General features: G+C 36.3%; 42 protein-coding genes and 1 other RNA gene (1 of these 43 only partly in view). 26 read left to right on the forward strand and 17 right to left on the reverse strand.

Annotated elements, in window-relative coordinates; translation table 11 throughout:
- Positions 1–2588 carry the 3' portion of an aminomethyl-transferring glycine dehydrogenase gene (gene gcvP, locus F6K15_RS15355; RefSeq protein WP_293062098.1) on the forward strand. The gene continues 325 nt to the left of window position 1, outside the view, so only the last 2588 of its 2913 coding nucleotides appear in the window; the start codon falls outside the window, past its left edge; it ends in the stop codon at positions 2586–2588.
- A gap of 278 nt (positions 2589–2866) precedes the next feature.
- Here the strand turns inward: gcvP and F6K15_RS15360 are convergent, their stop codons facing one another.
- Entirely contained in the window at positions 2867–3007 is a 141-nt protein-coding gene (locus F6K15_RS15360) for a hypothetical protein (protein ID WP_293062100.1), read from the reverse strand.
- A 682-nt stretch (positions 3008–3689) separates the two neighbouring features.
- Here F6K15_RS15360 and F6K15_RS15365 point away from each other — a divergent pair.
- Genes F6K15_RS15365 through F6K15_RS15375 form a run of 3 tightly spaced genes read left to right on the forward strand, consistent with a single transcriptional unit; the run spans position 3690 to position 6846 of the window.
- On the forward strand, positions 3690–4124 hold the full coding sequence (locus F6K15_RS15365; protein WP_293062102.1) for a hypothetical protein: 435 nt from the start codon (positions 3690–3692) through the stop codon (positions 4122–4124).
- Positions 4125–4143: 19 nt separating this feature from the next.
- Complete coding sequence (locus F6K15_RS15370; RefSeq protein ID WP_293062104.1) at positions 4144–4284, forward strand: hypothetical protein; 141 nt, start codon at positions 4144–4146, stop codon at positions 4282–4284.
- 48 nt (positions 4285–4332) lie between these two features.
- The gene (locus tag F6K15_RS15375; RefSeq protein WP_293062106.1) at positions 4333–6846 is read left to right on the forward strand and encodes a P-loop ATPase, Sll1717 family; all 2514 of its coding nucleotides are present in this window, start codon (positions 4333–4335) and stop codon (positions 6844–6846) included.
- 235 nt (positions 6847–7081) lie between these two features.
- On the opposite strand, the gene F6K15_RS15380 is transcribed toward F6K15_RS15375, so the two are convergent.
- A complete protein-coding gene (locus tag F6K15_RS15380; RefSeq protein ID WP_293062108.1) occupies positions 7082–7648 on the reverse strand; it encodes a 2'-5' RNA ligase family protein in 567 nt (188 codons plus the stop codon).
- Positions 7649–7671: 23 nt separating this feature from the next.
- Between F6K15_RS15380 and F6K15_RS15385 the strand changes: the two genes are divergently transcribed.
- From F6K15_RS15385 to F6K15_RS15400, 4 genes are all read left to right on the forward strand, one after another.
- Positions 7672–7938, forward strand: coding sequence for a YciI family protein (locus F6K15_RS15385; RefSeq protein WP_293062109.1), 267 nt, complete (start codon positions 7672–7674; stop codon positions 7936–7938).
- Positions 7939–7961: 23 nt separating this feature from the next.
- Positions 7962–8058, forward strand: an RNA gene (gene ffs, locus F6K15_RS15390) — signal recognition particle sRNA small type.
- 429 nt (positions 8059–8487) lie between these two features.
- Positions 8488–8856, forward strand: a complete 369-nt coding sequence (locus tag F6K15_RS15395) for a phasin family protein (RefSeq protein WP_293062111.1) — start codon at positions 8488–8490, stop codon at positions 8854–8856.
- Between the two features lie 78 nt (positions 8857–8934).
- A complete protein-coding gene (locus tag F6K15_RS15400; protein WP_293062112.1) occupies positions 8935–9360 on the forward strand; it encodes a hypothetical protein in 426 nt (141 codons plus the stop codon).
- 257 nt (positions 9361–9617) lie between these two features.
- Here F6K15_RS15400 and F6K15_RS15405 read toward each other — a convergent pair whose 3' ends face one another.
- Entirely contained in the window at positions 9618–9776 is a 159-nt protein-coding gene (locus F6K15_RS15405; RefSeq protein WP_293062114.1) for a hypothetical protein, read from the reverse strand.
- Positions 9777–9824: 48 nt separating this feature from the next.
- Here F6K15_RS15405 and rsmI point away from each other — a divergent pair, with 48 nt between their 5' ends.
- Positions 9825–10664, forward strand: a complete 840-nt coding sequence (gene rsmI / locus F6K15_RS15410) for a 16S rRNA (cytidine(1402)-2'-O)-methyltransferase (RefSeq protein ID WP_293062116.1) — start codon at positions 9825–9827, stop codon at positions 10662–10664.
- Positions 10665–11173: 509 nt separating this feature from the next.
- Positions 11174–12436 (forward strand): folylpolyglutamate synthase/dihydrofolate synthase family protein, encoded by a 1263-nt coding sequence (locus tag F6K15_RS15415; protein ID WP_293062118.1) that lies wholly within the window; start codon positions 11174–11176, stop codon positions 12434–12436.
- Here F6K15_RS15415 and F6K15_RS15420 read toward each other — a convergent pair.
- Both F6K15_RS15420 and F6K15_RS15425 read right to left on the reverse strand, forming a co-directional pair.
- Positions 12416–13669, reverse strand: a complete 1254-nt coding sequence (locus F6K15_RS15420) for a response regulator (protein WP_293062120.1) — start codon at positions 13667–13669, stop codon at positions 12416–12418. The two genes, F6K15_RS15415 and F6K15_RS15420, sit on opposite strands and share 21 nt — an antisense overlap.
- A gap of 1751 nt (positions 13670–15420) precedes the next feature.
- Positions 15421–16713, reverse strand: a complete 1293-nt coding sequence (locus F6K15_RS15425) for a sugar ABC transporter substrate-binding protein (protein ID WP_293062122.1) — start codon at positions 16711–16713, stop codon at positions 15421–15423.
- Positions 16714–18692: 1979 nt separating this feature from the next.
- On the opposite strand from F6K15_RS15425, the gene pilM reads away from it, so the two are divergent.
- The 7 genes from pilM (at position 18693) to cobD (ending at position 28244) form a co-directional block, all read left to right on the forward strand.
- Positions 18693–19790 (forward strand): type IV pilus assembly protein PilM, encoded by a 1098-nt coding sequence (pilM, locus tag F6K15_RS15430; protein ID WP_293062124.1) that lies wholly within the window; start codon positions 18693–18695, stop codon positions 19788–19790.
- A 7-nt stretch (positions 19791–19797) separates the two neighbouring features.
- Complete coding sequence (locus F6K15_RS15435) at positions 19798–20625, forward strand: PilN domain-containing protein (RefSeq protein WP_293062126.1); 828 nt, start codon at positions 19798–19800, stop codon at positions 20623–20625.
- Positions 20626–20627: 2 nt separating this feature from the next.
- The gene (locus tag F6K15_RS15440; RefSeq protein ID WP_293062128.1) at positions 20628–21413 is read left to right on the forward strand and encodes a pilus assembly protein PilO; all 786 of its coding nucleotides are present in this window, start codon (positions 20628–20630) and stop codon (positions 21411–21413) included.
- A 62-nt stretch (positions 21414–21475) separates the two neighbouring features.
- Positions 21476–21619 carry a hypothetical protein gene (locus tag F6K15_RS15445; protein ID WP_293062130.1) on the forward strand — a complete coding sequence of 48 codons (144 nt, stop codon included), beginning with the start codon at positions 21476–21478 and terminating at the stop codon, positions 21617–21619.
- 685 nt (positions 21620–22304) lie between these two features.
- Positions 22305–24698: a type IV pilus secretin family protein gene (locus tag F6K15_RS15450; RefSeq protein ID WP_293062132.1), complete on the forward strand. Its 2394-nt coding sequence runs from the start codon at positions 22305–22307 to the stop codon at positions 24696–24698.
- Positions 24699–26879: 2181 nt separating this feature from the next.
- Positions 26880–27167 (forward strand): HU family DNA-binding protein, encoded by a 288-nt coding sequence (locus F6K15_RS15455; protein ID WP_094671573.1) that lies wholly within the window; start codon positions 26880–26882, stop codon positions 27165–27167.
- Positions 27168–27179: 12 nt separating this feature from the next.
- Complete coding sequence (cobD, locus tag F6K15_RS15460) at positions 27180–28244, forward strand: threonine-phosphate decarboxylase CobD (protein ID WP_293062139.1); 1065 nt, start codon at positions 27180–27182, stop codon at positions 28242–28244.
- 148 nt (positions 28245–28392) lie between these two features.
- Here the strand turns inward: cobD and F6K15_RS15465 are convergent, their stop codons facing one another.
- Entirely contained in the window at positions 28393–28542 is a 150-nt protein-coding gene (locus F6K15_RS15465; protein WP_293062141.1) for a hypothetical protein, read from the reverse strand.
- Positions 28543–29265: 723 nt separating this feature from the next.
- Between F6K15_RS15465 and F6K15_RS15470 the strand changes: the two genes are divergently transcribed.
- The 3 genes from F6K15_RS15470 (at position 29266) to F6K15_RS15480 (ending at position 33426) form a co-directional block, all read left to right on the forward strand.
- Positions 29266–30708, forward strand: coding sequence for an NAD(P)/FAD-dependent oxidoreductase (locus tag F6K15_RS15470; RefSeq protein ID WP_293062142.1), 1443 nt, complete (start codon positions 29266–29268; stop codon positions 30706–30708).
- A gap of 914 nt (positions 30709–31622) precedes the next feature.
- Entirely contained in the window at positions 31623–32060 is a 438-nt protein-coding gene (locus F6K15_RS15475) for a DoxX family protein (protein WP_293062143.1), read from the forward strand.
- Positions 32061–32595: 535 nt separating this feature from the next.
- Positions 32596–33426, forward strand: a complete 831-nt coding sequence (locus F6K15_RS15480) for a metallophosphoesterase (RefSeq protein ID WP_293062145.1) — start codon at positions 32596–32598, stop codon at positions 33424–33426.
- A 461-nt stretch (positions 33427–33887) separates the two neighbouring features.
- Here the strand turns inward: F6K15_RS15480 and F6K15_RS15485 are convergent, their stop codons facing one another.
- From F6K15_RS15485 to msrP, 3 genes are all read right to left on the reverse strand, one after another.
- Positions 33888–34049 carry a hypothetical protein gene (locus F6K15_RS15485; protein ID WP_293062147.1) on the reverse strand — a complete coding sequence of 54 codons (162 nt, stop codon included), beginning with the start codon at positions 34047–34049 and terminating at the stop codon, positions 33888–33890.
- A 780-nt stretch (positions 34050–34829) separates the two neighbouring features.
- On the reverse strand, positions 34830–35024 hold the full coding sequence (locus F6K15_RS15490; protein WP_293062149.1) for a heavy-metal-associated domain-containing protein: 195 nt from the start codon (positions 35022–35024) through the stop codon (positions 34830–34832).
- Positions 35025–36902: 1878 nt separating this feature from the next.
- Positions 36903–37889: a protein-methionine-sulfoxide reductase catalytic subunit MsrP gene (msrP, locus tag F6K15_RS15495; RefSeq protein ID WP_293062151.1), complete on the reverse strand. Its 987-nt coding sequence runs from the start codon at positions 37887–37889 to the stop codon at positions 36903–36905.
- Positions 37890–39099: 1210 nt separating this feature from the next.
- Between msrP and F6K15_RS15500 the strand changes: the two genes are divergently transcribed.
- From F6K15_RS15500 to F6K15_RS15510, 3 genes are all read left to right on the forward strand, one after another.
- Positions 39100–40014, forward strand: a complete 915-nt coding sequence (locus F6K15_RS15500; RefSeq protein ID WP_293062153.1) for a transposase — start codon at positions 39100–39102, stop codon at positions 40012–40014.
- 248 nt (positions 40015–40262) lie between these two features.
- The gene (locus tag F6K15_RS15505) at positions 40263–40583 is read left to right on the forward strand and encodes a hypothetical protein (protein ID WP_293062155.1); all 321 of its coding nucleotides are present in this window, start codon (positions 40263–40265) and stop codon (positions 40581–40583) included.
- A 63-nt stretch (positions 40584–40646) separates the two neighbouring features.
- A complete protein-coding gene (locus F6K15_RS15510) occupies positions 40647–42725 on the forward strand; it encodes a protein kinase (RefSeq protein ID WP_293062157.1) in 2079 nt (692 codons plus the stop codon).
- A gap of 255 nt (positions 42726–42980) precedes the next feature.
- Here F6K15_RS15510 and F6K15_RS15515 read toward each other — a convergent pair whose 3' ends face one another.
- From F6K15_RS15515 to F6K15_RS15525, 3 genes are all read right to left on the reverse strand, one after another.
- Positions 42981–44354, reverse strand: a complete 1374-nt coding sequence (locus tag F6K15_RS15515) for a hypothetical protein (protein ID WP_293062159.1) — start codon at positions 44352–44354, stop codon at positions 42981–42983.
- A 660-nt stretch (positions 44355–45014) separates the two neighbouring features.
- Complete coding sequence (locus F6K15_RS15520; protein WP_293062160.1) at positions 45015–45194, reverse strand: hypothetical protein; 180 nt, start codon at positions 45192–45194, stop codon at positions 45015–45017.
- A gap of 17 nt (positions 45195–45211) precedes the next feature.
- Positions 45212–45499, reverse strand: a complete 288-nt coding sequence (locus F6K15_RS15525) for a hypothetical protein (RefSeq protein ID WP_293062162.1) — start codon at positions 45497–45499, stop codon at positions 45212–45214.
- Between the two features lie 152 nt (positions 45500–45651).
- Between F6K15_RS15525 and F6K15_RS15530 the strand changes: the two genes are divergently transcribed.
- Positions 45652–46926: a transposase gene (locus tag F6K15_RS15530; RefSeq protein ID WP_293062164.1), complete on the forward strand. Its 1275-nt coding sequence runs from the start codon at positions 45652–45654 to the stop codon at positions 46924–46926.
- Here F6K15_RS15530 and F6K15_RS15535 read toward each other — a convergent pair.
- From F6K15_RS15535 to F6K15_RS15550, 4 genes are all read right to left on the reverse strand, one after another.
- Positions 46900–49185, reverse strand: a complete 2286-nt coding sequence (locus tag F6K15_RS15535; RefSeq protein WP_293062166.1) for a hypothetical protein — start codon at positions 49183–49185, stop codon at positions 46900–46902. The two genes, F6K15_RS15530 and F6K15_RS15535, sit on opposite strands and share 27 nt — an antisense overlap.
- An 838-nt stretch (positions 49186–50023) precedes the next feature.
- The gene (locus F6K15_RS15540) at positions 50024–50230 is read right to left on the reverse strand and encodes a hypothetical protein (protein ID WP_293062168.1); all 207 of its coding nucleotides are present in this window, start codon (positions 50228–50230) and stop codon (positions 50024–50026) included.
- A 285-nt stretch (positions 50231–50515) separates the two neighbouring features.
- Positions 50516–51274 (reverse strand): DUF4336 domain-containing protein, encoded by a 759-nt coding sequence (locus F6K15_RS15545; RefSeq protein WP_293062170.1) that lies wholly within the window; start codon positions 51272–51274, stop codon positions 50516–50518.
- Positions 51275–51854: 580 nt separating this feature from the next.
- Positions 51855–52655 (reverse strand): phycobilisome protein, encoded by an 801-nt coding sequence (locus tag F6K15_RS15550; protein WP_293062172.1) that lies wholly within the window; start codon positions 52653–52655, stop codon positions 51855–51857.
- A 110-nt stretch (positions 52656–52765) separates the two neighbouring features.
- Between F6K15_RS15550 and F6K15_RS15555 the strand changes: the two genes are divergently transcribed.
- Together F6K15_RS15555 and F6K15_RS15560 are read left to right on the forward strand one after the other, a co-directional pair.
- Positions 52766–53425, forward strand: coding sequence for a HEAT repeat domain-containing protein (locus F6K15_RS15555; protein WP_293062174.1), 660 nt, complete (start codon positions 52766–52768; stop codon positions 53423–53425).
- Positions 53426–53698: 273 nt separating this feature from the next.
- Positions 53699–54136, forward strand: a complete 438-nt coding sequence (locus tag F6K15_RS15560) for a hypothetical protein (protein WP_293062175.1) — start codon at positions 53699–53701, stop codon at positions 54134–54136.
- A 95-nt stretch (positions 54137–54231) separates the two neighbouring features.
- Here F6K15_RS15560 and lysS read toward each other — a convergent pair whose 3' ends face one another.
- Positions 54232–55800 (reverse strand): lysine--tRNA ligase, encoded by a 1569-nt coding sequence (gene lysS, locus F6K15_RS15565; RefSeq protein ID WP_293062177.1) that lies wholly within the window; start codon positions 55798–55800, stop codon positions 54232–54234.
- Between the last annotated feature and the right edge of the window lie 509 nt (positions 55801–56309).

A 56309-nucleotide genomic window follows, 5' to 3' on the forward strand; every position in this document is an offset into this window, starting at 1 on the left:
CAGTTATCCTCCGCAATATCCTAGAAAACCCTGGTTGGTACACTGCTTACACTCCCTATCAAGCAGAAATAGCTCAAGGACGAATGGAAGCATTGCTGAATTTTCAAACCATGATTACAGACTTAACAGGTTTAGAAATAGCTAATGCTTCCCTACTCGACGAAGCTACAGCAGCAGCGGAAGCAATGAGCTTGAGTTACGGTCAGTGCAAAACTAAAGCGGAAGCTTTCTTTGTTGACTCTAACTGCCATCCTCAGAATATTGAAGTGGTGAAAACTAGAGCGCAACCATTAGGAATAGAAGTTATCGTTGGCGACTTTCGCACCTTCACCTTTGACAAACCAATATTCGGTGCACTCCTCCAATATCCTGCTACCGACGGAGCAATTTACAACTACCGCGAATTTGTGGAAAGAGTTCACGAAGTGGGAGGTTTAGTTACTGTTGCTGCTGACTTACTCAGTCTGACTTTGTTAACGCCTCCCGGAGAATTTGGTGCTGATATTGCTGTAGGTAATACTCAACGTTTTGGCGTTTCTCTAGGATATGGCGGTCCTCATGCTGCTTATTTTGCCACAAAGGAAGCTTATAAACGACAAACTCCAGGTCGTATTGTCGGAGTTTCTCAAGACGCTAACGGCAACCCTGCGCTCAGGTTGGCATTGCAAACGCGGGAACAACATATTCGCAGGGAAAAAGCAACGAGTAATATTTGTACTGCTCAAGTTTTGCTGGCAGTAATGGCAAGTATGTATGCGGTTTATCATGGTCCGGATGGTTTAAAAGAAATTGCCGAAAATATCCATAATTTGACATCCAAATTGGCAGCAGGTTTAAAACAGCTTGGTTATCAAATTGGTAAGGAACCATTTTTTGATACTATTCGGGTAGAATTAGGTGCTGACTCTCCCCTGAAAAATGCAAAAGAAATTATTGATGCTGCTGAAAATCTAGGTATTAATCTCCGGAGTCTCGACGATCAAACTTTCAGCATTTCCCTAGATGAAACCACTACTGATATAGATGTACAAAATTTGTGGGAAATTTTTGCTGGTGGGGAAAAGTTACCAGACATCGAAAACATCTCCCCTCTTGCTCATAATTCATATTCCCGCACCAGCAGTTATTTAACTCACCCAGTATTTAACCGCTACCACTCAGAAACCGAACTCTTGCGTTACCTCCAACGTTTACAGGCAAAAGACTTATCTCTGACAACATCAATGATACCCTTGGGTTCTTGTACAATGAAACTCAACTCCACAGCAGAGATGATACCTGTAACCTGGCCGGAATTTGCCAAAATTCACCCTTTCGCCCCCACTTCTCAAACCAAAGGTTATCAAATAATGTTTGAACAACTAGAGGAATGGTTAGCAGAAATCACAGGTTTTAGCGCCATCTCCCTACAACCAAATGCAGGTTCCCAGGGAGAATATACGGGTTTATTAGTAATTCGTGAATATCACGCTCACCGAGGAGAAGCACATCGGAATATTTGTCTAATTCCCGAATCTGCTCACGGTACAAACCCTGCTTCAGCAGTGATGAGTGGGTTAAAAGTTGTAGTTGTCAAATGCGATAAACAAGGAAATATAGATATCGCCGATCTAAAGACGAAGACAGAAAAACACAAAGATAACTTAGCCGCCATTATGGTTACTTATCCCTCAACCCACGGTGTATTTGAGGAAGAAATTTCTGAAATATGCGAAATTATCCACAGTAACGGCGGTCAAGTTTATATGGATGGAGCGAATATGAATGCCCAGGTAGGTTTATGTCGCCCCGCAGAAATAGGAGCAGATGTTTGTCATTTGAATTTGCACAAAACTTTTTGTATTCCTCACGGTGGTGGTGGTCCGGGAATGGGTCCCATAGGCGTTCAATCTCATTTAGCACAGTTTTTACCAGGACATTCTGTGATTAGTATTGGTGGAGAAAATTCTAGTGGAGCAGTATCTGCTGCACCTTGGGGTAGCGCAAGTATTCTGCCAATTTCTTGGATGTATATTGCCATGATGGGTGCGGATGGTTTGACTGAAGCAACTAAAGTAGCAATTTTGAATGCTAATTATATTGCTCAACGGTTGGAGAATTATTATCCAGTTTTGTATAAAGGTAAGCATGGGTTTATTGCTCACGAGTGCATTTTAGATTTGCGTCCGTTGAAAAAATTGGCTGGTATTGAAGTGGAAGATATTGCCAAACGTTTGATGGATTATGGTTTTCACGCACCGACAGTTTCTTGGCCTGTAGCGGGAACAATTATGGTAGAGCCAACAGAAAGTGAGTCTAAGGAAGAGTTAGACCGTTTTTGTGAAGCAATGATTTTGATTCGCCAGGAAATAGAAGAAATTGAAACTGGGAAAGCAGATAAACAGGATAATTTGTTGAAAAATGCACCTCACACCGCAGAGAGTTTGATGGTGGATGAGTGGAAGCATAGTTATTCTCGACAACGTGCTGCTTATCCCGCACCGTGGACGCGGGAGCATAAGTTTTGGCCTGCTGTGGGAAGGGTTGATAATGCTTTTGGCGATCGTAATTTTGTGTGTTCCTGTTTGCCAATAGAAGCTTATAGCTAAAAGCGGTCAGCACTCAGCACTCAGCTATCAGCAAAATTTGTAGGCTCAGTTAGACGGCGTAAATTTAGACTCTGAAAGAGATTTAGCAATCAGTCGTAACGCACCGTTCTAAAAGCGGTCAGCACTCAGCACTCAGCTATCAGCAAAATTTGTAGGCTCAGTTAGACGGCTTAAATTTAGACTCTGAAAGAGATTTAGCAATCCGTCGTAACGCACCGTTCTGGCACAATATTTGGTGCGTTACGCTTTGCTTTTCATGTTGCGCAGCAAAACGCACCCTACTGAGCTGAACTGCTGATAACTGATAACTGATAACTGATAACTGATAACTGAAAAGGCGATCGCTCCCATGAATATTTCCCAGAAAAAAATTTGAGAAAAGGATTGACTTTAAATTTATTTGTGCTATTATTACTCATAATGGAAAAGGTGCGCTCATATATAGTCCCATTTCCTTTGGCATAATTACCTCACTTAAACCGCTGTTTTAACGGTTTCATGGTAGGTATCTTTTGCCATTCTTTTGGAAGAAAATAATAATATGGTTGTTGTAAAATTATAAAATTTACTTCTATGAACTTTTTTCTACTGACGGCTGAAACCCTTAAATGTTACAGTCTACAAGTCTCTGCATGAGAGAAGAAAACCAACGATCGCCCCACAATAACACCGGCGAACCCAACGAGGGGAGCTGCCCCGTGTAATGCTTATTGTCAAAAGTTAAGTCATTGTCATTCAACCATTTTTCCCCTTTGCGCCATCCAACTTTATCGCCGATAGTAAGAGCGATAAGAGGATAGAGAGATGTTATAGAATTAAGTAACGGAAACTAAAAGTTGTTTAAGTGCTGTTAGGAAAGGAGTAATTTTTAACGATTGCCTTAGAGCTGATTTATTAACTGAGCTGTTTGCGCAGCATTCCGCAGGAAAACTCTTATGCTATCTAGGTCTCATAAATTTCTACTTTACTGGCCGACAATCGGTAAAACCTTTGTTCTGTAAGAAATTCAGCCTCTTAATATTTACTTGATAAATCAGCTCTTAGAAAAACTAATGTTAAAATCATGATATTTTTCATTATCAAAGCTATATTTTTTTATTTATGGAAGATTACCAAGCAGCTTTTTTAGAACGCTATTCTGATACAGAAATATTAGATAAATCAGGAAGAAAAATTGGAGCTATGCACTTTGGAGGTGTCACTATTGAGTGTTTATTAAAAGCAATGATTTTTGCTACTTTACCAAACAGTGCAACTAGAGAATGGAAAACAGATAACAATAATCCAGGACATACTTTTACTAATCCAGGACATAGCTACACAGAAGCATTAAAACGACACAATAAACTTAAATCTAGAATTGATAAGTTTCCTCAAGTACGAAAGTGGTTGGATGAAATTGAAAACCCAATGGGTCAACATTTTATAGATATACGTTATTTTGCTATTGAAGCTAATAATGTAAATTCTAAAAACTGGTTCAACACATATCAAAAGCTTATAGGATGGCTACAAAAACAAGCTACTACACTTTAATAAATTAAAGGAACTAAAAATGCAAGAAAATTGGCAAGTATTACTAAAGCAAAATATTAAAAACCAATACGTTCAAAACTCTCAAGAATGGGTTGATGTAAATATTTCCACATCAGGTTTGCTCAATTTAACTTTAGTTAGCGATCGCTTTTTTGGTTGATCCATCCCTCATCGGAAAGAACAAATTTCTAACTTATTAAAATCTCAAGTGCCTCATTTATCTCCTGGGTTTCTTTCCTTATATACACCTAAAGAAGCTGAATCATTAAATATTTCACCTCCACAAATTTCTGAGACATTCTCACCCAGTACTTGGCAAGATTTAGCTATTCAAGCGGCAAACCCACAAAATCAACCTCAACTACCTCAGAAAGAACCCAGTATACCCAGAACAGTAACATTTTATTCTTTTAAAGGAGGAGTAGGAAGGACTACTGCATTAACTCATGTAGCCTCAATTTTAGCAATGCGAGGTCGTAAAGTTGTAGCTGTAGATTTAGATTTAGAAGCACCTGGGTTAAGTACGGCATTTAACCTTAAGAAAAACCCAAAATATGGAATAGTTGATTATTTTTACGAACGTTCTTATTTACCAGAAGGAATAGAACCCAGTATTTTAATTACAGACATATTTAGTGAAGTAAGAATACCTAATGCTACAGGGAGATTATTTGTTGTTCCTGCTGGATATCTTAGTCTTGATTATGTGTCTAAAGTTGACGATCTTCATGCCACAACTGTTATAGATGGAGATAAAAATATTTGGTCTATTTTTAAACAAGAAATTCAAGAACAATTAAAACCAGATATTCTCTTAATTGACTCCAGAACTGGGATTAATCAATGGGGTGCTTTATCATTAATTCAAGCTGCTGATGAAGCAATTATTTTTCTTTTCCCTAATGAACAAAATAAACAGGGAATAGAACTACTACTAGAATCTCTTCAAAGTCTGAAAAATCTATCCATTAATTTTGTTTTTTCTCCTGTACCTGATGTGACAAAGAGTGGTTTAGATAAAGTCAAAGAAATTTGGAATTTATTGCTTGAAAGTATAAAAAATAGAACAGATGAAAACTATGATAATGATGAAGAGGATTTAAACACAAATAATGAGCAACCAGAAAATGATGAATTATTAGTAATTCCTTATCTTCAACCAATTGCCTTTGCTGATAGCTATCCCATACTAGAAATGCAAGATTACTATAGTAAAATTGCTAATCTAATTGATGAAAAAAATGATGAAATTCAACGCAGTAGTGTTTTAAATATTGTTGAACAAAGATGGCAAATTATTGAAAGTCTAGAGTTTCCTGAAGTAAATGCGGCCGATCAGAAGCAAGATTTAAGCTTATTGTTTCAGCGCACTACTGATTTTGAAAAATTTTTAGATGATACAACCTGCCTAATTCGAGGAAAAAAAGGAACAGGTAAAACTGCCCTATATTGGTTGTTTTTAAAACATCAAGAACTAGCTCAAAAATTAGCTCACAGACGGTTAGATAATACTGTATTTTTATCAGGACATGGTAGATTTCAGGAAAGTAGACCAACTCGTGATGAATTTCAAATTATTCATCAAAATTTGCAGAAAAAGAATGGAACATGGGAAGCTTTTTGGAGAGCTTATTTACTATTTAGATGTTATCAGGAAGAATTACTGAAATTTCCCAGAGGTAATAAAGGTAAAAGGGGAAAGTTTACCGAGCTGAAAAAAATAATTAATAATTTACCAAAAGATACATGGCAGTCTGAATCAACTAAAGCTTTATTAGAATTATCTACTAACTCTCAACTCATACTTACAGTTAAAGATGCAGTAAATATTATTCTTAATCAAGAGGCAAAAGAAAAGTCTCAAAAATTATGGTTTCTTTACGATGATTTAGATGAAGATTTTTCGGAAGCAGGAGAATTAAGACACAAAGCATTAACAGGATTATTTCAATTAGTTCAATCTTGTGATGCAAGTAGACTAACGGAAATTAGATTTAAAATTTTCTTGAGAGAAGATATTTGGAATCGTTTAAGTTTTGATAATAAAAGTCATTTTACTGGAAGGGATATTATTTTACAGTGGAATCAAATAGACTTTTTACGTTTAGCACTTCGTCAAGCAATACAATCTCAAAATTTCAAGAATTTAGTTGATCGAGTTTATCCTGTTGCTGTTGAAAGTATAGATATAGCGAATGAAGAAGAGCTTGATAAAGCATTAGAATTACTTTGGGGAAGTCGTCGCAGAGGAGGAAATAGAGCGAAAAAAGTATCTCGATGGGTTTATGAACGATTAACAGACTCAAGTGGCACGACTTTTCCTAGGAGTTTAAGTATATTACTTAAAGGAGCAAAAGAACAAGAACTAACTGATCAAGGAAAATCATCAACTAAAATCCGTACAGAACGTTTACTTCAAGGAAAATCTCTAGAATCTGGATTAAGAAAAGCATCAGAAAAGCGATGTGAAGAAATTAAAGAGGAATATCCCTATCTAATTAATTTTTTTGATTCCCTTAAGGGAAAATCAGCTTTTTTAATAAAAGAAGAATTACAAGAAATATGGAATAATTTACCAGATCAAGTTCTAGAAAATTTTGAAGAGTTTGTTTCTTTTTTAGGTGAAATAGGAATTATTGAATTCCGTGAAAAAGAAGGACGCTATAAATTTGTGGATATATATGTTTATGGTTTTGAAATGGATCGTCAAGGTGCAGTATAGAATATTTATATTAGGATGAAAAAATATAGTTGATAACCCAATTAAATAGCCTAATTCTATAGATTCCTCCCATAAGAAGTACAGATATTAATAATTAAATTAAATATTTCCAGTGCGGGCATCTTGCCCGCGTGAGTTTACCTCACCAAGGTGGAATTAACTGTATATCTGCCAAAATTGTGGATTTAATATTCGTGAATTATCTCAATATTATGTATATGCCAAAATTGTGTATTTAGTATTTTTGAAATCCTCTAAAAGGAAACTCATTACAAATATCCCACCGCTTACCATTATGAATTAATAAAGTTAACTGAGAAGCCATAAATTCAAAATGAAGCGATCGCTCTCGAAATTCTAACCAAGCTGCTCGAAAATTCGTTTTAGTTAAGTCTCGAAAAGCTACTGTTACATGAGGAGAAAAAGGGCGAATTTTAGAAGGGGGATGCACAATTCCTAAAGTAGTTTCTGTAAATCCAATTAAATCTTTTTGTATTTTTAATAGTTCTGGAGTTTTGACAACATTAATATAGATAACACGAGGTGGAAAAGCAGAAAACCCAGACAAAGTAATGGGAAAAGCAGAGCATTTTTGGGCACAAGTCTGTAAACACTCCTGCAAAACTGCTAAATTTTCAGTCGGCCATTTAAAAGGAGGCTGTAAAGTAATATGAGGCACCGATCTTAAAGCACGACTACTATTATATTTAGTAGCAAAATATTCCTTAATTTCCGTAACTTGGTTTTGAATATTTTCAGGTGGCACAAGAGCCACAAATAATAAACGTTTTGATTGACCCATAAAATTAAAATTTAAAAAATAAAATGCCTTGGTTTGCCAAAATAGAAAAAGGTATAGTCGAAAAAACCATATTTGACCAGTATGTACCAGCTCATAGAGCTTATGTCCAAGAATTAATTGCTAAAGGACATAAAGCTAAGAGTGGTTACTGGAAAAACCATGAAGGAGGAATGTTACTATTCGAGGCCCAATCTATGGAAGAAGCCCAAAAAATAGTGGCCGAAGACCCTCTCATCAAAAATAATTGTGTCACCTATAAAATTTATCAGTGGTGCATAGTTGCAGAATAAAAAATTGTGTTATAGTAATAAGTGATTCGGACCAGCGCGACTATAACGCCTAAACCTTGTCAGGACCGGAAGGTAGCAGCAACACGGGATGCTTATGGTAGGCGTTGACTCCGGGTCACCCAACTTTGATGTCGGGAAGGGGTCTCCTGTTATACAAATGTTAACGGGAGGAGAATTGCCGACAAACAAATAAACCGCTTAGTGTCCACTTATAGCTTGCATTGTGTGCTTTTTTGTGTTATTGGTGATTAAATTAGGAGTAGCGGTAGTACGCACCTGAAAGAACCATAAAAACAAATAGCGAATATGGGGTTCAATTCAGAAGTTAAGCGTTAACTCGTGAAAAGGTAAAACTCTTGAGGGAACTTTCTGGAGTACAGAACTGTTTAGTACAAGAAGGCGGTGGGTCTTGTCGTCTCTGTCTGCGGAGGGTTAAGTGGTTGCACTCCCTGTGAAACAGAAAGCCCGCGTCCGTGAGGTAGGGAAGCCTACATCATAATCTTTGATTTGATGTAGGAGAACGTCACTTTAAAGGAGCCAGAATATATTATGGATAATTTGGGAGGAATTATTCAAAAGGCAGTTTATCTAGGAGTGGGATTAGCCTCTTATGCAGGAGAGAAAGCTAATCAGAAATTGGCTGAACTAAGAACGGAGACCCAAAAACTGGCAGATGAGATGGTTAAGCGTGGTGAAATGACTACGGAAGAGGGTCGTAAATTTGTCGAGGATATGATGAATAAGGCCATGCAACAGCCACCGGTAGAGGCATCTCCAGACACGAGACCTAGTGAACCACGTCGTATAGAAATTCTTTCTGAGGATGACAGTTCATCAGAGTCAAACCAAGAAGTAGATAAGATGCGCCAAGAAGTGCATAAGCTACAGGATGAATTGCGTCGGCTACAAAAAGATTAAATCTTCGGACAAAAATTAAGCTCTTCTCCAAGAGTTTAGACACCCTAAGTTTAAAGCAAAAAGTTCAAACATATAATAATGGAAGACTGGTCAAAAAACTTGTTTGAAGTAATTGAAACTGCTGCTTTAGAAGTAGAAAATTTCTTCAATGAAATGGCAGAAGAAGTTTCTGAAGTGCTTGATGATTGGGGAAAGTTTTCGGAGGAGATTACCGAAGAAATATGTACTAACTTTATTGTAGAGATAGATGAGTATCTAAATGATTTAATCGACCCTATTATCGAAGTATATCTGGACTTAGATTTTGATGTGGGAGGGGAAGATATAGACTATTTTGTGGATCGTGTAGAGCCAACAGTAGAAAAACATCCAGCTTGTAGGGGATGCAGCAATTATCATGGTCAAGTTTATGGCGGAAATTTATTAGTTTGTGGAATGCACCCTTATGGTGTAGAGGGGGAAAGTTGTCCAGACTGGGAATCAGATAATAGTAGTTTGAACTAAGCAAAAGCTATTTCAGTTATCAGTTATCAGTACCTCTGCAATAAAAAGGCTGAATATAAGGAATATTATCTTTTCCCTTGGTGATAATTTTAGAATCAAAATTTTATGATTAATTTAGTTGTAAATTAGAACTATTATAACTGAAATTATTTTGACCATTAGAGTTAAGCTCTAAGCATTGAAAAAATTAGAAAGACTTGCGTAAGGGATAACTTTTACACTATAAATTTTTGGTGTTGGTGAAAAGAGGTATGATATCATGTCCGGAGCAGAGTGCCATAGAACTCTGTTCCGCGCTCCGCGACCAAAAAACTTTCTCCTTCTACTCCTCTTTCTTCTTCTTTCTTCCCCTCCTGGGAGGGGCTAGGGGTGGGTTGACTCCTGACTCCTGGGTAATTAAGATTAATATCATACACTAATTCACCAACGCCAATTTTTGACTTTTGCCTTGCGCGGAGTGCTATATGAATGAAATAAATTTAGGGACTCTTTACATTGTTGGCACACCAATAGGCAATCTAGAAGATATAACATTTCGAGCAATTAAAACCCTACAAACAGTAGACCTAATAGCAGCAGAAGACACTCGCCACACCAGCAAATTGTTACAACATTTTGATATCCAAACTCCACAATTAAGTTACCATCAACATAACCAACAAAGTCGCATACCTGAATTAATCGAAAAATTATATCAAGGAAAAACAATTGCTCTAGTAACTGATGCTGGAATGCCAGGAATATCTGACCCTGGATATGAAATAGTAAAAGCTTGTGTTGCAGCAAATATTTCCGTAGTACCAATACCAGGAGTTAGTGCAAGTATCACAGCATTAAGTGCTTCTGGACTACCTACTGATAAATTTATATTTATCGGTTTTTTACCAAGCAAAAGTAAACAACGTCAACAAGACTTAGAAATTTTACCCAACTTACAAGAAACCATAATTTTATATGAATCTCCTCATAAACTCAAACAAACCTTGGAAGATTTAGCTAAAGTATTAGGTAAACAGAGAAAAATAGTCTTAGCTAGAGAATTAACAAAACTCTATGAAGAATTTTGGCGTGGTACAGTTGGACAAGCAATTATTTATTATCAAACTGAGCGACCAAGGGGAGAATTTACCCTGATTATTGCAGGAGCAGAACCAGATACGCCAGTAATATCAGAAGATACTATTAAAGTAGAATTACAAAAACTTTTAGAACAAGGAATTTCGCGATCGCAAGCTAGTCGCCAACTGGCGCATCAAACCAACCTATCCCGTCGCCACATTTATCAAATAGCTCTAAAATTATAAGGAAGAAGGAAGAGGGAAGAAGGAAGAAGGAAGAGGGAAGAAAGGTTATATGAAATATAAAAAAGAATGGGGTTGCACATTATGGAATGATACTGCCAAAAATAGGTGTTCGACTTTGACTAAAAAAAACCTAATATTAATCGTTCTAGCAATTATCAAATCCAAAATCTTTTTCATCAAAAATCTCAAATCATTCGTCACTGTGCAACGCCAAAAGAATGCTACGAATAATTTAGTTGGTTCAAAAACTTTAACTAGAAATATCGATTTGACTAAAAACACAGTTTTACTCTAATAAATGATACAGCGCTTCCCGCTGTGTATAGTGTTTATAGCTTACAGCACTTTTGAGGAAGGGTGAGGTACAGTTGTAAGACTATTCTTATACTTCCTGTTCTCTGTTCCCTGTTCCCTGTTCCTTGTTCCCTAGGGCAATAAAACTTTGTACCTCTAAGACTCGAAAACTGCTGTAAAAAAGCAGAAGTCCTGATTAACTAAAAATTAAAATTGTGAACTCAATAGACTCTTTCCTGAAACGCTTTGAACATTTCGGCGTTGAGCTTGGTCTCGAACGCATCTACCAACTTCTAGATAACCTCGGAAACCCCCATCAACAAGTACCTATTATTCATGTCGCCGGGACAAATGGTAAAGGTTCTGTCTGTGCTTACTTATCTTCGATCCTCACAGCAGCAGGATATAAAGTTGGACGTTATACTTCACCTCATCTCGTGGACTGGACAGAACGTATTTGCCTTAACGAACAACAAATTTCTCCTACTAAACTAGAAGAGTTATTAGAAGAAGTAGAAGCAGCTATTAATCCAGAAAAAGCTTCACCTACTCAGTTTGAAGTTATTACTGCAGCAGCTTGGTTATATTTTGCTCAACAAGAAGTAGATGTAGCAGTTATAGAAGTAGGGTTGGGAGGAAGACTAGATGCCACAAATGTTTGTCAGCAACCAATGGTAACTGTTATTACTTCAATTAGTTGGGAACATTGGCAAAGGTTAGGTCCAACTTTGGCTGATATTGCTGGTGAAAAAGCAGGTATTCTGAAACCAGGATGTCCTGCAATAATTGGGCAACTACCACCAGAAGCAGAAAAAGTGGTACAAAAACGGATTAATGATTTGGGATGTCCCGCAGTTTGGGTAACACCTGCTGAATTATTAGAGGGCAGTAGAGAAAATGATTCTCTGTCAATGGCTAATTATCAAGGTATGGAATATCCACTCCCATTACTTGGAGATGTACAGTTAATCAATTCAGCGATCGCTATTGAGACAATTCATATTCTGGAAAAACAGGGTTGGTATATTTTTCCTACAGCAATTCAAGAAGGAATCGCTAATACTAAATGGCCTGGGCGTTTGCAATGGACAAAATGGCAAGACCGTAAATTATTAATTGATGGTGCTCATAATACTGCTGCTGCCCAAGTATTGGGGAGATATGTCAGGACACTTAATTACCCATCCATCAGTTGGGTTATGGGTATGCTTTCAACTAAGGAACATTCAGAAATTTTTCGCGCTTTGATTAGACCGGGCGATCGCTTGTACCTAGTTCCTGTCCCAGACCATAGTTTTGCTGATACGGGTCAGCTTACTACTATAGCTATGAATATTTGCACAGAATTAGCATTTTGTCAAGCTTACCCCAATTTAACAACTGCCATGGAAGAGGCTATGGCTGAAAGTGAAAATCTGATTGTTTTATGTGGTTCTCTGTATTTATTAGGAAATTTTCTAGCAACTAGCTGGAACTAAAGACCCTACTACTGAAATTTCTGTTTTTGGGTTTGCTAAATACAGGTATTTATGAAAAATTTCCTCAATTTTTTCTGAGCTTACTGGTTTATTCATAAATTCAGAACATCCTACAAACTGAGCACGAACTCGATCAATTATGCTACCTCTGCCAGTGAGAATTACTATAGGAGTATTTTTTAAATGAGGTATTCTACGAAGTTGGCTACAAATTTCATAGCCATTAGCAATAGGCATTTCTATGTCTAAAAATATTAAATCTGGTTGTATTTCTATGAGGGTAGGCACAGCCAATGTAGATTTTTGAATTCCTATAAATTGATAGCCTCTTTTTGTAATAAATTTTCCCATGATTTTATTTATTATGGGGCAATCATCAATACAAACTACTAATTTTTTCTGGCTCTTTATAGGAGTTTCTGGAAATTGTGAATTTTGTGTTTGAATCTCTTTTGTTTGACTTTTTAGTGCATCAATTTTTAATACAGATAATGCAGGTATATCAGGCACATTAGTTAATTGAATTATTTCTTGACTCACATAATTCATAAATATTTTAGTTAGTCTTAATAAATCCTGATTTAAGTAAAAAGCTAAGTCTCGCAGTGTGAGTTTTTTACTAATTAATATCTGCAATTTTTGGTATGTTAAAGCTGATATCTGTTGTTCTAAAAGTTCAGGTTTATTCAATACAAGAGCTAAGTTTGGAGAATAGTTGTGTAAATTTGCCTCGTACCAAGCTTGCCATATTGGCTTAACTTTTTCAAAAGCCTCATAGATACTCAAACGAAAAATTGGTTGTTTCATTTCTGCTTGTAGATGGGAAGTGACAGAAGTAATTTGTAAAGTATCTAAATTATCTTGCTGAATTAAATCAAACAATACTTCGACCAAGGTATTGTTAATTATAGAAATAGCTTGTGAGAGTGATATTTTTTCTTGTTTCAATAAAATATTAACTATGTAATATTGCCAGCTTTCACAAACATCATGGGTGTAGAAACTTAGAGTTTCTAGAGAAATAAAAGGGCAAAATTGAGTGAAATTTCTGCGCCATCTTCGCCAGGAACTACTACCACCAGTAGCCCAAGTTATACAACCTCTATCAAAATATAATTGCCATGTTTGTCCATCGGTATTTTGGAGGTCTACCTTACCACTAAACTGTTGAGGTATTAAACGGATTAAATGTTTAAAAAATCTAGCTGTAGTTGGTTTTGTTGTCGTAATCATTTTTAATACTCCATCAATCAATGCAGTCCTTAATTCTGTATTTTTGATTATTCTCTAAATAAGTTTAGAAAAGTTTTAATATCCGCAATTTCACTTAACTTGATGACAAAGTCTGGGATAAAATCAAATAACTATCAATTTAATTTTACAGATAAATTTTATTATTATCGTCCGTTTTTTTACTGAGAATTTTAACTAATTTACATTTGATTTTGAGGCGATCGCTGATGGAAAAACTGGTAAAGTTCTATGAAATTAGATTTTTAGCAATTAATATAGAACCTATTTGAGAGCTATATAATTTTGCTAGTCAAGTCTTTTCGCACATCAATGAGTGAGGAAAAATCATCTGAAGGAGTGTTGAATTTTTTGTATTATTTCTCGCCACATCTTCCCTCTTCCCTCTTACCGAATAATTAATAATTAAATAATTCGCATCTTAAAGCCGACCCTTTTAAGGGGAAAAAAAAGACAATATTCCTTATATTCAATTCCGTAACGGTTAAAACCCGAGGTAATTATCCATTATCCATTATCCATTATCCATTAATGAACTCCTATCTCCTGTCTCCTGACTCAAGACTAACAAAACACGCATATTTATGAAGATACCAAATGGGTTCTATACAGGTAAGGTTCAGATTTCTTGTTTCCATGATCGTCGCTTTATTTTTAAGTTTAGTTAATTGATTTCATCAACATGAAAAACTTTATAGCAATTCCCATGCTGGTCAGGTACGCGCATTCCTTGGTTTTAGGGAACAAGGAACAGAGAATAGAAGACAAATAGGGGTACCTCACACTTACTGAGAAACGCTATATACATATCAAATAATAGAATTAATATCCCAATTCCGCTAACCGTTTAAAAAAAAATATATATTTGTTACAAAAATAAGCAGTATAGCGTTTCTTAAAAAGGAAAAAACAAATTGTCAGTTTAGAAGTCTGAATAACGAAAAAACAAATATCTAAATAAGGTCTGCTGAAAAAGTCTTTTAGTAGGGGTAGGAGACAGGAGACAGGAGACAGGAGAAATAGGAATTTAGACGAGGTAGAAGTAAGAATAGTCCCTTGATTTTTCTGCCCAACTATGCGCCTAAAATACTAACTTTTTGAGCGTGAAGAGCTGAAAACCAGGTACTTTTTTCGACCTCAAAAAGGATAAATTCTTTATATATCAATGCTTTTATATTTAATCAGCAAGCCCTAAATATATTAAGAGATTGAATTGATCGGGAAATCTAAAAAAGGAAATAGTTCATTAATTGATAATGGATAATGGATAATTGATAATTACCTCTGGTTTTAACCGCTACGGAATTGAATATAAGGAATATTTTCTTTTCTTGGTCGATTGGATATGGTGAGGAAACCTCGCCATCCCACCCTACGGGAAAGCTGCGCTTTTTCCTGACGGAATGCTCCGCAAACATGTCGCGTAGCGTTAACGTGCGTTGTGCGCCAGCAAAACGACGGCTTTTTTTACCCTTAAAAGGGGAGGCTTCAAGGCGCGAATTATTTAATAATTAATTATTAATAATTAATTATTCGGTAAGTGCTCTTTTGCACAACTATAACTTTCTATTTGTCAGCTTAGAAGTCTGAATATTGAGACACTACTCTATCATGCTTATTTCAATCCCTGGACTCCTTCCAACTTTTATCTGAAGTAGATCCATAATCTCTGAATACTTATTTGATCGACACTTTCTTATCAAAAGCCAAGTCTCTACAAAACCTTTTCCCTTTTAACTCCTTCCCGATAAATTATCCCATTCAAACGCCGCATCAGCGATCGCCTTTTCAACAGTTTTCTCTGCCAACATAGCTGCTTGTAAGTTTTGAGAAATAATCTGTTTCAACTCATTCAAATTTTTTACTTGTGGAAGTAAAACTTCTGCTTTAAGCATTTGATTAGCACTAATAATTCGAGCCTTATCTTGAGTAGAAGCATTAGAAGGAAGACTTTGAAAATAATTATTCTCTAAAGTCTGAGTTATAGAAGGTAGAACATTAGTCTCTTGAGTAAAAGCCGTTTGATTTTGATTGTTAGTAATAAACAAAGCAAATTTCAGCGCTCGGTCTGGTAGTTTAGTATTACTAGAAATAGCTAAATTCATTAACATCATACTTTTTTTACCAGTTTCACCTGTAATTTGAGATACAGGTTTTGATACTTGTCCAATCTCTGGTGTATCTTCAGATATTGCCCCAATCACTTCTGAACCAGAAAACAACATAGCTATTTCTCCAGCTTGATATAAATCGATACCAGCTTGAATCCCTTTTGTCAATACCTCCTTTGGTAATAGCCCATCTTGATATAGATCGACCCAATACTTGAATACTGCCTGACCAGTTGGAGTATTAAAAGCAGCCTTTCCATCAACATCTATCAGTGTCACTCCCATCTTGCCAAAAGATTCTAATACCTCTGAAAATTCTTCTGGTAGAAAAGAAATAAAAAATGCGTACTTATCAGTTTTTTCCTTAATCTGTTTAGCCACCTCTGCTAACTCTGAATAATTTTTGGGAGGTTGCTCTAGTCCTGCTTGTTGAAATAGCTGAGAATTATAAATAGTTATATTTGTTGTGGCATACCAAGGGATACCAAAACTTTTACCATTAATTTTACTAGCCTGCCAAAAGTTAGGTAAATATTGATTTTTTACCGAATCTGATAATATAGTATCCAAATTTAACCAAGCATTAGTTTCAGTCAATAAATATCCAAAATTTGAATTAAGATTAACCACATCTGGAAGAGTTTTTGCCAAAATAGCACTCTGAATTTTCTTTTCCATCATTGACCAAGGTATATCAATCCATCGTACAGATAAACCTGGATTATCAGTTTCAAAATCAGTAATCAATTGATTAAAATAATTCGTAAATTGAGGTTGAAGCTGTATCGTCCAAAACTTAATTTCTTGAGTATTTAAGTTAGTAGGAGAGGGAGTAGTGCAACTAATCAAAAATGTTAAGATTAGTCCGAATATAGCAAATAACCTAAACCGTTGCCATTTAACAATGTAAAACATTTGATCAAACATATAAAATTATCTGAAGTCTCCTTATATTATTGAAATTATGATGATTTTTGCACTTTGCATGACAAAGGAAAAATCCAATTATTATATATTTTTGGATGACTATCTTTTTGTCTGTCTCTAAATATTAGGTGTTATCAATATATAGCATTTAAATTTGAAATATAGCGTTTCTCAGTAAGCGTGAAGTACACTCTTGCCTTTACTTCACTATTGCCTTCCGGAGCTGTTGCCTATTGCCTAGAGTTTTGTACCTCACGCTTTTTGGGAATTGCTATATTAGTCAGGAATTAAATATTTTGGAGAACAGTTAATAGCTTAAATTAGCAATAGTAAAAAAATCTAAAATTAGTTTTTAGTAACTAAGTCTAGATTGGTTACTATTTCAAAATTATTATTTTAGATGAAAATCAAGCTGTAAAATAATTATCATTAAAAATCGTGTAACTGTCTATAAAATATAGCCATCTAGATCATATTTGTAAATATATGAGCAAAATTAATTACATAATTTTTGGTCAGACTAAATAGCTGATACAAAATTAATGTGAAGTTGCATAGAATAATATAGCAATCAGGAATAATTTGTAAGAATTTAAGTGTTCCTTAAAAGTACAGAATATAGCAATTATTACATACATCTGATACGTTTTTCTCTGTTGCCTGTTGCCTGTTACCTGTTACCTAAAAGTTTCCAATATCTCACAACTCAAATCATATTGCTAGAAATAATATTTTAATCAGAATCACCTCACATAAAATTGGTATTATACAAATTTTTATTGTCTATCAACAAAGCCATAATTGACTATTCACTATTTAATTATCAGTTCGCTGTTTCCCACTCCAATAGACAATTTTTTCTGCTAATTAAACAGATTTAATATTAATTGTTTAGAGTGGATTAGGATATAGACAATTTTTTCTGCTAATTAAACAGATTTAATATTAATTGTTTAGAGTGGATTAGGATAAAGAGTATCGGGGACTTCTTAGACCGCAGAATTGGGAAATACAGTTTCAATACCGAACCACTTTTACCGATCGCTGATAACTGCTCACCTTTAATTGTAATTTAGTGTTCCCTTGGCCATAATTGAGAGATACTGTTGAAATGCCCAAAAACTTTTACCGATTACTGATAACTGATTCAAAGTATTTTTCAGAAATTAATGCTATTCTTGGAAAATGGAAAAAATGAGCATAACAATAGAAAAAATGAGCATAACAAAAGTTATTAAATACTAAACACTAGCTCTTGGAAAACAAAAAATCATGTAAGCATTTCCTGCGGAATGCTGCGCAAACAGCAGTCAGCTATCAGCTATTTCTACGGAATGCTGCGCAAACAGTTTTATTACCTTTAGTGGACAATTTAAGCTCGTTGTTCTTGTGCTTCAATTCTTTATTTAAAAATGTAGTAGAAGTTAAACAAATACTTGGTTCATTCATTAAAAATCTGAATGCGAGCCCATTCCGCACCGAAGAGCTGACTTCTAATAGCTGAATGCTTACAAAATCATAGTTAAGACTTTTGATACCTAGTATGAGTATTTTAGTAGGGATATAAAAATCAACCAAACTAACTATATCTTAATACTTAATCAACTTAAGTCTAGCAAAGATTATCATCATCAGTTTATATATCATTTTCAACAAATTCGTTGAAGACCCCCACTACTCAGTTATCAGTTCGCTGTTTTCCAATCCAATAGACATTTTTTTTTACTAATTAAACAGATTTGATCTTAATGATTTGGAGTGGATTAGGATAGAGAATATTGAGTAAAAGAGATGACTTATTAGACCGCAGAATTGAGAAATACAGTTTCAATACCAAACCACCTACTGATAACTGTTTAATTCTCTCATTATGCACCTGTTAAATGATTCAAAACCACAAGACTTTCTAGCTCTGTCATGACAAATTTCAAAAAACACATTTGTATTAAATTAAAATCAAGAAAACTATGGTTAATTACTTAAAAAATTTATTTAAAAAAAAGCAACCAGGAATAGGAGTAGAGATAGGTCCAGAAAGAATTAATATTGCTGAAATCCGTAAACAAGGAGATAAATTAAAATTAGTAACCCTTGCCACAGCAGAAGTGCCAGAAGATGTATTTTTAGAAGGTCAAATAGTTGATGCCCCTACAATATCAGAGCTAATAGAATCAATAATAGAAGACAATAATATAAAAACCAGAAGAGTCGCAACAGCAATTCCAGGCAGAGAAGCAGTAACTCGTGTAATTCCTGTACCAGCAGAATTAAACGACCAAGAATTGCAAGATTATATGAATCAAGAAGCAGGTTTATACTTACCATTTCCCAGAGAAGAAGCAGATGTAGACTATCAGAAATTAGGAACAATAATAGACCCAAATGATGATTTAGAAAAAGTACAAGTAGCCTTAGTAGCTACTAGAAAAGAAGTAACAGATAGCTACATAGAAGTATTCACCCAAGCAGGATTAGCAATAGATGTTTTAGAAGTAAGTAACTTTGCCTTAATCCGAACAGTAAAAGATATACTTCAACAGTATGGACCCCAAGAAGCAACAGTAATAGCAGATTTAGAATTTGACAGTACTGAACTTGCTATCGTAGTAGATGGAGTACCTCAATTTAACCGGACAATTCCCATTGGTACTTATCAAATGCAATCTTCCTTAAACGAAGCAATGAATTTACCTCCAACCAGAGATACTAGCGAATTACTGGGAATGACCGTTCCAGTATTAGATACAATGGGAGTCACAGGAAACGAAGCAAACCCCGGAACTAATGCCTTACTAAAAGTATTAGCAGAATTAGGGGATGAACTACGACGCTCAATAGATTTTTATCTCAATCAATTTGAAGATTTGGAGGTGGCACAATTATTATTAACAGGATCTGGTGCAGCAATAGGACAAATAGATGACTTTTTTATGCAACGTTTAAGTTTACCCGCATCTAAAGTCGATCCAATAGAGACTTTAGCCTTAGAAATAGAACAAGAAATTCCACTAGAACAACGCTCCAGTTTAGGAGTGGTATTAGGTTTAGGATTAAGAGAGGTTTAAATTAATTATGTATGGCTTAGATGTAAATTTTCTCAACGATCGCCCAGAATATAAAAAAGATATTCCCAAACCAGCAAGTGGTGGTGGACCATCACTAGAAGACCCCAGACCAATTCTGATTGGGGCAGCAGTAGCAGTGGCGGTTAATGGTCTAGTTGCTGGTGGATGGTTCTATCTCAATCAAGTAAACACCAAATTACAGGCAGACCTAGACAAATTAAATGCCGAATTGAGTAAACTAAACGCCCAAATTAAAGATATAGAAGCAATCAAAGCAAAAACTAAAACATTTAAAGCAGAGGCAAAAGCATTAGCAACAGTTTTTGACCAAATTAAACCATGGTCCGCTTTATTGGGAGAATTTGGCACCCTCATACCTAGTGGGGTCAAAATAGCTAGCATTGAACAAAAAGAACCAAAAATAGTTCCTCCAGCAGCACCCCCACCAAATCAAAAAGATTCAAAGGGGGATAAAAAAGAACAGGCAGCAGCACCCCCAAAACCAACAGCAACTGTATCATTTTCTGGAACAGCAGATTCTTATGGTCAAGTCAATGACTTTTTATTGCTACTGCAAAATTCTCCCTTTTTCCAAGGAGAAAAAACAAAACTAATTAGTGCCACGAAAAAAGCCAATCCAACCAGACTAGAATTACAAAACTCTAGGTCAACTTTAGCTCCAGATATACCAGAATTACCACAAGTAGTTGAGTATAAAATAGAAACAAATCTCAGCCCTTTAGGTGCATCAGAATTATTACCTCAATTAAAAAGTCAAGGAGCAATTGGATTAGTAGATAGAATAGAAATATTAACAGAAAAAGGAGTATTTTAAAAATGGTAGCAGCAAATGAATGGAACCCGGAATTTGAAGAACAAGAAGGAGAAGTAGGGGGTCCGAAAATATTCGGTATATCACTCAAAGACCCCAGATTTCTCGGAGCAGTTATTGGCGTTGTCGGGTTAGGAGCAGCAGGATTTTTAGGATATAATCAGCTCAAACCAGCCATTGAAAAAAGTGCTTTATTAAGAACAGAAATACAGACAGCACAAAACACCATAAAAGAACAGAAAAAACAAATAAAAGAACGACCAAAAGCAGAAGCAGCAATGGTAGAAGCTGAGAAACAAAGAGAAGACGTAACCAGCTTATTTGCCAGTGAAAAAACCATGAAAACTCTGCTGTACGATATGAATAAGCTAATCGATCAAATTAATACAGGTATTAATGATGAAGACCGACAAGCCAAAATGATTAAATTTCAACCAGTAGAGTCAAAAGATGGCAACTATATAGTTAAGGATAATTCATTAGGACCACTGGTAAATGGTAAATTAAAGCGACGAGAATTCAAAGTAGAATATGAAGGAACTTATGCCCAAACAAGAGCCTTTATGATTGCTTTGGAACGAATGCAAACATTACTGGTAGTAAAAAACTTAAAAACTAAACTACAGCAAGGAAATCAAATTATCGAAGTTGAATGGAGACAAAACAGATTTGTACCAGTCAGCCAACCAGAAAGTAGACTCAGGACATCCTTTGATATGCACGCTCTGTTGGCCTTAAGCGAACAAGAATCATTGGCTAAACCAGAACCAGCCAAACCAGAAGAGCAATAAAATAAAAATTCACATAATTTACCAAATATTATGGTATTATATCTTCTTATATTTATGTAAATTTGAAAGCTAGTGCTGAAAAGGGTGGGAAAGTAGAAAAAAGAAAAAAGAAAAAATTAAAAAGCGATAGATCCAACTTTGATGTCGGCAAGGGGTCTCCCGTTATACATAAGTTAACGGGAGGAGAATTGCCGACCAACAAATAAACCGCGTAGCGTCCACTTAGAGCTTGCATTGTGTGCTTTTTTTGTGTTATTTAGTGATTAAATCAGGAGTAGCGGTAGTACGCACCTGAAAAAACCATGAAAACAAATAGCGAGTATGGGTTTCAATTGGCGAAGTTAAGCGTCAACCCGTGAAAAGGTAAAACTCTTAAGGGAACTTTCTGGATTACAGAACTGTTTAGTATAAGAAGGCGGTGGGTCTCCGAGTCTCTGTCTGCCGAGGGTTAAGTGATTACACTCCCTGTGTTTCGCTCCGCGACATGTAACGCGCAGCGTTGCGCCAGCAAAGCAGAAAGCCCGCGTCCGTGAGGTTGGGAAGCCTACATAATAATCTTTGATTTGATGTAGGAGAACGTCACAGCTGTGGATAAAGCTCTATACTCTAGCCAAACACATAAAAAACGACGGGACAGAGTTAGCTAGGCGGATTTATCTCCTGGTTGAAGAACGACTTGCGGGTTTTCACCCGAAGTAAAAATCTACTCTAAAAGTAAGCTCACAGGTAGATTATTGTCTACATCGAGGAGTCTAGAAGTCTGTTAGGCTGGAAGCCAAAGTGGATTTGTCCCTTTTACAGTGTTTTTTTACACAGAATCCAGGGTATTTAAACCCCTGGAGATGTCAAACCAACATTTTCCTAATCATGGCCTAGCGTGGAGTGAGGACAGTGAAACAGCAAATTTCAATTAGTAGTGGACTCTTAAGTGGGGTAGCTGCGGTAATTATCGCCCAGACACCAGCCTTTGCAGTTACACAAATAACCCAAGTTCAGTTAAGTTCCGTAGAAGGGGGCATGAATATTGTCCTAGTGACAAACAATGGCGATCGCCCCGAAGTTTTCTCAGTAAATAGAGAAAACTCTTTCGTTGCAGACATAATCAATGCTCAACTAAGCATACCCGAAGGCAACAAATTTCGGAAAGATAGTCCAGCACCAGGCATAAAATATGTAGAAGTAATGCAGGTAGATGCCAACAGCGTGCGAGTAGTCATCGCAGGTACAAAAAATAGTCCCAGAGGCAGAATTATCCAAGGGGGGGGGCGAGGAATTATTCTGAGTGCTGTTGCCGGTTCAGGAGAAGTAGCTCAAGCATCTGCACCTAAACCTAATAGCTTTCCCCCACCCTCAGAAGCATCTGAACCTGATCCCCCACCTGTACAACCGGAACCTACTGTAGTACCTCCAAGAGAAACCACCAGCTCCCAAGAATCAAAGGTATTATTACCTGATTCTGAACTAACAGGAGATGGTTTCCCCAGCTTACCAGGACAACCATCCCCCAGTGAAGTCCCTCCCTTTCAACCACGAGCAGTAGCACCACCAGTAGGTGACATAGCAGTATCAAATATTAATCCCTCAGTAGAAGTTATAGATTTAGGCACACAAGAAAGAATACCTCGTTTAGTCTTGCGAGATGCTCCCGTCAGAGATGTTTTAGCTTTATTAGCTAGAGCTGCCGGGTTGAATGTAGCCTTCAGTTCAGGTGGGGAAGAAGAAACTGGACCTAGTATCTCTCTGGATATTGAAAATGAGTCCGTTCAAGATGTTTTTAACTATGTTCTGCGTCTCAGTGGTTTACAGGCCAACCGAGTAGGAAATACAGTATTTGTGGGACAAGAGTTACCTACAGAAGCCAGAAATGTTGTAGTCCGTTCTTTCCGCTTAAACCAAGTTACTGCCCAAGCTGCTGCAGGTTTCTTAGTTAGTATGGGAGCTGAAAGTGCTATTGTTACAAGTCAGCCAGTAACCCAGGTCAATACAGTTAATATAGCCGGAACTAATCAGGCAATTACAAATACCGAAACAATTGAAAGAACAGTTGTTCAGCCACTACGCTATGAATCCCAAAATGCTCCTCAACTATTGAAGGGTTTACAAGTAGTAACTGATAGCCGACTTAATAGTATAACTTTAGTAGGGCCACCACAACAAGTAGAGATTGCTGCAGCCCAACTGGTACAGCTAGATTTACGACAAAGGCAAGTAGCTGTAAACGTAAAGGTTATAGATATTAATTTAGCAGCAGATGAAAACTTTAATAGTAGTTTCTCTTTCGGAGTTAACGACAGTTTCTTTATTAACGATAATGGGGCAGCATCTCTGAACTTTGGCAGTCTCCAACCTGCTACTATTACACAACAAAATGCTAGTCCTCTTTCTCGTCCTGTAACTAATAACCCACTTGCTGGAAACGACCCATTCTTTGATAGCCAACGTACATTTGACGTTCCATTTACAGGTATCCCTAACGTTAATCAAGGTAGAGGTACTTTCCTCAGACCAATAGCTCCCACAACAGGCGAACCTACAAGAGTTGGGATTACAGATTATGAACCATCAGAAATAGAAGTTACTGACGATGGAATATTGGAGGTAGAACTAGGAGAGGCAGAATTTGGCTTATTCCCCCAAATTTTGTATCCAAGGCGATTTCTTGGTCAACTCAGGGCTACTGTTGAAAGTGGTAATGCTAAAATTCTCACCGATCCAACTTTAGTGGTTCAGGAAGGAGAAATAGCTAGTGTCAGACTTGTAGAAAATATTGTCAGAAGTATTGACAGTAATTTTACAGATGATGGAGGTACGCAGCGAGAAACTAGAACTGTTCGGTTTGAAGATGTAGGTCTAACCCTAGCTATACAAGTGGAGAGAATAGACGATAATGGCTTTGTGACTGTAACAGTAAATCCAGAAGTGAGTTTTATTACCCAGAGGATACCAACAGATGCTGATAATGAAAATGAATTTGGTACAGAAATTGCCAGACGTCGGGTAGAATCTGGCAGAATTCGCATACGAGATGGACAAACTCTGATTATTTCTGGGATTATTCAAGAGCAAGAAAGAACATTAATAAATAAAGTGCCTATTTTGGGTGATTTACCTATAATTGGTTCCCTCTTCCGCAGTAGTCAAAATGAAAATCAACGAGCAGAGACAATTGTACTACTAACACCTCAAATACTGGATGATGGCGATCGCTCTTCTTGGGGTTATCGATTTAATCCTAGTCCAGATGCTTTGCAAATGATGGAAAGGGGTCAGCCAAGACCACGTTAAGGTTAAGTGTCAGGGATGGTCTATATTGATTGATTTAATTTGAACCATCCCACTTTGGTCGATAAAAAAACTCAAACGTCTTAGTTTTGACTATCTCAGAAAACCAGATTCTACTAATCAACCAATGGAAATTTTTGATTTTATACTTTGCAAAAAGTTTTTCAACCCAGAGCGCTTCAGAGAATAATTGGGAGCAAAGGAGAAAGACTCCAACGTCTTAGTTTTTGTGATGAATCCTAGGAAACCAGACTCCTCTCATCTCAACCAATGGAAATTTTTCATTCTAGGTGAGCAGATAGTCACAGTCAAAAGCCTTTGAACCCAGAGTGCTTTCCAGAATGATTAGGAGCAAAGATGAAAAACTACAACGTTTTAGTTTTAGTAACTACCTCACAAAACCAGACTCCCCTCATTTCATACCAATGGAAATTTTTCATTCTAGGTGAGCAGATAGTCACAGTCAAAAGCCTTTGAACCCAGAGTGCTTCACAGAATAATTGGGAGCAAGAATGGAAAACTACAACGTCTTAGTTTTATTAACTACCTCACAAAATCAGACTCCCCTCATTTCAACCAATGGAAATTTTTCATTCTAGGCGAGCAGATAGTTAAAGACAAAAACCTTGGAACCCAGAGTGCTTCACAGAATAATTGGGAGCAAGAATGGAAAACTACAACGTCTTAGTTTTAGTAACTACCTCACAAAATCAGACTCCCCTCATTTCATACCAATGGAAATTTTTCCTTCTAGGTGAGCAGATAGTTAAAGACAAAAACCTGTGAACCCAGAGAGCTTCACAGAATGATTGGGAGCAAAGATCGAAAACTACAACGTCTTAGTTTTGATCCAGGCTCACAAAATCAGACTCCCCTCATTTCAACCAATGGAAATTTTTCATTCTAGGCGAGCAGATAGTTAAAGACAAAAACCTGTAAACCCAGAGAGCTTCACAGAATGATTGGGAGCAAAGATCGAAAACTACAACGTCTTAGTTTTATTAACTACCTCACAAAATCAGACTCCCCTCATTTCATACCAATGGAAATTTTTCCTTCTAGGTGAGCAGATAGTTAAAGACAAAAACCTGTGAACCCAGAGTGCTTCACAGAATGATTGGGAGCAAAGATCGAAAACTACAACGTCTTAGTTTTTATGACTATCTGAGAATAACCAGACTCCCCTCATTTCAACCAATGGAAATTTTTCCTTCTAGGTGAGCAGATAGTTAAAGACAAAAACCTTGGAACCCAGAGTGCTTCACAGAATGATTGGGAGCAAAGATCGAAAACTACAACGTCTTAGTTTTAGTAACTACCTCACAAAGCCAGACTCCCCTCATTTCATACCAATGGAAATTTTTCATTCTAGGCGAGCAGATAGTTAAAGACAAAAACCTTGGAACCCAGAGTGCTTCACAGAATGATTGGGAGCAAAGATCGAAAACTACAACGTCTTAGTTTTTATCCAGGCTCACAAAGCCAGACTCCCCTCATTTCATACCAATGGAAATTTTTCATTCTAGGCGAGCAGATAGTTAAAGACAAAAACCTGTGAACCCAGAGAGCTTCACAGAATGATTGGGAGCAAAGATGAAAAACTACAACGTCTTAGTTTTTATGACTATCTGAGAATAACCAAACTCCACTAAATAATAGCAATTTTTGATTCTAGATGAGCAAATAGTCACAGGCAAAACCTTATAACTATGAGTGCTTCACAGAATGAATAATAATATTTGAAGCGCCACAAAAATAAGAAAATCTGGAAAAAAAGTCCTTTAACCAATCTACAACAGTTTTTTTTCGGCCCAAAATATAATCAAAAACTAAAGAAGTCTAGAAATCTACATAAATTAAAGGTTTCACCGCTCCATATCACCCAAGCACAGATTAGAATAAACCAGTGAAAGCTAGATAGTATGGGGTTTTCAGCAAAAAAATCCTGATGCCATCCCTAAAACTCACGCTTATGATAGGCAAGAGGAGATGGGAAAGCATTATCAGTCAAAAGGTTTGAGGTTTTGGTAGGTCAAAGAAAAGGTTGAATTTAATCACAAAAAGCCTAATAGTTGAAAACCTATCAATAGTATCCCAAGACCTTGCTTACTTGAACCTTAGATTTACTTGTTGCAAACTAAACCCTGCTAGAACATTCTGTCCAAATTCAAAAGGAGTATCTCAATGAACAAAGGCGAATTAGTTGACGAAATTGCAAAAAAAGCTGATGTCACTAAAAAGCAAGCAGATGCTGTACTTAGTGCAGCCCTAGAAGCTATTATGGAAGCTGTGGCCAGTGGAGATAAAGTGACCCTCGTGGGCTTTGGTTCATTTGAATCAAGAGAACGCAAAGCCAGGGAAGGTCGTAATCCCAAAACAGGTGACAAAATGGAAATACCTGAAACTACAGTGCCCGCTTTTTCTGCGGGTAAGTCTTTCAAAGAGTTAGTTGCAGACAAAAACGGTAAATAACAATATCCAGCTTTGACTAAACCAGTACACGGAGGAAATTTAGCTTGGGCAGCCACAATAGCAGGTTGTCCAATATCTGCTATTCTTGATTTTTCAGCCAGTATTAATCCTCTAGGGCCACCTGATTCGGCGATCCATGCCATTCAAACTCAGATCGATAAACTTAGAGCTTATCCAGACCCTAGTTATCAGGAGTTAAAGAGAGCGCTGAGTTTAGCACATCCTCCTCTGACTCCAGAGTGGGTTTTGCCTGGCAATGGTGCGGCCGAATTATTAACTTGGGCAGCTCTAGATTTGTCAAAGCTGGAGAAAACTTATTTGGTAACGCCAGCTTTTGGTGATTATCGACGTGCCTTGCAAACTTTTACCACTAATGTAGTTGAATGTCCCTTAATTATCGGGCGATCGCAATTACCTCAGTTGGAAATAGGAGCTGATACTAATAAAGGACTACTTCTAAATAATCCTCATAATCCTACGGGAATATTGATGAAGCCTGAAGTAATTGTCCCTTATTTAGAAAAGTTCGGTTTGGTAGTGGTAGATGAAGCATTTATGGACTTCTTACCACCGCCTCAATTAGAAAGCTTAGTGCCATTGGTGACAGAATTTGAGAATTTGGTCATTTTACGCTCTTTGACTAAATTCTATAGTTTACCTGGACTACGTTTGGGTTATGCAATTTCTCATCCTGAACGCCTTCAGAAATGGCAACAGTGGCGAGACCCCTGGCCTGTAAATACTTTTGCTATTGCTGCGGCTCAAGCAGTTTTAGAAGACCAAGCATTTCAACGGCTAACTTGGGATTGGTTGGCAGATGCTCGTTCCCAGTTATTCCAAGGGTTGGCAGAGTTACCGGGGTTACAACCATATCCCGGTGCAGCCAACTTTTTATTAGTTTATTCACAAAAGTCTGTTGATTGGCTACAGACAATATTACTGAAACAGCATAAAATTTTAATTAGGGATTGTCTCAGTTTTCCAGAATTGGGCGATCGCTATTTTCGAGTTGCTGTCCGTACTAAAGAAGAGAATCAAATTTTACTTGATGGTTTAACAGAAGTCTTGAATTGTTGAAGAAGGAAGAAGGAAGAATGAAAAAGTGGATGGGGACTCAAACCCCAACCAATTGTCAACACCCTGTGGACAGGGGCGTATTAAACCCAAAAGAAAAAGATAAAAAATTGAATCGGTATCTGGGACTGGCGAAGATAAAGTGTATGATTTATTGATAATTCAGGAAATCTAAGTTTTGTCTACAGAGCATTCTGTAGGAAAAGTGGCGTTGCTGATTTGAGGTATGAAATTTAACCAAAGTTAAATTTTCACCCACAACATTAGTAAAAATTAGACCTATTTCTGACTCTAAAGTCACCGAAAAACTCCTTTTTACCTCCTGAGTCCTGACTCCTGACTCCTATAAAATCATATATTTAGGGCTTGCTGAAAAAGTCTTTTTGCGCTTGACAGGGAGTAGGGAGTAGGGAGTAGGGAGTAGTGAAGATTCAAGAGGAATCAGGGGTTGGGCGAAGACATACAAAGGAAAAATTATCCCTTGCCCAACTCTACCCAATTCTTACCCAAATACTCAATTTTTGACCATTCTTAGGGGAAAATATGGTACTTTTGCACTACCTAAAAAGCCTAAAACCAATATCAGTCAAGACTTTTATATTTAATCAGCACAGCAATATTTATTCAGCAACTCCGGAAAAGCTAATGGCAATAGCTAGTTGACCAACGCACACTAATAACTTGAAATAATAAGAGTATTGACTACTCCCCGGCCTAAAGGCACGGGGGTTCTAAGTATATACTACGCAACAGGATAAATCCGTGTTGCTTCGTTTATTCTTAGCTGACCAAAGATATATTCTTTGGGGACAATTTCATTGTGCCCCTACACAGTCGGCTAAGGCCAATGCCTAGCATTCTGCTTACTTTTTATTGATAATAATAGCACAGGACAACTAAAGTGGTCTAGTCTAAACGACTCCCTTGTTTTCATCCCCCGGTTAAAACACGGGGGCTTTCAACGTCGCTTTTCGGTAATTTTAAAAATACTACTTTGACTAATAGCTACTGGCTAATAATAAATATGCTTGACTACGATGTAGTAATTATAGGTGGGACAATAACAGGAATTTATGCAGCTATTACCGCAACACAACTGCAAGGTCGTGTGGCACTTGTACAACCTTCCTCTTCAGATTTTAGTAGTACCCAAGGATTTCATCACAACAAAATTATTGGTCAAATAGGAAATTTTGTTGACGATATAGACAGCAAACAACAGTTTGGTATTTATCAAGGTAATGATGATTCTGGGGATATTTGGGTTAAGTTTGAGGAGGCAAAAAAGTATGCTGATTATGTGGTTTCTAATCAATTATCAAAATATGAACCTGCAATTTTAGCAGCATTAGGAATAGATGTAATTTTTGGTGAGGGTAAGTTTGTCGATCGCCCTAATTTAGCTTTTGTGGTGAAAGGACGACATTTACGCTCGCGCACATATTTATTAGCTATAGCATCCCAACCTATAATACCACCTATTCCAGGATTAACAACTACCAAATTTATTACTCCTCAAGAAATTAAAGAAATCTCAAAACTTCCTCAAAGTTTGGTAGTTATTGGTGGAGACCCTAGTGGAGTAGAAATAGCGCAGAGTTTTTCTCGGTTAGGAACTAAAGTTACTATGGTAGTGAAAAGTTCTCATATTTTAGGTAAAGAAGATTCAGAAGCAGCATTTTTAGTTCAAGCAAAGTTAGAAGCAGAAGGTATCAGAATTATCACTAAAACTGAAGTATCCCAAGCAAGAGAAATTGATGATAAAAAATGGATTTTAGTCGGAAATGAAGGTATAGAAACAGATGAAATTCTATTAGCAGCAGGGAATAAACCAGAATTTGAAGATTTGAATTTAGCAGCGGTAGGTTTGAGGTTTAATAATCATAATTTATTGTTAAATCAAAAGTTACAAACTACTAATTCTCGGATTTATGCGTGTGGAGATTTAGTAGGTGGTTATTCATTTTCTCACATTGCTAATTATGAAGCTCAAATTGCCTTGAAAAATATTCTTTATTTCCCGATTTTTAAAGTCAATTATAATGGTATTCCCTGGGCAATATTTTCAGAACCACAATTAGCAAGAGTTGGTTTAACAGAAGAACAAGCTAGACGACGTTATGGAGAAAATATATTAGTTTGTCGGCAATATTTTAAAAGTATTGACCGGACTCAAATTTTAGATAAAACAACAGGATTTTGTAAAATTATTGGTCATCGCAATGGCAAAATTTTAGGTGTTTCTGTGGTGGGAATAGAAGCAAGTGAAATAGTTCATATTATGGCACTAGCTATTCGTCAAGGGATAAAAATAGAAGCGATCGCTGAGTTACCTCATATTTGGCCTACTGTATCAGAAATTAATGCTCAAACAGCAACAGCATGGTTAAGGCAAAAAAGAGAGGATAATCAAATAGTTAAAGATTGGCTAGAAAATTTATTTCATTGGCGACGTTCTTTTTTTTAAAGGTAAAGAAATTAGGAGTCAGTCCTCAGGAGTCATTTCAGTTATCAGTTATCAGTTATCAGTTATCAGTTATCAGTACCTCTGCAATAAGGAGGCTTGACATAAAATATGATCTTTTTTTATCCCCTTTTATCCCCTTAAAAGGGAAGACTTGAGACCAAAGTTTTTCGGTCAGGAGAGTGGGAATTATCTAGAAATATTCCGGCATTTTATGTCTGTATTTAGTGGAAATATAGAGTTTGACAACTGTATAAAAGGATTTCATATAACTACCTTTTTTTGAATTTGCTTCTCATAGCAAATTAGAAGAGTGAGAGATTTTTTTTCCAGGATAAATGTCAAAATTAGGAATAATACAAAAGAGGCGATCGAACAATGAGATAATTATTAATTATTAATTATTCAGCGGTAATAATTAGGGCTTGCTGATTAAATCTTAAAGCATTGACTGATAAAGGTTAAAGCCTTTTTTAGACCAAAAAAGTGTCAACTTTTCGGTGGAAAAAGCTCATGCATGCTAGTATTTTGGGACGATTATGGCAGAAAAATCACTCTGACAATTTTTCCGACTACCTCCTCTAAATTCCCCGTTTCTCCTGACTCCTCCCCTTACCAAAAGACTTATTCAGCAAACCCTAATTAGGAGTAGAAAGCAAGGATTAGGGAAAAGAAAGTTTTGATAACGCGAATTAAGCGGATATAATGTTATCTTTTTTTTATGGGGGGGTTTAATACCCCCACTATCTACACTATCTACAATTGTTTGAGGATTCAAACCCCATCCACTTTTTTCTTCTTCCTTTTTTTCTTCTTCCTTCTTCCTCCTTCCTTCTTCAAAATGATGATAAATTTAGAATTATATTTGAGAACCTAGTACCAATATTTGTAGAGACAAATCTCATAGGAATAACAAAATGAATAACATTGAAACTCCAATTTTTCTCAAACGCAAAGATGTAACTTTAGCCTATACATTATTAAGAATAGTATTCGGAATTAACTTCTTTGTACATGGTTTAGTCCGAATTGGAAATATGGGAGGATTTATCCAATCAATGGCAGATAGATTTCAAGAATTAGTACCAAGTTTTGTGATTATACCATTTGCTGCTGTAATTACTCCTGTAGAATTAATTTCTGGATTCCTAATAATAATTGGGTTACAAACAAGAAACGCAATTATTGCAGGTTTTCTATTAATGATGCCATTAATGTTTGGAATTTGTTTACTACAACAGTGGGATACAGCATCATCTCAACTTATTTATTGTCTAGTTTTCTTCATACTTTTAGCAGGTTGTAGTCTGAATACAATTTCTATAGATCGACTTATTCATAATAGAAATTCCTAAAAAAATAGAATTCAATAATTTAGAATGCGCGAATTTAGAATGCGCGAATTTAGAATTACCTCTCCTTGAAAATAAGAGAATTGACGAACAGGAAAATTTTTATTTATTATCCCCTTAAAAGGGGAGGCTTTAAACCACAATATTTCGGTAATTGAAGAAGACAGAAGGGAAAATTACTTATTGATTCAAACTCCAAACAATTTTAAGTACCCCTGTTGACGGTGTAGAGTCAATTTATTATCACTAGACATCTCCAATAATAAAAAATTAACTCAGTTATTGACAGAAATTATAAATTCTTTCCCCCTACTCCCTACTACTTCTTTTGGAGTAGATGTCTACTAGAGAAAAATTGTATCCTTTGAAATTTCGTAAAATGGGAACAAGATACTCCCACTACCGTACCTAACAAAAATCATAACAATGTACCACCACCGAAAAATTCTCCTCACTCCCTCACTCCCCACACTCCCCCCACTCCCCATTCCCTTTTGCTATGCTATAGGCGCCTCAGTGTAGTAATAGTTTATGTACCATGCACAGGATATTGACAGGCCAATTGCAGGTAGATTACTTGACCCTGAAAATTACTGGGTTGCCTAATCATTTACAAGGGACAAAACTCGTACACTTGACCGACTTTCATTATGATGGACTGCGACTATCCGAATGGTTGCTTTCTGAAGCGATCGCTATTACCAATGAAGTCGAACCAGATTTAATTTTACTCACAGGTGACTTTATTACAGATGAACCTGCACCTATATATGATTTAGTGTTGCGATTGAAATATCTCGAAAGTCGCGCTGGTGTCTATGCTGTACTCGGTAACCATGATGAAGAATATCCAGGTGCCAGGGATAAAGTCATTGACGCTTTTACTCGTATAGACATTCCTATTCTGCTTAACCAAGTTGTCTATCCTCTGGGTTCAGGTTTAGCTTTAGTAGGGTTAGAGGACTATTGGTCTAGTAACTTCAAACCAACTACAGTGATGGAATCTATAGATGAAGAGGTTCCCCGGATCGTCTTATCCCACAATCCCGATACCGCTAAAGTATTACAAAAATGGCGTATTGACCTACAACTTTCTGGTCATACTCACGGGGGTCAGATTAGGTTACCATTTATCGGACCTCTCCCTCAATATCGGGAACCTGTTCGCAGACTCATACCCAAATTCTTACGACCTTTTGTACCATTTATGGATAAATGTCACAGAATAGTTGAGTATTGGGAATGGTCTCAGGGGTTACATCAAATTGGAAATAACTATTTATATGTGAATCGTGGTTTAGGGACTTATTTTCCAGGCAGATTATTTTGCCCACCAGAAGTTACAGTAATTACATTGGAAATTAATTAGAGTATTTAATATGCTCTATTTTTTTTAGGATATTAATTTTGACTAACAAATTTGCCGAGATGGGTTTAATACTTATGTTTAAATCCACCTCAATTTTTTTTGTCACATTGTTTTATTCATCAGAAAATTCTTAGAATTTACCTAAAAATTTTTGATATAGAATCCGGTTATATAATATATGTTTATAATTCTATAATTACTTCAATATTAAATCACCCCTACTCCCCTACTCCCCACCCCCAAATATATGGGATAAATTAATTTTTTAGGATATACCAAGACTACTGAATAACAGTTTTGATAAGTTGCATAAACCACTACTTGATTAATATCAATTTTAGATAGTTTGTCATCTAACTTAGACCTTGCTGAATAAAATTGTAATCAATACCTGTCAACGCTTCCAGAGTTAAATATTGCTGAAAAAGTACAAGGTTTTTGGCTCTTTTTGTCTCAAAATGCTAATATTTTTCCCTGACTATCAGAAAATATGGCCGTAGCAGATAGTCTAAACTGTTTCCTCTCTTGGTGCGCGTTCCCTTGCGACTATCGTCGTCGCGGGGTCGCACCGCTGTTGCCTTTCGGAGCTGTTGCCTATCATCACCATCAGACTTTTTCAGCAAACCCTATTTAGTACCAAGAATATAAACAACTTTACCAGTTTTAACTCCATAAATTACTAAATCAATTCGACAATAAATTTGAGAGTCAATAATATCTACTTTTTAGTAAGGATTTCCTGCGGAATACTGCGCAAACAGCGATAAACTATCAGCTATCAACTATTAATTCATTGCCTTGATAGTAGGAATTAATATTGAGAGATTTAAAGAGAATTCAAAGTATTAGAAAAAATTGTATTCAGGAGAGTTTTCTGAAAAATCGGCTTCTAATTTCACCTAGTTACTATATTCTTGCTTCAGTTTTTTTACGATCAAACCAGGAATTTATAAATCATTAATAGTAGTAGACTGATACTCAATTAACTCTAGAATTGACATATTAAATAATTGATTAATTCACGGCGTTGCTGAATCAAGGACTATTTCTAGTTGAGTAAAGAAACATTCCTCTAAATAGTTTCGTAATACCAATTTGAAAAAAGAATACTACAAAAAGGTAGAACTTGCTCGAATATGCTTAAAAATAGCTATTTCACTTCATTTTAGATAGTTATTTATATCATTTTTCCCTTTTTTTAAATATTTATCCCTTCTTCCTTCTTTCCTCTTCCCTCTTTCGTACGGACGTTGCATAAGGGCGTCCCTACCATTTGTAACAAACATTTATCACGCTTGTATAAGACTGTTCCTTATTTCTTCTTCCTTCTGCTATAAAAAATCCTGGGAGTCTGTCCAAAGAAAGTCTCCCAGGTTACCAGCTTATTTATAGCAAAATTTGTTCTATTCAACCGTATGGCCAGCAGCAACGATCGCTTGCTTAATGGACTCCTCAGATGCTTTGGTTTCCACAGTCACAATTTTTTGCTCCACATCCACTTGGACATCAGCTTCCGATTCCTGAGTTTTGATTGCTTTCGTAATGGTATCTGCACATCCACCACAAGCAATAGATGGAACTTTTAGTTGTATTGTCATATTAAAAATTAGTTTGGTTGTTACAAATTTTTAATAAGTATATAGCATTTTGATAGAGAATTAAGTACCCCTACAGTAGGGAACAGGGAACAGGGAATAGGGAACAGTGGGAAAAGCTTTTCTCTGTCTCAAGTTCATAATCAATCTATGTTCTAACCAACTCGTTCCCTGCTATAGAGATTCCAAATTTTAGATAAGCGATAAAATTATATTTTTATCAACTATATTTTCATTTTTTCCCCTACAAAAAATTCGGCTATAGCGTTTCTTAAGTTACTTAGGTACAGTTGTTTTTCTTCTTTTATATCACCGAATAATTAATAATTCAATAATTCAATAATTCGCGCCTTGAAGCCTCCCCCTTTCAAGGGAAAAAAATTTATTTTTCCCTTTCATTCAATCCTATCCGTTTTAGGGAGAGGGAATTACCAATTATCAATTATTGAACTATTCCTTGCTATAGAGATTCCAGATTTCAGATGAACAATAAAATTATATTTTTATCAACTATATTTTCATCTTTTCCCCTACAAAAAATTCGGCTATAGCGTTTCTTAAGTTACTTAGGTACAGTTGTTTTTCTTCTTTTATATCACCGAATAATTAATAATTCAATAATTCAATAATTCGCGCCTTGAAGCCTCCCCCTTTCAAGGGAAAAATAAATCTTTTTCCCTTTCATTCAATCCTATCCGTTTTAGGGAGAGGTAATTATCAATTATCCATTACCAATTATCAATTATTGAACTATTCCTTGCTATAGAGATTCCAGATTTCAGATGAACAATAAAATTATATTTTTATCAACTATATTTTCATCTTTTCCCCTACAAACAATTCGGCTATAGCGTTTCTCAAGTTACTTAGGTACAGTTGTTTTTCTTCTTTTATATTACCGAATAATTAATAATTCAATAATTCAATAATTCGCGCCTTGAAGCCTCCCCCTTTCAAGGGAAAAAGATTTATTTTTCCTTTCATTCAATCCTATCCGTTTTAGGGAGAGGTAATTATCAATTATCCATTACCAATTATCAATTATTGAACTATTCCCTACTATAGAGCTTCCAGATTTCAGATGAACAATAAAATTATATTTTTATCAACTATATTTTCATCTTTTCCCCTACAAAAAATTCGGCTATAGCGTTTCTCAAGTTACTTAGGTACAGTTGTTTTTCTTCTTTTATATTACCGAATAATTAATAATTCAATAATTCAATAATTCAATAATTAAGGTTTAAAGTCTCCCCTTTCAAGGGGAAAAAAGCGGTCGTTTGCGGAGCATTCCGTAGGATGGGATGGCTCCGAAACCTGCGCCATATCCAATCGACCAAGAGAATAAATTTTTTCCTTTTATTCAATCCTATCCGTTTTAGGGAGAGGTAATTATCAATTATCTATTATCAATTATTGAACTATTCCCTGCTATAGAGCTTCCAGATTTCAGATGAACAATAAAATTATATTTTTATCAACTATATTTTCATCTTTTCCCCTACAAAAAATTCGGCTATAGCGTTTCTCAAGTTACTGATTTACAGTTGTTTTTCTTCTTTTCTATTCCCTATTCCCTATTCCCGTAAGCATTCAGCTATTAGCTGTCAGCTCTCAGCAAAAAAAAAAGGGGGGTTTAATGAATATAGACTGTTTCAGCCAGCTTTTATAGTAAGTATAAATTTTGACTCAATTAGTAAAGCTTTTATCTAAAATTAAAAGCAATAGCTGATAGCTGATAGCTGATAGCTGTTTGCGCAGCATTCCGCAGGAAATGCTTACCTATTTCCCTGCTATAGAGCTTCCAAATTTTAGATGAGGAATAAAACTATATTTTTATCAACTAAACTTTCATTTTTTCCCCTATAAAAAATTCGGCTATTAACTATAAAGACTAGCAACATATTCTCCATAACCGTTATAAGGTAAAGTTGGAATTTTTTCCCAAGACCAACTAGCACCTTCACTTAAGACTCTCTCAGTTGCTTGTGACCATCGAGGGTGAGGCACATTAGGATTAACATTTGCTTCAAAAGCATATTCATTTGGCACCAAAGTATTCCAAAATGTTGCTGGTCTTGACTCTACAAATTCAATTTTTACAATTGATTTTGCCCCTTTAAAACCATACTTCCAAGGAATAACTTCTCTCAATGGCGCTCCATTCTGTTTAGGTAATGATTTACCATACATTCCTACTGCAAAAAAAGCTAATTCATTAGCCATTTCATCTATTCTTAAACCTTCTGTATAAGGCCAGGGATAACTATTAGCCCAAAAACCAGGACCTTTAGTAATTTCTGCATCGTAAAAAGAGGTAAAACGAACATATTTAGCTTTTGATGTTGGTTCCACATCTGCCATTAATAATTTCATAGGAAAACCTAACCAAGGTATTACCATTGCCCATGCTTCAACACACCGAAATCGATATATTCTTTCTTCTAGAGGAAACTTTTTTTGTAGTTCATCTATGTCATAAATACGAGGATTTTTGACTAAACCTGTAACTTCAACTTTCCAATTTTCAGTGGGTAAAGCTTGAGCAGCTTGCCAAATAGATTTATTACCACCAAATTCATAGAAATTATTATATTTTGTAGCAAGAGTTTCGCTTGTAATTGGTCGGTCAACCTCAGAAAAGTTAGGATTAATTGTGAATTTACCAGTCATTGGTAATGTTACCGCTTCTGAAATTGAAGATGTTTTGGAGTTCTGTCCACAACTGGTAAGAGTAGATAATGCAGTAGTACTTATACCAACACCGATTAAATTTTTCATAAACCGACGACGGTTTAAATAAGTAGTTTCTGGAGTTATTTTTGTTTCAGGAATTTCCCAAGATTTTTTGATCCGAATTAGAGGCATGGTTAATTGTTAGTTCTTATGAGGTTTTAACTTGAATACTGAAGATTGATGATTATTTCATCCCTAGTTCATAATATATAGCAGGTTTATTTAATTTGCAGACTTCACCCTATGAAGTTTGACCAAAAATCTTTTGTTTTAAGGGTAAGTATTCAGCCGTCAGCCGGCCTTCTATCGGAGGAACTGCGTTATCAGCTATCAGCTATTGATTTTAGTTAACGATAAAAGCTTTATTAATTTTATTACTAGAAAAGTTGGCTCCTTTGTCCTTCAAGTCTATATTAATTTAAATCTTAAGGAGAGAGTCTTGTTGCTGAAGTACGCAGTTCCGACCTAGGAGGCTAGCTGACAGCTAATAGCTGTTTGCGCAGCATTCCGCAGGAAATGCTTACTTTTAGGGAGTAGGGAATAGGTAGGGAGATTGTATGCAACCTCTGTATAGAATAGAAAAGAATAAAAACAACTGTAACTCAATAAACACTATATTTTTAGACTTAAAAATCTGTGGAGGAACTACGTTAAAAGTAATTAATAATAAATAATTACTTCTAAAATTTAGTCCGGGGACTTTGGCAATAGCTTTTATTCTTTCTCAATTTCTCAATTGCTTTTATTATCCCCAAAATTAATGGCTGAAGTACGCAGTTCCTCCGCAGGAGGCTAGCTAATAATTGATGGCTTAATGCTTAAAGCACTTCTGTTTTGTTTATGTAGAAAATATCTGGGAATTTGAAACCAGTAACTTTTACTTTGGTGGAACAAAAATTCACCAAATAATGGGCGTGAAAAAAAAGAATAATATATCTCTTGCCAAACTTTTAATTGAGTCAATTCAAGAGATGAACCAACAATTTTATCCCCTTATTACCTATTCCCTGACTTCTGCAAGAAGTCTAATGATAATAATTTTATACTTTATCTTTTCTTTCGCGGGTTTATTAATTAATATAGAATCCGGTTATATAGTATATGCTTATAACTCTATAATTACTTAAATCTCCCCCACTCCCCTACTCCCCTACTCCCTCCTGCCTTCTTCAAGTTTGTAGCTAAAATCTAAGAAATACTATCATCACTAACTTTCAGTAAGCAGGAAAAATGCCAGTTTTAACGGATTGATGGAAACTACCCGACAGGTTTTAACCCCTAATTACCTTGGCAGTTTGATATTGTTTTGCTAGTATAAATATTATAGCGTAAAAACTATATTATGTACCTAACCCAAAAAAACAAAATCAGAAATTTGTCTAGCCAGGAATTTAAAGCCTTAAGACAATTGTGCAGATTATCCAAAAATATGTACAATGTAGGGCTGTATTCAGTAAGACAATTTTATTTTGCTGAAGGCGGGTATTTACGATATGAATCAAATTACCATAACTGCAAAAATAATGAAAATTACCAATTACTCCAAACCGATATTGCACAGCAAACTTTAAAAGTTGTAGACAGGTCTTTTAAATCTTTCTTTGGGTTAATACAAAAAGCAAAAGAAGGGCTATATAGATTTGAAAAAATACGAATACCTAGACATCTAAATCAAGAAGGGTATTTTCCTTTAATAATACCTCGAATAATAATAAAAAACTGGTATTTTAATATCCCGATGTCTAGAAAATTCAAGGCTGAATATGGTGCAGTAAAAATACCCTTTCCTCAAAGATTAGTTAATAAAAATCTAAAAGAAGTCCGTATAATTCCAAGATTTAACGCTAGTTTTTTTGAGGTTGAATTTATCACAGAAGAAATCCCAAAATCAGCAGTAAAATCTAATAATGCACTAGCTATTGACCTTGGTTTAGACAATCTAACTACTTGTATATCAAATACTGGGTCATCGTTTATTCTAGACGGTAGAAAGCTCAAATCAATCAACCAGTGGTACAACAAAGAAAATGCTAGATTACAATCTATAAAAGACAAGCAAAGCATTAAAAATTTAACCCAAAAACAAATAAGTATTACAATTAATCGAAACAACAAAGTTAGAGATTACTTAAACAAAGCAGCTAGATATTTAATTAACTGGTGCAGAGATAACGTAAGCATTCAGCCGTCAGCTATCAGCTATGAGTTATTAGCTCATTATCAGCTCAAAAGAGGATTAGTCTCCAAGGATAATTAAAACTTATAAAAAAAATGTCTTCAGCTAACCTTAGTAATTTCTTGAATATGTTCAAAAGCTGATAGCTGAATGCTAATAGCTGAATGCTTACAAGATAACAATATATCCGATATTGTTGTAGGCGTTAACCCAGGCATGAAAAAAAATATCACCCACCCCCATCCCCTCCAGGGAGGGGAGCAAGAGGGGTCGGTATCATAAAGTTTGTACAAATACCACACAATATTTTTAGGTTCAAACTACAATCTATGTGTAATAGATATGGTTTGACTTATCAAGAACAGGAGGAGTCTTATACATCAAAAGCTAGTTTTCTAGATAATGATGAAATACCTGTGCTTAATGCCGATAACCCAGTTAAACAAAGTTTTAGCGGTAGACGGATAAAGCGCGGTTTGTACAGAACCAGGCAAGGAAAATTGATAAATGCTGACGTAAATGGCGCTGCAAATATTGGAGTCAAAAGTAACCTGAATGGGTTTAACCCAGACAGACTAGAGGCATCTTTGGCTATGCCGTTAAGGGTAAAATTTGACGTGAAGAAAGTCCGTCAAATTTATTCCACTTAAGAATCCACACGACTTTTAGTCCGTGGAGTGTCAAAGAACAAATATGCTAGTTGATTGCTGATTATGAATCCTCGCATCAATTCTCACAGCCAAAATCCAGAAGACCCTGACAAGAAAATTGTCAGTCAAAATGAGACAATAGGGGGAATATCCAACTGCCCCCCTATACTCAAAGAACGCTACCAAGTCGTCAAACCCTTGGGTGAAAGCGTCTGGAACCATACATTTCTAGCCATTGACCAAGACAAACCTTCCAAACCGCCGTGTATCATCAAAGAGTTTGTCAACCTAGACGACAGAAAAGACCTAGTTTTTCAGGGTCAAGGAGTTATTCCCACCTTTAGTTGCAACCCAGTACAACTAGACAAAATCGGAAAACATCCCCAGATTCCAGAACTATTAGCCTCTGTAGAACACGATGGCCACCGTTATCTCGTACAAGAGTATATTGAAGGCCATAATTTAGCCACAGAACTTATAGAAGATGGTGTCTTTAGTGAACATAAAATTTGGCAAATATTAAACCAGTTGTTGCCAGTCTTGGAGTTTATCCACGACCATCACCTGATTCATGGAGATATTAAACCAGAAAACATTATTTGTCGGACAAAACCAGGAACAAATACTCAAGAATTTGTTTTAGTTGATTTTGGTGTGACCATTTCCGCTACTGGAGATTTATTATCAATAGGAAGTATAAATGGTTCTGCTGAATATGCTGCCCCAGAACAAACAAAAGGGAAAGTCTACCCCAACAGTGACATTTATAGTTTGGGAGTAACTTGTCTCCACCTATTGACCATGGTTTCACCCTTTGAACTATTTGATGTTAAAGCAGATAAGTGGGCGTGGCGAGACTATTTAAAACATCCTATTAGTAGGCATCTGGGTCGAATATTAGACAAAATGGTACAACGAAACCATCGTCAACGGTATCAGTCTGTGGCAGAAGTTATTAAAGATATCAAATATGGACCAACACCAGTAGATGTTATCCTACAGAAACCACGGTGGACCGTAACTGCTTGGGGAGCAGCAGCGATCGCTCTGTTATCTTTAGTTATTAGTTCTCGCTTACCATCTCCCCAAACTCAGCCATTATCTTCATCCACCAATATTCCTAAGTTAGAACCAAGGCCACCTCGGCCACCTCAACTAAAAATAGATGATTTTGACTCTAATATAAGTACCCTTCCTCCCATATCTCCATCTACGGGAATCATAGACCGACTTTCTCCACTGCAAACTTTAGCTACCACTTCTGGCCCAGTTTGGTCAATCGCAGCTAGTCCTAATGGTCGTATTATTGCCAGTGGCAGTACGAATGGAAATATTCAACTGTTACATCTGCGTAGCGGTAATAATCTTGGTAAATTATCAGGACATGACGGACCTGTGTGGTCTGTTGCTGTTAGTCCCGACGGTCGTACTCTAGTCAGTTCTAGTAGTGATAGTACGATTAAAATTTGGAATATCTACAGTGGTACTTTGAAAAATACATTGTATGGTCATCTGAAGGATGTGTTCTCTGTAGCTATTAGTCCAGATGGAAATACTATTGCCAGTGTGAGTAAAGATAAAACTATTAAACTTTGGGATTTGAATAGTGGTTTACTTTTATATACTCTTTATGGACATTTAGATGAGGTTCAGTCTGTTGCTTTTAGTAGCGATGGTAAGACTCTGGCTAGTGGTAGTAATGATGGTACTGTTAAGCTATGGGATTGGCGTTATGGTAGATTATTACGCACACTCAGAGGACATGATGAGCCAGTATGGTCTGTTGCTATTAGCCCAGATGGTAAGACTTTAGCTAGTGGTAGTTGGGATAATACGATTAAACTTTGGGATCTGGACAGCAATAGTCCCCGACGAGTTGTTAGGCGTTCTCAACGTACTTTGATGGGTCATTCAGAGAAAGTACAGTCTCTGGAGTTTAGTCCTGATGGTAAGACTCTAGCTAGTGGAGATTTTGGCGGTACAATCAAACTCTGGCAAATAGATACAGGTGGTTTGATGGGAACACTGAAGGGACATTCGGCTTGGGTGAATTTGACTTTTGACCCTCGAGGCAGAACTTTGATTAGTGGTAGTTTTGATGACACGATTAAGGTGTGGCGCTTTTCTCCTTCTAGATTTTAATCTTTTTTAACCATGGTTATTTAGAGCGATCGCTACTTTTGTCAGTTTTTCTCTGGGCAAATGAAAGGCGATCGCTTACTATTGATTAGCCAAAATATTTCTCATCATCTACACCTAACACACTCCTCACAAGTTCAAAGAAGAACCTTGACTAAGTGCTACTCAGTAATATCAGTCATAATAAAAGTAGGAAACTTTAGTCTTTTTACGCTTCACTTTTACATAGCCCAACTGTGGCTCTTTTACACCGTTTTCCTAACCGTTGTCATATATTTTCAAGAATTCAGGAATATTTAGATAATTCGGGTTACCATGTAAATGCTGATATATTACCTGCGCCACATACTTAATAAAGTCCGTTAAGTTCTCAGCAAAAATTTCCTGCAATTTATTTATCAAAAACTCACGGGCTAAATCCAATTTTTCTTTTTGCAATCTGACAATTATTTTTTCTATATCCGGTTTGATCTTAGCTTTATTAATTATCTCCTCAGACAGAATTTTGGGTGATGGGGAATGGCCAATTAAATCATCTTTTATTGCTTTCTCGATGATTTCACCCACTTCAGCGATCAACTCTTGCCTTGGATCTTTAAATCCTAAATGTAGAAGTATTATCCTGGCTACAAGTTTTGATAGGTCAGGAATATCCAAATAATCTAAATAATTGGAGATAGCTAAGTTATACCGAAGACTATAACCAGGTATATCGGAGCAGATCTGCTGATAGTTCCCATCCTTACTCAAAAACTTGAAAAAATCAATTAATAGATCAATTAATAGATTGGGGCGAAGGTATGGTTCGTACATAGTTTTGGCTTCATCAAGCAGTTTTTGTTCCCACCAATGAGGTATCAAATCAACTTGACTCCAGACGCGATCTGTTACTTTACCTAAGTTTTGGTCATAATGTTCAGCAAAGCTTTTATTACCGGGAGTAAAGCCTGCAATTGGCAAGACTGATAAATCCGCTTTATTTTCAGGGTCCCACTCTGAGCGCCGATCGCTAAATGACAAAGCAAGGGTAGGTGAAAGTGAGCCTCCTAGACTAAACCCAGTGAAGATAATTGGCATCGGTTTTTTGGTACTTCTCATCACCTCCTTGAGGTAGTCCATTAGTGACTTACCATCAGATGTCATTTCACAGACAGCTTTGAGTGCAAGACTCATGCCTGCAGAAACTCGTATACCTATTTTGTCTTCTACTTTTTCTATAAGATCAACATTCCATGGTTTACCATTATTCCAAAGTTTGGTCTCCCATACATACACATCCTCTACGATACTGTACAATGAAGCTTTACTTGTCCCAGCGATAGAAATGACATAGCTATCAAATTCATCACCATCACGTTTGGCTGCCATGTACATGAGATTATCGGCAACTCCTGATGTTGTTCCGTTACGGGGATGCTGATAAACAACTGGACCCCAAACAAGCTCCCATGTTCCAATTAATTGCTGTACCTTGGGAGCTGATAAAATCTCTGGGAGTATTGTTGTTGCAGATTTTTGTAGCTCTGATTGTGTTCCCCTCTTGAGGGCAGGTTTGGAACCCCAACCAGGACAAAGGAGATTAGAAGCCCAAGACAGGCAATAGATTTGTTGCTGCTTATTGTATTGAGTCATAGTTTAAGTATGAAGTTTGCTCAGTATAAGTTAAAGTATGAATTATTTGACATCAGATTTCAAGTATATGAAGTACAGATATTAACAATTATAGGACTTACGCTTCCTTACCAAAAGTCTTTTAGTAGGGGTAGGAGACAACCCACCCGCGGGTCTCTCCCAGGAGGGGAGGGGAAGACAGGAGACAACCCACCCCTGACCCCTCCTTGGAGGGGAGAAAAGGGAATGAGCGAGGAGGTAGGAGCGGGCGTTTTGTCCCAAGATTGTTCTGCCCAACTATGAGCCTAAAATACTAACTTTCACTTTGCTAGTCTATCAGCAAAGTTTGGGTTAAATAGAGTTGTCGCTAAATAAAGGGAAAAAATCGCTCCAACCTAGACAGAGCAATAATTCTAAGCTTTTTTGCTAGCCAAGAACTACAATCCTTACATAACAAGGTTTCTGGGAGTTTTTTAAGTTATAAAGCGACAAGTCTAATGAAGATAAGCGAAGGTTGAAATTTGCCAGTACAATAATAAAAAATCAAATCAATTTCCGTAAATGACGGTTCAGGTAAGACCAAAACTCATAAGGTATAGATCTCAGGACTTATATACTTTCCTTCTTTCTTATTCACTTCTTGCAACAAAGTTTTAGAAGGTTAAAAATGTTATTTTGAAACTATATTTGTCTACTCTGGAATTCTTGGTTAACCCACTGTTCAAATATTTTGGCTCCAATTTTATACTGCTCATCATCAATTTTTTGAATTACTCCTGTACCAGCTAATACCTCAAGAGCATCTGCCACTTCACCAATGCTTAAATCAACTTTTTCAGTTAAAGATTCTGCTGTTCCCATTCTCTGTTTTATCAGTTTTAAGTAAACCGATCGCTCAATAAGTAGCGCAGATGGTCTAAATTTTCTGGTCGCTCTTGTTGAAGGTTGAATAACACTGGAAATGCTCGATAGTCGTAATTGCTAGAGGTCAGAAACCGATGTTGAATCTCATTTAATAAGCTGGTTTTTCCCAGACGATGACCTCCTAATAAAATGCGTACTGAAAAAGGCGATCGCTCAACAGCTTTCAAAATATCATTGCGCCCAAAAAAGTAACGGGTGTCTGATATTGGCAGTTTAAAATCTGGTCTGACGAAAGTTGCCACTCTTGGTTCTCCTATTGTTTCATCATAATTTTTTGGGAAGTGTAAAACCAGCCTGTTTTAACGGCTGGAGGAAAACGACGGGCGCGGGTTTTAACCCATAGTTGCCTTGACATCTATGAAAGTTTTCGCTATTATAAAGCAAAAATCAAATTATGTATTTAACCCAAAAAAACAAAATAAGAAACTTGTCTAGCCAAGAATTTAAAGCATTGAGGCAATTGTGCAGATTGTCCAAAAATATGTACAATGTAGGGCTTTATTCTGTGCGACAATTCTATTTTGCTGAGGGCGAATATCTAAGATACGAGTCAAATTACTATTACTGCAAAGATAATGAAAATTATCAGCTACTTCAAACTGATATTGCACAACAAACTTTAAAAGTTGTAGATAGGTCTTTTAAGTCATTTTTTAGTTTAATACAAAAAGCTAAAGAAGGACTATATCGGTTTGAGCAAATACGATTACCTAGATATCTAAATAAGGACGGTTATTTCCATTTAATAATACCTAGAATCAAGGTAAAAGATGGATATTTTAATATCCCAATGTCTAGGAAATTTAAAGCTCTTTATGGTGCAGTAAAAATCCCTTTTCCTGAAAGACTAGCTGATAAGAATCTCAAGGAAATTAGGATAATTCCTAGATTTAATGCTAGGTTTTTTGAAGTTGAATTTATTACAGAGGAGGAACCACAGCCAGTAATAAAATCTAATAATGCACTAGCAATAGACCTTGGTTTAGACAATTTAGCCACTTGTGTATCAAATACTGGGTCATCGTTTATTCTAGACGGTAGAAAGCTTAAATCAATCAACCAGTGGTACAACAAAGAAAATGCTAGATTACAATCTATAAAGGATAAACAAGGCATTAAAACTTTAACCAAAAAGCAAGTTAGCATTACAGCAAATCGAAACAATAAAATTAGAGATTACTTAAATAAAGCTGCTAGATATTTAATCAACTGGTGCATAGATAACAATATATCCGATATTGTTGTAGGTGTTAATCCCGGCATCAAAAGAAATATTAACTTAGGCCAAAAAACTAATCAGAAGTTTGTACAAATACCACACAATGTTTTTAGATTAAAACTAAAAGCTATGTGTGATAGATACGGGGTAACTTACACTGAACTTGAGGAATCTTATACATCTAAAGCGAGTTTTCTAGACAACGATGAGATGCCTGTTTACAATGCTGATAAGCCGACTGAATATAGTTTTAGTGGCAAGCGGATAAAGCGTGGTTTGTACAAAACTAAGCAAGGAAAATTGATAAATGCTGATGCTAACGGTGCTGCAAATATTGGAGTCAAAAGCAACCTGAATGGGTTTATTCCGGACAGACTAGAGGCATCTTTGGCTATGCCATTAAGGGTAAAATTTGACGTGACTTCAGTCCGACAAATTTATTTCGCTTAAGAATCCACGCGACTTTAGTTCGTGGAGTGTCAATTGCATCCGCAACCATTGAGACAGAAGTGGTAATTTTATTTGATACTCATCTTCTACTCCTGACTCTTGCCGTAGAATTAAACCAACTGATTCTAACCACAGCAAAGCATCTAAACACTCACTTTCTGTGAATTGATTTTGCAGTTTTTTCAGTATACCAGATGATGGAATTCCTGACTCAAGTTTTTCGTTGCAAGCAAGCAACCGAATAATTGCCATTGCTGACTGAAATTCCCGTTTTTCTATGTCGCTCCAAATATTTTGCCCGCAGTAATCTTTTAATACTCCTGAATAAGTAAAGGGTTTGTTCAAATAACGTTGGGCATCAGCAAACTGGATATTTTCTTCATGCTCTTTTGCCACTTTCTTCCACAATAAACTTGCTAACTGCCGAGACACAAAGGGATGTCCGCCACTTCTAATATGAATTTCACTCAGAGTTTCTTCGTCAAAAGTAATTCCCATTAAGTTTCCAATATCAGTCAACATTCTATTGGTTTCATCCGCAGAAAAAGGCACGACAAAAGTTTCCTTGAAAAAGTTAAACACGGGATTAGTAGGTACATTAGGTTGCTGCCATTGATTGATGCGATTAATATCTGGATGAACATCCGCCACCAGTAGAGAAAGAGAACGTTTTTCCTGACTGACTGCTCGTAATGCTCCGAAAAAAGCATTGCACTCCTCCGCTCGCTCTTTTGTATCTGTCTCAGTGGGAATGATGCGCTCAATTTCATCTAGAAAAATTAGAATGGGAAGTTGATAACCGAGTTGAGAAAGTTGTTGAGTCAAACTTTGTAACTGTTGAGTAAATTCTGTTGTGAGATGAGCAGCAGGGCGATCGCTCTCAAATAATTTAGGGACACTTAGAGTTTTGGCGGAACGGGACTCAATTAGTTGAGACAGTTTTGACAAAATTTGATTAAACAACTCTGCACCATAACGTGGTTTACTCCCGTAAGTTTGCAAGTCAATATGAACTAAAGGGTTTTCTCGCATTGCAAATCCCAATTGCAACAACAACGAAGTTTTCCCAGACTTGCGCAAACCAAAAATGCCAATACCCTGACCTCGACGTAGATTTTCTTCCAAACGTTGTAGTAGTTCCCCTCGACCAAAAAATGTGAGAGTATCGCCGATGGCATTGCTGTCATTAAATAGGTCTGCCTCCGGCAAATAGCGTTCTGTGTAATCAGCTAAAAGTCCTGAATATCCTTCCCCCTGTTGTAGTGATTTTTCCACTGCTGTTAGAGGAATGGGAATGAGGATAAAGCGATCGCGCAATCTTACTTCCGCCATTCGCAGTCGGAAAAGAATATCTGGAGGTTCCCGATAGAAAATAATTCCTGCTTGTTGTTGGTTGGATTTTTTCATTTTGGTTGCTTGTTGCACTAGATCGACTACATCTTGAGCATCAGGTTGTTCTATTGCTAGGGAGACAGGTATGGGAATGTAGTATTTTAGCTTGCCTGCAGCAGAGGTGATTTGCAATCCATGTTTGCCATTGTCGCGAGTTGTTGCCCCTGCTTTTTGCAGAAATTTTTGTACCTCAACTTTTAATCTATCTGTCGCTTCTTGAGCTAATTGCTGAAATGCTAGATTTCGCACCTCAACTTTTAATCTATCTGTCGCTTCTCGATCTAATTGTTGAAATATTAGATTTATTACTATATCTACAAATTTATTTTGAAATGTAATTATAATCCGACGTAGAAATAAATTCGGGCGATACTGTAGATACCAGAATAGTAAACCTCCAGCTAACACTATGGAACTTAAAATTAGGAACACAACTCGGCGGAAATTTCTAGCATAATGACTTCTAATCTCTGACTTATCATCAGGTTTTGAGATTTGACTATCAATATACTGGTCAAGTGATTCCTTGCTCTTCTTAAATTCATCCTTAGACTCCTGAGATTCCTTAAAATCTGGATGATACCTCATATAGTCTTCAAATTTAAAAACACCTTGACGATCTGTTTTTCCAATTACACCTGCTATCCCAAATTCTTTTGACAATATAGCTTCCAGTTTCAAAGCAGAATCATTAGGTTCTGGATCGGGGTATTCTTCCTCTAATTCCTTCACTTTTTGTGCAATTTCCCTATCAATTTCCTTTTCTAAGTAAGAAGCTAGAAGATTTCCACCTATCATCCAGAGCGCCACCAACCCTACAACACCAAACACCAACCAGCGAAAAAATGTGAGTTTAGATTTAAACATGAGGACAACAGAAAGTTCAAAAGTTTAAGAAAGCTAATTCTATCAAGTCATTATTAAGTTTAACTCACTACACAAACAGGTAAAAACTCCTATTGCGACATACGCAATAAAACCAGAAATAGAACTGAGTAAAAATTCCTATTGCGACATACGCAATAAAACCAGAAATGGAACTGAGTAAAAACTCCTATTGCGACATACGCAATAAAACCAGAAATGGAACTGAGTAAAAACTCCTATTGCGACATACGCAATAAAACCAGAAATGAAACTGAGCAAAAACTTCTATTGCGACATACGCAATAAAACCAGAAATGAAACTGAGCAAAAACTCCTATTGCGACATACGCAATAAAACCAGAAATGAAACTGAGCAAAAACTCCTATTGCGACATACGCAATAAAACCAGCAATGGAACTGACAGGACTTACGCGCGGACACTAAATCGAGAGGGCGAATGCCATTCGCCCCTACAACTGAGTAAAAACTCCTATTGCCGACATACGCAATAAAACCAGAAATAGAACTGAGTAAAAACTCCTATTGCGACATACGCAATAAAACTAGAAATAGAACTGAGTAAAAACTCCTGTTGCGACATACGCAATAAAACCAGAAATAGAACTGAGTAAAAACTCCTATTGCGACATACGCAATAAAACCAGAAATAGAACTGAGTAAAAACTCCTATTGCGACATACGCAATAAAACCAGCAATGGAACTGAGTAAAAACTCCTATTGCGACATACGCAATAAAACCAGAAATAGAACTGAGCAAAAACTCCTATTGCGACATACGCAATAAAAATCGTGCTATTGAATGGATTTGATATTAGTTAGTCATCTGGAAATTGCCAACAAGAAATACGTTCAATCTCGGAACTTTTGCAGTTCGGACATATCCCTTCAAACGAGGAATCTACCCATTCATATCCACAGTTGTGACAATGACAAAAGATATTATTAGTATTAGCTAACTCAATTTTTTTCTGCCAAGCTTGCAATAATGAAAGATCTTCTTTTTTATTATTAGTTTCTGACATTTCTCTTGACGATATTCAAATTAAGGCGTTGCTGAATTGAAGTATGAATGCGCGATTGTTTGGTTCTGGTAAAGCCCCCGCGCATCCCACAATTTTGGGGGACTTTTAGAGTTTTATTCCCCCCAATTTTGGGGGGCGGCGGGGGGCTTGCATCATACCCAGAATCAGCAACACCCAAATTAAAATATAGAACTACAGGATAATAATTGGTAATATAAAGCATACAAAACTTTTGAAAAGTCACATTAATAACTTCTGACTTCTAACTTCTGAATTCTGACTTCGTTAACTCTTTCCTAACCAAGCAAAAGCTCGACGCAACTCAGCAGTACCATTTTTTTCATACCACTTTCCATGGGATAAAATAATTTTTTGAGGCTCCCATTTTAACATCTGCTTGAAACAGTCACGAGCTTGATTTTTTCGCCCCCAAAATGTTGCTCGCAAATCCAGTGGTGTTTTACCATTTGGAGCTGCACAACCAATCAACTTTATTAGAAAACCAAATTTTTTACTAACTTTATCCAGCTCAAAGTTTTCAATCAAATCTGCCAGAATAAGTGTAGAACTTTGGCGGTGAAAAAAAACTACTTCATCCATAAATCTACTACCTCGAAAAATTAATTGAGCAATTTCTTCTGACCATTCAATAGGCGCTTCATCTGCTAAAAAAGCATGAAAAGTCACCTCAATTTTCTGTTGTGCTGCTCGTTCTAAAACTCCTGGTGAAGCCCATGCAGTAGCTTCTGGATAAGCTTTTGCCCAATTATGAATGTAAGTATAATGAATTTTGTTAGGTGAAATTAAGTGACGCACTACACCTAATTTATCAATTTCTGCTTTTAATTGTGGGGTTAATTCTACAGGAGAATGACACCATAATTCACCATTTTTTAGTCGCACAATTGTCATGCGTGTAGGGAATGGAATCCTGGTTCCATACATTGCCATTGTGACAATTCCTCCATCAACAATCCAAATGTTTTCATCTACTTTTTTAGGAATATTAATTGGTTCATACAAATCGATAATATTTTTACTCATAGGAAAACTTTTTTTAGTTTTATCCTTAAAAAAAAAGGAAGAATTCATTAATAGATAATTGATAATTACCTCTGGTTAAAAGCGTTACGGAATTGAATACAAGGAAATATTATTTCTTTTCTCTTGGTCGATGGTCGGACAGCGAGGAGACCTCGCCATCCCACCCTACGGGAAGCTGCGAATCTCGACCGCTTTTTCCCCTTAAAAGGGAAGACTTTAAACGATAATTATTTAATTATTAATTATTAATTATTAATTATTCGGTAAGAAGGAAGAAGCAAGAAGGAAAAATATTGTTCTGAGTTTTAAGCTTTTGATATGTCTCAACCTCTTGTTTAACTGCTATAAACCCATCGTAAATTTTAATTCCTAGCTAATAACCAAAGTAATTTCAAAAATAATTATTGAGGACTTATATTATGTCTGGATAATTAGCGTTCAAAAAAAATTCACTTTTTTCTCCTCTTTCTTCTTCCTTTTTGCTTCTTTATTCTTCTTTCTTCCCTTCTGACTCCTGACTCCTTTTCTTTTTCCTTCTTGCTTCTTTATTCTTCTTTCTTTCCTACTGACTCCTGACTCCTCAAGAATTAGAAAACTGCTGTAATTTACTAACTAAATGGTCAAAATAAGGAGCTAATTCTACTTGCTTTTCTTCAGAAAATCTTTTTAAGCTAGCCGTTTTAACTGCTTCTAAACCTAACACCATTGCTGATAGTGGTACAAGCAATTCTTGATAAAGTAAACTCATATAATGCAGACCTTCAGCACTTGTAAAATCTGTACGATCGCCAGCAATTCCATAAGTAATACAACGTAAAAAATGCCAGAAGTCTCGCCAACAAGCTTCGGCTCGTGCTGGTGGATATAAATCGCCTCCTTCTGCTGTAATATTCGGATATTTTGCTAATACTTTTTCCCTAGCTTCATCAACTATTTCTGCTGCACAATCTCGAAGTAAACTAGCAGCTTCAAGAGAAAAAGTTGGCATTTTTTCACAATTTTTGAGTACCTGTAAATCATCATCTGTTAAATAACGACCTTCATCATCAGACATTTGAAATAGTTGAATTACTTCTTTTGGTAAAACCCCTTCCCAAGTTTTAAAACTAACTATTCTCGCTTTAGGAATTAATTGTTTGGCTGTTTCAGTTAAAGATGTAGGTTGTTGTAAACGCAGCTCTTTCAGGGTTTTATCAATAAAGGACAATTCTGGATGTTGTTCTAACTTGGCCATTACCTTGGCTTTAGGCATCTTAACTTTTTTCGCTGTTTCTATAGTTTCATTGACAATACGCTCCTTCAATTGCTCTAAACCTATGATTACTTCTTCTATTTCTTGAGTTTTTGGTGTTGAAGTATTGGCTTCTATAGTTTCAGACATAATGACTTTCTCATCAATTTTTGTATTTTTCTGAAATTTATCATCCCAGATTTAGGGATTAGTTGCTAGTATTTGTAAAGAAACGTAAATAAAATTAAGGAAGCCTTAACATGGAAATAAACCAAATTCAGTTATACTTAAATAGCTCTAATTCTCAAGATAGACTCAAAGCACTGACCGAGTTGAGAAACTACGAAAGTGAAATAGCAATTCCTTTGCTCATAACTAGACAGCGCGACCCAGAATTTCTAGTACGTTCATTTGTAGCAATGGGATTGGGCAATAAACGCAGCCCAGAATCATTTAAGATATTACTGGAAATGATGAAAAATGACCAAGACTACAATGTGCGAGCTGAAGCTGCAAACTCCCTATCTAAATTTGGAGAAGAGTCAATTCCTCATTTACTAGAAACATTCCGTCAAGACGATAACTGGTTAGTACGTCGGAGTATTCTCGCTCCTCTTATAGATATGTCATTTCCTGAAGCACTATATGAAGTTTGTCTTTGTGCGATCGCAGGGGAAGATTTGACTGTCAAGGAAGTTGCCATTCATGCTTTAGGTGCTTTGGCAGGAACAATTAAAGAAACCGAAGCTTTACAAAAACTTTTAGATTTTGTCAGTGCTAAATCTTGGATGACCAGGTTGCGAGTTGCTCAGGCGTTAAGGAGATTTGAAGACCCTCAAGCAAAAGCCGCTTTAAGTTATTTGAGCAAAGACGAAGACCATAGAGTAGTAGGTGCAGCTTTGGAGAGTTCCCTGTCTTAAGACTCTTACTAAACTCATCAGATATGATAGTGGGAGATTAACGATCGCCTTTTGGGGAGGGAAAGCGATCGTTATGCGATAGGTACTACGTCCTTTTTCATATAAAAGTTGATAATTTCTAATGAAAAATATTTTAATACTCCCCATTAGACCTCTGCCCATTTCCTGCTTTTACCCCCTTAAAAAGATCTCAAATGGGTTCTATAAATCTGGAATTAAGATGTTTGCTCATGGAGACATCTATAAGAAGATATTAAACACAAGAGCTAATAAATGAGGAATAATTCTAATAGTGACTATAAGCAGTATCTAACTATTTTCTGGCTGCTATTGAGCTGTATCGCTGCTACTCCGACTATGGCCGCAATGCCATTCTCTGCCAAACAAAAAGCTGAGATAATCGAGCGGATCAATATTTGTCAAGAACCCATATTTAAAGATGGATACGAAACATCTAGCTTCAAAATTTCCGTATTTGAAGGGCAAGGTGGTGGCTTCATCTATTGTGGTTACAACAAGGCTACAAAAACAAAAATTGTTTTACCTGCATCTCGAGGGGAAAATTTCGATAAATTTACTTGGAAAGCCAAAAATGGAAATGTAGAGTATATCATTCAGTATGTTAGTGAGTTAGGTGGCAATGAACTGAGAATCGTCGAAAATGGTTCTCTTGTTTATAAAGATGATGCCTTTTCAGTTTTCCCTCCTTAATTCTAATTAGCGGACGACGCTCCCCTTCGGGAGAGCGCGGGTCTCCAACCAACCTTGAGATGAAACGTCACTACTTTTGCGGAAATTTGTAATACTTAATCCTTCAAAGTCGATCGCATAGTCGGGAACATGATGGCATCCCGAATACTTTGAGTATTGGTCAACAACATTACTAAACGATCAACTCCAATACCCATTCCACCACAGCTAGGCATCCCCAAGGACAACGCTTGAATAAAGTCTTCATCCATTGGATGTGCTTCATCATCTCCTGCATCTCTCTGGGCAATTTGTTCCTCAAAACGTTGGCGTTGGTCTTGGGGGTCGTTTAACTCGGAGAAACCATTGGAATATTCTGTACCATGAATAAATAACTCGAATCTTTCGACAAAACCTGGTTTGCTATGATGTCTTTTTGCTAAGGGACTGACTTCTACAGGAAAATCAATTACAAAAGTAGGTTGAATTAATGTTGACTCTACTTTTTGGTCGAAAACAGCATATAAAAGATAACCTAAACTTTGTGTTTCTAATTTGGATAATTTTAGGTTTAATTTTTCTACTGCTTTAAGAGCTTCTGGCAATTCTAAGTTATCAAAATCTAGTCCTGTTTCATCTTTAACTGCCTCTACCATTGTTTTAACTTGCCAATGTTTGCCAGTGAAATTAGGATATTTTTGACTATGGTCATATTGACGTTCTAAATTAATAGTTTGTCCTTGATATTCTATCTCTTTTATATCTCCTAAAACATTAGTCATACAATAACAAATAACATCTTCTACCAAACCCAAAATTTCAAAATAATCTGCATAAGCTTGATAAACTTCTAGGGAAGTAAATTCAGGATTATGGGTGCTATCTATTCCTTCATTTCTAAATACTCTACCTAATTCAAATACTCGTTCAAAACCACCACAAATTGCCCGTTTTAAAAATAATTCTGTAGCAATTCGTAGATATAAATCTACATCTAAAGCATTATGATGAGTGATAAAAGGTCGAGCAGCAGCTCCTCCATAAATTGCTTGTAAAACTGGTGTTTCTATTTCATAAAATCCAGCATCCCAAAGATATGTACGAATACTTTGTAAAATTTTACTCCGCATCCTAAAACGCTGTAAAGATTCGGCATTTCCAGCTAAATCCATTTCTCGATGACGACGACAAATTTCGGGGTCATTTACACCATAATAAGAGTCAGGAAATGGAATAATAGCTTTGGAAATAATATCGAGTTTATTTACCTGAATTGATAACTCACCTCGGTTAGTACGACAACCTATTCCTTCCGCACTAATAAAGTCTCCTACATCCAGAAGTTTTTGTATTTGTTTAAAGCCTAAACCAGGGTCTCCCTTAACTAATTTTTTCTCAATTTTAAGTTGAATTTTTCCACTTTCATCTGTTAGGTTAATAAAACCAATACTACCACTATCGCGCTTAGTAGTAATACGACCACAAACTTTTAATAATTTTTCATCAGGGTCTGCTTCCCCTGGTTCTAATTCCTTTGCTGGTGGGGAAAATAGGTCTATAACTTGTTGAGCAGTGTGCGATCGCTCTACTGCTTTACTAGGATAGGGATCTATTCCCAGGGAGCGTAATTCTTCAACTCTTTGTGAACGAACTTCTGCTTCGTTCCTGGTTTCGCTTTTAGGCATTGGTAGTTGTATTCTATATTTGGTTAATGAGGTTAGTATAATACCATAGTTTTTCTGTTTATAGGAGGTGATAAAGATTAAATTATTCCAAAGTTATTTGGAGGTTAAAAGTTTGGGATTGAAGAAGGAAGAAGGAAGAAGGAAGGAGGAAGAAGGAAGAAGGAAGAAATAAAAAGGAAAAAGTGGATGGAGATAGTGAACTATCTGCCACTTCGTATATCATAACCCCAACTAATTAACTAATTGTAAATATTGTGTATACGGCGGGGTATTCAAGCCAAAATAAAAAGATAAAAATAATGTTATTGAAGGTTGTTTTTGTTTTTAATAAGATTTGAAATAGACAAAAAATTAATGGCAAATATTTTTTTTTAGATATCAATATTTGTAAGCATTTCCTACGGAATGCTGCGCAAACAGCTATTAGCAGTCAGCGAGCCTCCTCCGGAGGAACTACGTTAACAGCAATTAGTAATAAATAATTACTTCTAAGGTTTAGTCCAGGGACT

Origin of the sequence: Okeania sp. SIO2B3, assembly GCF_010672525.1 — a bacterium.
GTDB lineage: Bacteria > Cyanobacteriota > Cyanobacteriia > Cyanobacteriales > Microcoleaceae > Okeania.

What these genes read in the sequence shown, in the direction of transcription:
- F6K15_RS15360 (WP_293062100.1), bottom strand. Translation starts at nt 3,007, where the DNA reads ATGAGTAATAATAGCACAAATAAATTTAAAGTCAATCCTTTTCTCAAA.
- F6K15_RS15365 (WP_293062102.1), top strand. Translation starts at nt 3,690, where the DNA reads ATGGAAGATTACCAAGCAGCTTTTTTAGAACGCTATTCTGATACAGAA.
- F6K15_RS15370 (WP_293062104.1), top strand. Translation starts at nt 4,144, where the DNA reads ATGCAAGAAAATTGGCAAGTATTACTAAAGCAAAATATTAAAAACCAA.
- F6K15_RS15380 (WP_293062108.1), bottom strand. Translation starts at nt 7,648, where the DNA reads ATGGGTCAATCAAAACGTTTATTATTTGTGGCTCTTGTGCCACCTGAA.
- F6K15_RS15385 (WP_293062109.1), top strand. Translation starts at nt 7,672, where the DNA reads ATGCCTTGGTTTGCCAAAATAGAAAAAGGTATAGTCGAAAAAACCATA.
- F6K15_RS15395 (WP_293062111.1), top strand. Translation starts at nt 8,488, where the DNA reads ATGGATAATTTGGGAGGAATTATTCAAAAGGCAGTTTATCTAGGAGTG.
- F6K15_RS15400 (WP_293062112.1), top strand. Translation starts at nt 8,935, where the DNA reads ATGGAAGACTGGTCAAAAAACTTGTTTGAAGTAATTGAAACTGCTGCT.
- rsmI (WP_293062116.1), top strand. Translation starts at nt 9,825, where the DNA reads ATGAATGAAATAAATTTAGGGACTCTTTACATTGTTGGCACACCAATA.
- F6K15_RS15420 (WP_293062120.1), bottom strand. Translation starts at nt 13,669, where the DNA reads ATGATTACGACAACAAAACCAACTACAGCTAGATTTTTTAAACATTTA.
- F6K15_RS15425 (WP_293062122.1), bottom strand. Translation starts at nt 16,713, where the DNA reads ATGTTTTACATTGTTAAATGGCAACGGTTTAGGTTATTTGCTATATTC.
- pilM (WP_293062124.1), top strand. Translation starts at nt 18,693, where the DNA reads ATGGTTAATTACTTAAAAAATTTATTTAAAAAAAAGCAACCAGGAATA.
- F6K15_RS15435 (WP_293062126.1), top strand. Translation starts at nt 19,798, where the DNA reads ATGTATGGCTTAGATGTAAATTTTCTCAACGATCGCCCAGAATATAAA.
- F6K15_RS15440 (WP_293062128.1), top strand. Translation starts at nt 20,628, where the DNA reads ATGGTAGCAGCAAATGAATGGAACCCGGAATTTGAAGAACAAGAAGGA.
- F6K15_RS15455 (WP_094671573.1), top strand. Translation starts at nt 26,880, where the DNA reads ATGAACAAAGGCGAATTAGTTGACGAAATTGCAAAAAAAGCTGATGTC.
- F6K15_RS15470 (WP_293062142.1), top strand. Translation starts at nt 29,266, where the DNA reads ATGCTTGACTACGATGTAGTAATTATAGGTGGGACAATAACAGGAATT.
- F6K15_RS15475 (WP_293062143.1), top strand. Translation starts at nt 31,623, where the DNA reads ATGAATAACATTGAAACTCCAATTTTTCTCAAACGCAAAGATGTAACT.
- F6K15_RS15480 (WP_293062145.1), top strand. Translation starts at nt 32,596, where the DNA reads ATGCACAGGATATTGACAGGCCAATTGCAGGTAGATTACTTGACCCTG.
- F6K15_RS15490 (WP_293062149.1), bottom strand. Translation starts at nt 35,024, where the DNA reads ATGACAATACAACTAAAAGTTCCATCTATTGCTTGTGGTGGATGTGCA.
- msrP (WP_293062151.1), bottom strand. Translation starts at nt 37,889, where the DNA reads ATGCCTCTAATTCGGATCAAAAAATCTTGGGAAATTCCTGAAACAAAA.
- F6K15_RS15500 (WP_293062153.1), top strand. Translation starts at nt 39,100, where the DNA reads ATGTACCTAACCCAAAAAAACAAAATCAGAAATTTGTCTAGCCAGGAA.
- F6K15_RS15505 (WP_293062155.1), top strand. Translation starts at nt 40,263, where the DNA reads ATGTGTAATAGATATGGTTTGACTTATCAAGAACAGGAGGAGTCTTAT.
- F6K15_RS15510 (WP_293062157.1), top strand. Translation starts at nt 40,647, where the DNA reads ATGAATCCTCGCATCAATTCTCACAGCCAAAATCCAGAAGACCCTGAC.
- F6K15_RS15515 (WP_293062159.1), bottom strand. Translation starts at nt 44,354, where the DNA reads ATGACTCAATACAATAAGCAGCAACAAATCTATTGCCTGTCTTGGGCT.
- F6K15_RS15520 (WP_293062160.1), bottom strand. Translation starts at nt 45,194, where the DNA reads ATGGGAACAGCAGAATCTTTAACTGAAAAAGTTGATTTAAGCATTGGT.
- F6K15_RS15530 (WP_293062164.1), top strand. Translation starts at nt 45,652, where the DNA reads ATGTATTTAACCCAAAAAAACAAAATAAGAAACTTGTCTAGCCAAGAA.
- F6K15_RS15535 (WP_293062166.1), bottom strand. Translation starts at nt 49,185, where the DNA reads ATGTTTAAATCTAAACTCACATTTTTTCGCTGGTTGGTGTTTGGTGTT.
- F6K15_RS15540 (WP_293062168.1), bottom strand. Translation starts at nt 50,230, where the DNA reads ATGTCAGAAACTAATAATAAAAAAGAAGATCTTTCATTATTGCAAGCT.
- F6K15_RS15545 (WP_293062170.1), bottom strand. Translation starts at nt 51,274, where the DNA reads ATGAGTAAAAATATTATCGATTTGTATGAACCAATTAATATTCCTAAA.
- F6K15_RS15550 (WP_293062172.1), bottom strand. Translation starts at nt 52,655, where the DNA reads ATGTCTGAAACTATAGAAGCCAATACTTCAACACCAAAAACTCAAGAA.
- F6K15_RS15555 (WP_293062174.1), top strand. Translation starts at nt 52,766, where the DNA reads ATGGAAATAAACCAAATTCAGTTATACTTAAATAGCTCTAATTCTCAA.
- F6K15_RS15560 (WP_293062175.1), top strand. Translation starts at nt 53,699, where the DNA reads ATGAGGAATAATTCTAATAGTGACTATAAGCAGTATCTAACTATTTTC.
- lysS (WP_293062177.1), bottom strand. Translation starts at nt 55,800, where the DNA reads ATGCCTAAAAGCGAAACCAGGAACGAAGCAGAAGTTCGTTCACAAAGA.